The following is a 57671-nucleotide window of genomic DNA, read 5'->3' on the forward strand; positions in this document are numbered from 1 at the left end:
AAACTGCTTATCACCTTGAGTTCAGTCATAAAGATATATTATACTTGTGTGAGTATTTTCATCATACATTACCAGTTAACTCGTTATCATCTTTATCAGCGTTAAAATGCAATATTGTTTCCAATTAATTTTTCAGTAAATTTTCAGCACTTTATAAGTATAGAACATTTGTCTAGAATTGTCTGATAAAATCTTAAGAAAATATTAATGTTTTCTTTTTCATGACAGAAAAGCAGCCACATATAAAAAAACGCTCTAAACAAATAAAAAGAACAAACTGCTACTCAGTCTGTGACTTTTTAGTGTGTTTCTTGTAAATTAGTGATTAAAAATATATCAGGGAGGGTAAATATTCGTTGCCAGTATCATTTGAAATAATATCTACATTTTTTTTAGCAACAACTGTAAAACACTATATTCAGATATACCTTCTTTCATGAGGTATGGTAGAAGACGCAACTCTTTTATACTCTGATCTTGATACTTTCATAGTAATTTTTTGGTGGAGAATTCTTTCTATGACTTTCAACTTGACAATTTATTTCAAAAAAGTCAAACTAAAAAAAATAAAAATTTGGTTTGTTTCACTTTTTATGGTGTTAGAGAAACAATCAGCAGTCTATTAACTAAGTCTTTAATAGACTGCTGATACTCATTAACTTTTTTTCCAAATTCATTTCCAAGCTTTTGATAAGCTTCCTTCACATAGAAATAAAATATCTTTTTTGCTCCATCATCAACACCAGACAAAATATGACAGTGAAAATCAATCATTTTTCATCCCCCTAATCTATTAAATAGTTTACCGTAGTTCTATAGTTAGGGTGTCAAACTCCCATAAAAATATGCCATACAATGACAAGTTGCACTCGTTCATAGAAGATGCACATACTTTAATAGCTTACATACACCATATGTATAATACTCGAGCATTCTCAGAAACAAATAATTTTTCAATTTATTATGACATATTTAAAAGAAGACCACTGTTCTAATGATTACTCCAAAAACTATGGAGCATACAAAGCAAACCAAACAGATAAAAGAAGGGCTGTTAGTTCAGTAGTCAAATTTTTGAAACGGAATCGAAGAGGTTACTTCTATCTTGAGACGAAACTATTTTGTCGATTGTATATCCATTAAGGACTTAGAGCGCTTAAAATAGTGGTTCAACTTCAGCAATGGGGCTATAAGCGTTAAACATGTTGTAAAAGCATATCAAAATAGAAGAAAAGCAGCATAAAAGAAAAAGTTTCCTTATTGTTCTTTTTTAAAATTTTGAATTTTAACACCCTAACCATATTATTTTCTTGTGCATAATATGGATTCTTTTAAATGATAAATTAGTTCATTGTCTATCTTCAAACTGAACTTTCTTGCAAATAGATAGGGAGAATTTTTCAACCTATTAAAATCTTCTGTTCTCCAAGTATACGGATTGCCTTTTTCCCAATCAATATACCGCATAATAGATAAATAATTATCATTAAATTCTTTTGAATATAAGTTTTCTTTAAACTGACTATTATATAAAAGTGTTTGGAGGAAAAATTCATCGCCACAAAGCGTATTTCTAAATATTTTTGAAATCCACTTTTCCTGCGACACCGTATATTCAGCAAAATCATTTGTAATACTGAACCAATTAGCTCCTTTCATATACGTAACGTTGCTGTTTCTCATTCTATCGATACCCATTAACTTTTGAAACTTGTTAAAAAAATGATTGGTTTTATTTCTCAGCATTCCAGTTATCTTGTTTTTTGTGAAGAAGCTACTATCTTGAATAAGATAATAAAATTTCACTCTAGCTAAAATATTCTTCTGAATGTCTTTTTCATTAAAATGAATGAACTCTTTTCCCATATTCTTCTCAAAAAAATCATGAATTTCATCTTGATTCTTAAGAGGAAAATCTACGCCGGATAAAAGGTGATAATAAGCATAAGTTTTTTCTGTTGCCGCTTTTAACAAATTGATTTCACACTGTATTTGGGAAAAACCGCCCCAATTGATAGTTGTTCTCTCAATAAAATAAACAGCACTTTTACATCCAACAAATTTCTTTTTAAAGTTCTCGTCTATTTTTGATTTCAAATCAATATGAATATAAATATCATTTCTTTCATCATCTAAAACTTCCACTAGATTTTCTAGTAATTCAAATTCATTGTGGGCTATGATAAGATAAGCATGTTTATTTAATGTCATGATTAAATCTCCTCTATATAAAAACATGTTTTTTTGTGTGAAAAAGTATAATCGTCAAGTTTGAACGTCTCATAATTGAAGTCATAAGATCCTTAGACAAAAAGCAGAGTAGAACCCTTTATCTTCGCATCATTTTATCCATAAACGCGCGTCGCTCTCTCTTGTTCAATAATACGATGAAGTTATATGCCAAAGCGAATACGCTTGTCAAAGTGACTGCTACAATCAGCATAAGCCAACCGTCTATATTTAGGACATTTAGTAGCAACACTGCAAAGATAGATGTCACGATGACCGACAGAGTATTTTTCAGTATGGCCGGGTAGAACGCTGTCCACTTGATATTTAGACAATGAGCTCCATAAATCGGCAGAAACACCAACGATCGAATTACTGAGAAGGCTGTGCTTGTACCCGCAATGATATATAATTTTAAATTATCGTCATCTGTGAATTGCAACGCCACCAATACGATGATGATGGTCAGAAATGAATTGGCGAACAAATAGATAGATGTCTGTTTCACTTTATTTGTTGCCGTGAACAGATTCCATAGTCCTTCCAAAGGGAGCACAAACATGAATTCAATGCAAGACAGAATTGTCAATGTATACAACAATTTTGCATCCTGGCTCGGTACCCAAAGCTTATAGAAAATCTCCCCGTATGCGAACAGAGCCGCAACCGGGATACAAGCGAACATCCCGAGGAACTTGATGGATGCCCACAACTGGTTTTTCATATCCTTATAGTCTTTTTTTGCATAGCTGATTGTCAATTGCGGCGCAAAAACACTTGCAAATGTTCCAAACAGTGCCAAGATAGCTGACGGCATCGTTTTAGCCACCGACAACACTCCCATTGCCGCTGAGCTGACATAGAGGTTCGTAATTAATAAATCCAGTCCCGTCGACATAATCGAGCTCATTTTAGAGAAGCTATTCCAGATGCCTGATGACAAAAGCACCTTGATTACGGATACATCAAAATATTGCTTTTTAACCTTTATCTCTGGCAACAGTTTTTTCGTGTAATGCACGTTCCAAACAAAGAGATAAAGCGTTGCTATAAGTGCGGCTCCACCCACATACCAAACGGAGGGGGCAAAGAAGCCGAAAGCCACAGTCAAGACCACAACCCGCAATAAGTTAGAAATGATACCTTGGATGGAAGAAAGATACAGCTTGTTCCGTACAAAAGTAGCCACACTATATGTAGAAGAGATGATGGTGACCAGAAAATTCAAGAAAATGAAGGCCCAAAGCCATTGAACATCTAGTAAAATTGTATCAGATATGTTGACAATCTTATTCAGATTCAGAATGATTAAAACCGATGGAATACTCAATATGAGCGACGTAATGAGATTAGTGATAACAACCGAAGTGAAATAATGATTCGATCCCTCCGTATCATTTTGGTGAATCTTGATGGTGATAAATCGACCGGCCATCGAATTCAGTGCGGCTGTGATGACTTGTGCATAGCCAACAAAGTTATTCGCCAAGCCGACAAATCCGTAAGCTTCACTACCGACATTTTGGACGATGAATGGCGTCAGTAGAAAACTGATTCCCAAATTTACTCCGAAACCAACTATCTGTGCACTCATATTGACAACAAATTGCTTATTTTTATCCACTATGATCCTCTTTTCAAATTAATAAATCTCTTTTATTTTTTTAACAACTGGAACGCTTTGTATGTCAACGTAACTGCTGACCGTCAATTGGACGAGTCTCCCTTTTTCAATTAAAGAAAACAGCCCATTGGATCATTAATGTTTTCTTGATTCCATTCAGGATGCACGATACGGGGGGGCAATGCTTTTTTGCTAGAGTCAAATCTCATTTGTTGAATCCAAGACTTTCTTCTATTATTATATTGTACTATATCATTTTCAAAATAACTATTAGTATTTCACTTAATATTGTTACACCATAATTATGTCACAATTATAAAAAATGGCGATCTCTTAGTCCTCATTTATCCAACCAATTAGAATTTCAACCAATACTACCGCATAAGCATTCATAATACTTTTAATGTCATCTTTGAAGTGCTACAATGACTTTAGGATTTAATTTTTGAAAATCCGAAGAATTATTTTTGTTGGGTTTAGGGCGTGTTTGAAAACTGATTATTAATAATACCAATCTAGTTTCCAATATAATAAAATAATATAGGTGTGATTATCATGAGTAGTGAACGTTATGAATGGATTGCTAGAAGCGGTGCTGCATGGTGGGTTTCACCTAAAGAACGGTATGGACTATTGGAAACGGTTTATATCCGCTTTTGTTTATGACGGGATAATAGTTTATTGGCTATACGAACTTATGTGAATACTCATAAGCGGACCTACACCATTCCACTCAAGAAAAACTCGAAAGAACCTTGGACTATCGATTGGTGATTGTATAAGGAACGCCATTTGGTGGAGTGTTTCTTTAATAAGTTAAAGCATTTCCGCCATGTCACAACACGATACGATAAGCTCGCAACCTCTTACTTAGACTTTGTTTATATCACGGCTATTTTTCTATCAACGAAATTGTTTTAAAACACGCCCTAATCTTTATAAAATTTAGACAACAGATATGGAGGTGTACACATACTATACCCATGACTTACTGTACTCATGTCTTTGCACTGGGATTTCTGTTCCGTAAAGAGATATTTTTTCAATTTAAACACTTTAGGAGGGATGAAATTACTTTTCTTTCTTCAACACTATCATCGCAGTAACATCAGCAATATTATTGCATTGAACGATGATTCCATACCTACTTCTACTGAGGTTGTGTATAATACCCCTTACCATGGGATGTAGATACATCCACCCCCCAGAAAACAACCATCCGACCTCACTACAACTATCTTCACCACTCCAGAAATAACGCCAACAATCGATTTTTCCGTAAATATTCTCACCGAGCACTACTTCGAATGTCTTACCCTCAAGTCTATACCCAACCGACCTAATACCACCACTAGCTTCAAAGTAAAAGTAAACAAATACACACTCTAAAACCCTCAACTAGCGTACTTTTTTTACAGACGCTAGCAACGCCTATTTTAACACACCCTTTGGCTGACACTCAGCCACCCCACAAATCATCAATCTAGCGATGTAACAATATGTGTAGTCAAAAGACACCCCTCAAAAATAGATCCACCTGTATACCCATTTAAAATCCGATTACCAAAGAATTTACAGAGATTATACTAAAATCGGCTACAGCTGTAGCTAATTTGACCAATCCAAAATCTGAAGTCGTCGCTTTTTTTGCAAACGTAACCCGAGTCCCCTCCAAAATCCATTAACTAAGTTAACATGAATCAAAAGTCGTTTCTTTGACCTATCAGTGGTGCTCCTATTGAGACGATTTTTGAAACTTAGCCCCACTGTGGACATTAACCAATTTTCTACCAATGGCTCTACCTAAGCAGTATGTAATATAATCGTTAACATCCTCGATTCATGTCCCTCTGTCTCTCATACATTTACATTGGCATTTCTGTTCTATAATGAAACATTTTTCCAATATAAGCACTTAGGAGGACTAAATATGAAAAAAAATTTTATTTTCGCCGTCACTGCACTTATGTACTTTTCATTCTTCAGTGATACGCTGGCAGTGAACGCTGATACCTTACCTACTTCTACTGAGGTTATACCACCACCCGATGAAGCTGCATCCACCGATTTAGAACAAACCGCTACTTCTGATATTGACGCTTCTGAAACGGTTGTTCCTGAAACAGTTATTTCTGATACTGACACTTCTGAAACGGTTGTTCCTGAAACAGTTACTTCTGATACTAACACTCCTGAAACGGTTGTTCCTGAAACAGCTACTTCTGATACTGACACTCCTGAAACGGTTGTTCCTGAAACAGCTACTTCTGATACTGACACTTCTGAAACGGTTGTTCCTGAAACAGCTACTTCTGATACTGACACTTCTGAAACGGTTACTTCTGATAATTCAGCTGATACATCTGTGATTCCGGAACAAACGAGTGACACACCTTCTGCTACACCTACACAAGCCGCTGATATCATAGAAGCAGCTACAAAACTTGTAACAGATCCTGCTACAACTATAGACACTCACACCACTCCATCCCAACTAATCAATCAAGTCAACACAAATCAAAAAGTTATTTCTTTGACTATCAGTGGAGTCTCCAATGATGCCCATATTAACGAAATCTTGCAGAACCTAGCCACATTGGGCGTCAAAGCAACTTTCTTCGTCAACGGTTCCACTAGTCAAGCGGCACTTACTAAAATTATCGCCGCCGGCCATGACATCGGTAACCACGCTAGCACTGGTGTTGACGTGAGTGGAATGACCGCAGAACAACTCATCTCTGAACTCGCTCTGACAGAAGCTGCCACTCAAGGTAGCGGTGCGACTTCCACTCCTTATTTCCGTGCTCCAGGTGGTATCACAAATGAAGCGGTTCTGAAAACAGTTGGAGGTCAAGGATACGACTACACTATCGGATGGTCTATTGACCCATGGGATTGGTCAGGCATTTCAGCCAGCGAAATCACTTCAATTGTCACTAGCCAACTTGCACCTGGGAGTATTATTTTACTAGATGCCGGATCTACAGCAACTGGAACACCAGCAGCACTGCTTGATATTATTACTAGGGCTAAAATTTTAGGCTATACATTCACAACTTTAGAAGATCTACTTGCTTATGAAGGGGTTTATACTGAAGAACCTGCTCCAACAACTCCGTCTAATCCGATTAACCAAGTCAACACAAACCAAAAAGTTATCTCTTTAACTATCAGCGGAGTCTCCGATGATGCTCATATTGACGCAATTTTGCAGAATTTAACCAAATTGGGCATTAAAGCAACTTTCTTCGTCAATGGTTCCACTAGCCAATCGGCACTTACTAAAATTATCGCTGCTGGCCATGACATCGGCAACCACGCTAGCACTGGTGTTGACGTGAGTGGAATGACTGAAGAACAACTCATCTTTGAACTCGCTCTGACAGAAGCTGCTATTCAAAGTAACGGCGGTGTAACTTCTTCACCTTATTTCCGTGCTCCAGGTGGTATCACAAATGAAGCCGTTCTAAAAACAGTTGGAAGTCAAGGATACGACTACACTATTGGCTGGTCTATTGATTCATGGGATTGGTCAGGCATTTCAGCCAGTGAGATTACTTCATCCATCACTAGCCAACTTGCACCTGGGGGTATTATTTTACTAGATGCCGGATCTACAGCAACTGGAACACCAGCAGCACTGCTTGATATTGTTACCATGGCTCAAAGTTTGGGCTATACCTTCACAACTTTAGAGGGTTTATTGGCTTACAAAGGTGTTTATACTGAAGAACCTGTTCCAACAACTCCATCCCAACTAATCCATCAGGTCAATACGGATAAAAAAGTCATTTCTTTAACCTTTGATGACGGTAATGACGCTAACAATCTCGAACAAATATTGAATAATTTGCTTCAATACAACGTCAAAGCGACCTTCTTTATGAACGGTTCCACTGATCCAGCTTTGCTCAATAGAATTGTTGCCGAAGGTCATCAGTTAGGAAACCATACGTATTACCATGGCATAGCAACTGAAGAAACAGAAGCACAACTCATTGAAGATATCACTTTGATGGATGAGTATATCGTTACAACCACTGGCATTAGCGCTAAACCCTATTTCCGTTTCCCTGCTGGGTATCTCAATGACTCCGCCTTAGAAACGGTTGGGGAACTTGGATACACTTACACTATCGGTTGGACTGTTGATCCTTGGGACTGGTCAGGTATCTCATCAGAAGCAATTACCTACCTTATCACTGAAGATCTTAATCCTGGTAACATCTACTTGCTACATGCCAGTGACATCGCAACGGGTACGCCAGCTGCTTTGTTGGATATAATCCCATTTTTCCAAGCATCAGGCTATGAATTCAAGACTATCGAACAACTGCTTACCTATGAAGGAGATTACACGGTAGAAACGAATGACTTAGCCTTTAGTGGATTAGTATCGGTAGATGAAGTTACGATATAAACTCATCGAATTCGTGCTGTAAACACTCCGGGAAGGTGTTTGATTTCTTCCTTAGTGTTTTTGTTATGAAACCACCACTTGTACTCAGCTCAATCAAACCTTTTCAAAAAAAGAAAGTCTTCCATTTCAGCTGAGATGGGAGACTTTCTTTGATTTTTATTTAGCTATGAGATTATGGAAGACACGGAACAGTGTTGGGCTGATAGAGAACAGACCATTCTTCACGCGATCTTTGGTCGATAGGAGTGATTTAGTCTTGTATGAGCAGTATGTAGCGTCAAATTTTTTCTTCAACGCCTGCAGTATTGTTTTGTCGTTATCGGGAGCAGCCGAAGCTTTTTGGTAGGTGACGATCATGCGGTTCAAGGACTGCTGATTAGACCGGGCCGACAACTCCTTCAACCCTTCTTTTTCAAAAAAAGTTGCGCGCTCAGAAAAAGCATCAAACACCTGTAAATTTTTCCGGCTCATTTTCCCGGTTCCCGTAATGCTGTCGCTCCGTTGCAAATAATAATACATCTTCAAATCCGTGTATACGATGGTTTTTGCCTTATAAATTAGCTTATAAGTCGTGAATTCATCTTCTTGGATCTTACCGATTGGAAAACGGATGGTATCCCACAAAGCTTTTTTGTAAAGTTTATTTGTACAAATGATCATTTGTACGTTGTATTCTGGATCAAACATTTTCCACAATGCCTCAATATTGCTCATTTTTTCAATACTTTGTTCAGGCAGTACCGTATCGATGTCTTCCCCCTCAAAATAAGCCAGATAACTACATACGGAGATATCCACTTGATTTTCCTTCAAGTTCTTCCATAAGATTTCCAGTGTCTCTTCATGTATGGTGTCGTCGCTATCGAGGAAGAACAAGTAATCCCCTTTGGCAGTTTCGATGCCGGCATTGCGCGCATCCGATAATCCGCCATTTGGTTTGTGGATTACGACGATTCGCTCATCTTGGGCAGCTAAGGTATCACATAAATCACCGGACCTATCTGGCGACCCATCGTCGACCAGAATAATTTCAAGATTTCTATAAGACTGGGCCATCAAGGAAGTCACGCAACTGGTCAGGTATTTTTCCACTTTATATACAGGTACAATAACACTAATCAACTCGACCATTTTTTCCCTCCTAACTTTATGACCCTTGAAGGAATCATATCGTCTCTTTCTTTTCATATTTTCTTGTGATGATATTCAGATACAGTATTGGTAAATAGAAGAACAGCTGGTATTTCACCTTCTCTGATAGCCGCAAGCCTGACGCCTTTTTAAAGGCATTCATCACGCGACTGTGTAGACCTGGATAGCGTTCTTGAATGTCGGTCATGACGACCACATAAGCTTGCTTTGTGGAATAGGTACGGTTTTTTTTGAGGGCTTCAATGCAGGAGAAGAAATTTGTGACATATTCCTTCAACAAACTACGCTGCGTTAACGCATTAATAACTATTTCGGAAACTGTCTCGTTATCGCGAAGATATGTTGCGCTCCGTTCCAATGCACCCACAACATCCATTCGTTTCGGATTATAAGAAAAAGAAATGGATGAATCTCTTTGTAGGTAATAACTTAGAACGTGATTTATAAACACGACTTTTCCAGACTTCGAGAGTGCCTTAAATGTGAACTCCTGATCCTCTCCGTTGATGCATCCTTCTGTATATTGGATGTCATTATCGACCAGCAAAGTCTTCCTGTAAAGGGCACTTCCATTCCAAATCGATAACCTTGCATGAAGCAGCATTTCTTCAAGCGCACCGACACCTGTCATTTGATTCAGTTCTTTCGACCAATCGTTGAAATAAGTGTTGGTGATCTGTCCTGATGCATCTACCTTGTCATAGGCCCAGCATGCCACATCCGGTGATTGGTTCTCGATCGTTACATAAACGCGTTCGACAAAGTCTCTAGCAACATAGTCATCCCCATCAAGAAAAAAGACATAAGTGCCTGCCGCAGCTTTTAACCCAGCATTCCGGGCTGAACTCACGCCCCCATTTTCTTTTTTGATGATTTGATATTTCGGAAAAAAAGCATCCGCCAGTAAGCTTTCAGCTATACGACAGCTCTCATCCTTCGACCCATCATCCACGATGATGATTTCAAACTGTTGATTCGTCTGTCTCAGTAAAGAGAACAGCGTTTTTGGAATATAGTCCTGAACATTATACACTGGTATTATGACACTCAGTTTCACGGATATCCTCCTTTTTCTTATGACTATTTTGTGCGTATGTTCTTACCCTAATACATAGGGATACGTTTCATTGGTATTGCCTAATGCGAACGTGATGACATGGTATAGCAAGTACCATAATACAAAGTAGACTGTCAGCACTTGTTTGTTGCCTTCTTCCGAGTTATGGATTAGCATACTCACAAGAATTACTTGTACAATAGAAGCATAGTCCTCTAGTCTACCTGCATAAGTCGAAAAATAGGTGATGAAACGAAATGGAATTTGCAACAAAGTAATATTGAACAAGAATCCATATGCCCCGTTCGGAATCTTATTGTTCATTTCCTGGCTGAAAACCCCTAATGGCAGAATGACCGGCAAGGTATAAAAGAGGAACCCCCATCCGAAATTTGAAAAGTTGAAATTATAACCTTCAAGCCCCAGTGTTGAAATAAGCCCGGAACTGGTTGCCAACTGGATGATGCCATAAACCACCAACGGCGAAGAGAAAATGAAGAAATAAAATATGGCCTTTAGGATACCCTTGCTATCTTGCGCGAAGAAACTGAACACATACAACACAATAAAAAGAAGTGCTGTCACATGGAATAAAGAAGCAAGCAACACAAAGACGAGATATTTCATAAACTGATGGTTGACGATGTATTGGAAGGCATAAAACACGATTGCTACCGCGATGCTTTGACGCACTAAATTTAAAGACGTATTGAAAAGGAATAAGTAATAGATAAACAAGGAAAGGTTTGGATTTAAATATTTTTCCATAGACTGTATACCCAGCCAAACAAAACTCATCTGAACGAATGTACTTAAGAAAAATAGCGTCTTAGGGTCATCATATATGAATAAACTGACCCAATTCAAGAAGACATAGCCCGGTTCAAACAAATCGGAATTTCCGGAAAAATATTCCAACGCATATGGGAATATCTCTACATGTTTAAGCCAACCGTACATACCGATATAAGTCAGGGTGTCCGTTCCGACATCTCCCCGTAAACTTGCCAACAAGCAGACTGGCAACAGGATAAGAACCATCCAGAAGAACTTCGTGATTTTTGACTGGCTCTTGCTTAGGTTATATAAGTAAGAAAACAAAATGGAGACGGAAAATGTTCCCCCATAAATTAATAATGAACTCAGCATACTACCCTCGTCTCCCATATTTACTGTAGAGAGCTTCCAATTTCTTGCTCTCTTTTACTATTGAATAGCCACTCGCTTCAATCTGCTTGTAGGCTCCAGAGCGATCTCTCTTAAGATCCGTTTTTTCATAGATGATTTTCGCCCAATCAGCTGGATCTTGTTCGATGTCCAGATAATGGATATCGTCTGTTATCTTGATTTCCTTGGTTATTTTGTTGGAAACGAAGCATGAGATACCGGTGCACTGTGCTTCTACAAGAACAACAGGCAGACCTTCATAGAAGGAAGTCAGCAAGAAAATATCCATCCCTTGCAGGATTTCATGAACGTCATCACGTGTTCCCATGAAGATAACATCTTTGATGTCTAATTCATTGACTTGTGACTGAATTTCCTGTTCTAGTTCGCCGGTGCCAAAAAGAAATAGCTTCGCACGTGGATTTAGCTCTTTATATTCCTTGAAAACTTTAAGTAAGTAGGAATGGTTTTTTTGGTAATCGAAGCGTGCTACGCAACAAAGAGCTGTTTCGTCTTCCGCCAATTGCAGTTCGTTACGAACTTTTTCTCGAACACCTTGTTTGAAGATGAATTTTGGAATTTCGATGGCGTTATTGACAATCGTTATTTTATTTTCTATATAAACTTTTTCGCCAAAACGGATAGTCCCGGCGTCGATGCCGCATGCGCAAAGATCTGTCGACAAAGATTTGATGACTGGATAGGTCAATTTTTCTTGCATACCCTTCTTGATGGCCATATGAGAATGGGCAAACCGACCAGGAACCTTATGCCATTTGGCGCTGAGCAACGGAATGAGCGCCATTTTATCGATATGAGTATGCACAATATCGTAATGTCCTTCCTTGATGACTTGGTTAGTTTCCTTGATATGTCTCTTCACATTAATCTCTTTTGCAGTCACATGATGGATGGTGGAATTTTTGATAGTCTTTTCAATCATCCCCTCGTGGTCGGAAAAAACCATAAAGTCAAATTGGTATTCTTTTTGGTTGACGTGTGTGTAGTAGTTCGAAAGCATCCGCTCTACTCCACCAGCGTCTAATTCTTTCAGTACATGTAAGATTCTGATCATCTTGTTATACTCCCCTTCCCTTGAACGTATGACTACTTATCGGTGTATGCACTTAATTTTCATACGTTAGCAAGACTCTTATTGCCTTGTACTTTACTGATGTAAAAATGTTCCATTTCTTTCGCTACTGATTCAATATTATAACCTGCATTCTGCAATTCTTCAAACGTGTTTGGCCGGTCATATCCTTGTTGATACAATAACGCTTTCTTTGCCCACTCCTCTTTTGGAGCGCTGAGCGGAATAGACTCAATCAATTCTGTCAAGAAAGCTTCTTTTGGAACCGCTTCGGAAACAATTGCGTGCAGCCCTGCGGCTTGCGCTTCAACGGCTACAATGCCCAAACCTTCAAACAGTGATGGGAACAAGAAGATATCCATTGCTTGGAGCATTCTTTCCACATCTCTGCGCATCCCACTAAATATAACAGCAGCCTCCAATCCTAGTTGATGCACTTTATTACGAATTTCTTCCTCCAATGGACCTATTCCAATCAGCAGTAGTACCGCTGATTCATTTTGTTTGTGTATCTCTACGAAGATATCTAAAAGGAACGAATGATTTTTGGAGTTTAAAAATCTGCCAACGTGTCCGACAACAAATTTCCCGTCCAATTGAAATTCTTCTCGAATATCATTCCGAGCAATTTCATTATAGAGGTATTCCTTCACGTCTATGCCATTGTTGACAACCTTACAATCTTTCCCATAGAACATCCACTTACCAGCTACTGTTGAACAAGCCATCTGGTTTGTAGCCAACGTGTTGATGAACAACTTATTGCCTTCATGAATTAAGCGAAAGATAGGTTTACGCGCCTGCGTATTGTGGCTATGCATAATTCTGCATGGAACGCCTGTTTTTTTTGCCAGCAACAAACCACTCATGTAAAGTAACGCATTCCCATGGACATGGATGATGTCATAACCGTTATGTTCTGTGAAAAAAGCTTTCGTATCTTTATAATTTTGCCAAGCATGGCGAGGAAAAGAAGCCGTCATGAAAATATGGCCACCCAATGACTCAATCTCATCGAAATGCATATTTTCCGCATTTCTTAACAAAAAATCGAATTGGACCTTCGTCCGATCGATGTTCCTATATAAGTTCATGATAAATGCTTCCGCACCACCGCTTCCCATACCGTCAATGACATGTAATACACGTATCGGTTCCATTTGCAATTCTCCTTTACCTTTTTTTCGCTCACTCACTTGTCTCTTCATAAATGCTGTCTATTTGACGATTAACCTTTTTCTCGAATACTTGCTGATTCTCGTTTCACCTTATTTTTGAATGGCAACTTTTTCTGCACCATCGCACTTTAGACTTTCAATCAAAAGTAACACATTCTTCAAATGATGACTCTTATGGTGCAAAAACATAAGTTAAATAGATTGCCAAATATCTTCGGAAAGGTCAAGCCCCATTGGCACCCATCTTCTTAAAGTACCGGTCGACATCTTCGAATTCCATTGATTCCAATATTCCAGCCCTTGAATTGATTGATCATCGAAGTAATCGATGCTTATAGTAAATTTTTTTGGTCATTTTAAACTTTTACTTTCCGTCATTTCAATAGATTCTCTAAATGTTCGTATTTGATAATCAACTCTATAATAGTTACTGATAGACTGTTCATAAATAAGATTACCAAATACTTTATTTACAATTTCTACACCAAACATTAAATTGATTATAGGATTAAATAGTTTTATAAGTCTAATTTTCCTTCCATGAGATGCTCCAATTAATCGAACCATCTCACTAGTTTTCACATATTCCTTATTTTGTGGAAAGAAAACTCCAGATTCTTCATAATCAATCATCCTCTTTAAAAACTCACAAAGATTATCAATATGAAGCATACTCCGTTCATTATCAATATCAGGAAAAATAGGTGTTCTCTTGGCTAATGCTGCTATGCGTGGGTAATTTCCCTTTGAGCCTTTTCCATAAATCATCGGCGGTCTTATGATTACAATTTTAAAATGTTCTGTTTCTAGAGGTTTTATTCCTTCTTCTGCTTGTAACTTACTATTCCCATAAAAATTACTTGGTGTAGGAATTGTATCTCTTGTGATTACTCGTTTACTGCTTGTACTATCTCCATAAACAATAATACTGCTCATAAAGATAAACTGCTTAACGCCTTCTGATTTGGCTTTCTTTGCAATCTCAATTGTTAGATCTCTATTAACTTGGTAATAAAGGTCTTCCATCTTTGGATCAGTTGACACATGTGCAATCCCAGCCACATGAAATACAACATCATATAGCGAAAAATCTTTTCCTTGCCATTCGCCATTGCGGGTTTCGATAGTATCTACCTGATACTCATTTGTCCATTGGGCAACCCATTTTTCGAGAGAAGTTCCAATATAACTATTGGCACCTGTTATTAATATTTTTTTCATTATTTAACAACATCTCCTTTTGATTTTTCCTTTTCTTGTAATGATCCGATTTAGCTTTCGGCAATTCCATTATGCTTCAAAACACTCGAGACTGTCCTCATGAAACATTTGATATCAAATAGAATACTCATTTTTCACATATTCACTGTACTATAACTCTACAACAAGCCTGAGTATATTAATTTCATTTCTTGATTAATTTCATCTAATGAATAATGCTGAATCTTAGTTATATTCTCATTTGAAAATTTATATTTAATTTGAGGATTCTGATAAATTTGTAATATTCTGTTGGTATAATTTTCAGCTTTATTGTCGTTAATAATAAAACCATTTACACCATCTTCTACTAAATCAATATTCCCTCTACAGTTGCTTACTATTAATGGCACTCCTGTAGCCATATCTTCCATTATATTTACTGGCAATCCCTCTTGCCTTGAAGAGGATACAGCCATATCCGATATCATGATTAAATTTTTCACATCTTCTCTATATCCTAAAAGCCTTATTTTTTTTTGTAAGCCTAACTTTTCAATTTTATTTCTATACTCGTTTTCTTCTTCACCTTTACCAACTAGTAATAAGATTATATTTTTATCTTTCATATTCTCCATAGCCATCATGTCAATTAATATATCTTGATTTTTTCTATAACTAAGTTCAGCAGTATAAATTATTACAAAATCTTCAGGTTCAAATCCATATCTTTTACGCAACATATTTTTCTTTTCATCAGTTTGCTTTTCAAATTTAGTTAAATCCACTCCAACTCCATTAACTAATTTAATTTTTCTGCATTTAAATTTTTTCTGAGCTATATTGTAATCTTCTTTGTTCATAGTTATTAAACAATCGGTATATCTTGCTAAGATAAATTCCACGGGGTAATATATAAGCCAATTTTTTATTGTTGCCCCTTTAAAAAAATGAAACCCATGAGCTGTATATACTATCTTAGTTCCTTTTTTTCTAGATGTCCTCGCCGCTATTCTAGCTAAAACACCTCCAATTGGGGATTGACAGTGTACTAAATCATATTGCTCAGTTACTAGTATTTTTTTTATTTCTTTATATGCTTTAATATTCATTTTATTAAACGGACTTCTATTAATTCCCACGTCAAAAGCTTGAACTTTCATCTCTGCTAATCTTTTCTTTAAATTAGCAGCTTTTTCTTTTGGTATAGTTCCTGCGTTCTGAAAATTGGTCAATACATGTACTTCAGCTCCTAATTCTTGCAACAATAATATATTAGGTATATTAAATTGATCTATCATTGAAGCAACTGAAGCTAATATGAGTACTTTTTTCATTTTCCTGTACTCCTTTCGATAAACATACATTTCTACCTGTTAATATTTATACTTATACCCTTAATTTGTTGATTATCTTTAATAAGGAAATTTACATCTTTCCATTTATTATCTTGTACTGATTCTTTTATAACCTCATATTTTTCAGGTTCTTTATCAAACTATTCGGGTATTTGATTTTCGACATAACTATTTTTGCCTGCTATCATATTTTTCAATCTTATCTATTGCCTTAAGTTTCTTAATTGATCCAGTTCCACCTTCAATAACCCCGTCTTTTTTTACTACACTTTTAATTGTTCCAATAAAACATTTAGCGTCAAATAAAACACTCATTTTTTTTACGTATTCACCATCCAAGAGTGCTTTTTCAGTTATAGGCAGTTCATCTCGTCCATTGATTTGTGCCCATCCAGTTAATCCAGGGTAGATATTATTAGCATAATATTTATCTCTTTCTCTAATCAAATCATATTGATTCCATAAAGCAGGCCTTGGACCAATGACACTCATTTCACCTTTAAGAATATTAATCAACTGAGGCAATTCATCTAGGCTGGTTTTTCTTAATACTTTGCCAATTTTTGTAATAAAAGAATCAGGATTTTTCAATAAATGTGTTGGTGCATCGTTTGGAGTATCTATCTTCATAGTCCTAAATTTATAAATATTAAACAATACTTTATCCTTTCCTACCCTTTTTTGTTTAAAAAGTATCGGACCTTTTGAGTTTAATTTAATTGCTATAACGATGAGTAAGAATATAGGAGATAAAACGATTAATCCAAGTAGCGCTAGTATGACATCAATAACTCGTTTGAACAGTTTTAGGTACATCAACATGAGCTCCTTTTTTTTCATTTTGGATAGGATAGTCAACCTCTTTTTCTGATTTTTCGTTTGTAAATTCAAGCAAACGCTCTTTCAGTTCTTTACTAGTGCACTCATCTAGTGTATAAACAAATGCCATAACTTGAGCTAATGATATTTCGGTTACTTTACCAACAAATATTTTTTCATATACTTGCTGATCCGTTTGCTCACTATCTACTAGTAATTCTTCATAAAGTTTTTCTCCAGGACGAATACCTGTTTCAATAATAGGTATTTCATTTTCTGTATAACCACTTAATTTGATGACTTTTTTGGCTAAATCAACTATTTTAACTGGTTCGCCCATATCTAAGATGAAAATTTCGCCACCTTGTGCTAAAGCTCCAGCTTGTATAACTAGCCGGCTTGCTTCAGGTATTGTCATGAAATAACGAGTCATTCGAAAATCAGTGACCGTTACTGGACCACCATTTTTGATTTGTTCTTTAAATAATGGTATGACACTTCCACGACTTCCTAAGACATTTCCAAAACGTACAGCTGCAAATTTTGTTTTCCCTTTCTCATTCAAACTGGTAATAATCATCTCAGCTACGCGCTTTGTTGCTCCCATAACGTTAGGTGGATTAACTGCTTTATCCGTTGAAATCATTACAAAACTTCCAACTCCGGCTTCTTTAGCTGCTTCAGCTATGTTTTTTGTGCCTAATATATTATTTTTAACAGCTTCCCTTGGATTATATTCCATCATAGGGACATGTTTATGAGCTGCTGCATGGTAGACACGATCTGGTATGTATTTTTTCATTACCTCAAATAGCCTTTTACGATCTTGAACATCTGCTATTACAGGAATAATTTCGATTTGATCCTTATACTTTCTATTTAGTTCCTTATTAATTTGATAGATAGAGTTTTCTCCATGTCCCAATACAATGATGCATTTAGGAGAGAATTGAGCAATTTGACGACAAATTTCCGATCCAATTGAACCTCCAGCACCACTGACCAGAATAGTTTTGTCGCTTAATTTAGTTGCAATTTGTTGCATGTCTAATTTAACTTCTTCTCGTCCTAGTAAGTCCACTACATCTATTTCTCTAAATTGACTAACCGATAACTTGCCTTGCAGTACATCTTCTATTGAGGGCATTTGATTTACAGTGATTTCTGCTTGATTACAAATGTCTAACATTCTTTCATACTCTTTTGGTTCCAATGAAGGTATCGTAATCGTAATTTGCTGAATTTTATGTTTTTTAGCTAACTCAGGTATATCATTTATATTTCCGATAACAGGTATGCCATACATCCATGTTTTCAACTTAGCTGGATCATCATCAACAATTCCAACAATTGTTACATCACTTGGATTGCGTTTTAAACTACGGATAAAGATACTCCCACCATTACCAGCGCCCACAATAAGAGTTTTGATTTGTTGTTCAGCAGAATGACCATTCCTTTTTTTATACTGATGCTCATTATAGATGCGCCAAACAATTCTGCTTCCAGCTATACTTGCCAGTGAAAAGATATAAGTTAAAACGATGAACCTAAAACTTACTGTTTTTAACAAAACTACAGAAATAAGTGCAGAAGCAATGAATGCATAAGTTACATAGATGGCTATTGCTAAAGATTCTTGTATGCTTGTATAGCGATTGATCTTAGAAAATAATTTGAAATAAATTGCCAAGACAAGGTAGAGTATTATAGTCAATACTATTGTAGTAATAAAAGATTGAATTGAAAGTGCGATATAAGGATTTAAAAAAAAGTAAGCTATCCATCCTGATGCTAGTATTGAAAAACTATCAAATCCAATCAAAATACCTTTTTTGGTTTTCCTACTCATAACTTTTCTTCACTCCTTCAAAATAATTCTAAAATTTTAGTTGTTAATCTTTTTTGGTGTATTTAGAAGAATTAGTTTGCCATTAATGATATCATTCCTCATTTGCTTAAATTCTTCTACCTTTTTTTCTATCAATTTTTTCCTGAATACTGTTAAGCTTCTTCCACATAAAAAAACGTGAAGCTGTATCATGAGCGCCAAAAGCGATGAAATGAATCCGTTTCATTTGTTTCCCCACTTGATTTTTTGTATTTCGCACGATTCTTGCATACAAAAAATAACTACCGTACTTCTAAAATTCATTTCTAAAAAACAACGCTCTCGAGAAAACCAAAACCGTAACAATTGGAAATTTGATCAGTAATCATTGGTTACTTTCATCAACAAAATACAATTTACTGATGAAATAACTTTTACTAATTATCCACGATCCCGTACTTTTTTCTTGAAAAGAGCGTCAGAATGTCTTCTCTGCAACTTAATTCTTATTTAAAAATTTTAACTTGTTGATTTATCTTTATTCTCACTTATCTAATGTCAATTTTATAATATGACAATGTAATCAATCAGCTGATTTACTCACCTTCTCCATAGTAGTAATAATTATCGCCTTTCAGTTCAACACGATTGAATACTACACCAATAACGTTTGCTTGTACTTTTTCAAGTAAATCTTTTGATTTCATCACCATTTCTTTATCCGCACCATCCTTGTTAACGACAAAAATAGTTCCGTCAGCTTTACTCGCCATCACTTGAGCATCTGTAACCGCGATAACAGGAGGCATATCAAAAATAATTAAATCAAATAGCTCCTCAAATTCCGCCATTAATTGATTCATTCGGTTGGAGGCTAATAACTCAGATGGGTTTGGTGGAATTACCCCACTTGTAATTACAAATAGCCCTTCTTTATCTAAACAATGAGCAATGTTTTTGATTTCGATGTCTCTTTCTGTCAATAATGTGGTCAATCCATCGCGGTTAGGCAAATGAAATGTTTTATGGACTGTTGGTTTACGCATATCAGCATCAACGATTAAAACCTTTTTTCCTTGCATAGCAAAAGTAACGGCTAAATTAGCTGATATTGTTGACTTCCCTGCACCTGGACCAGCTGAAGTAACAACTAACGTTTTTAGATTTTTATCTACCATTGAAAATTGAATGTTCGTACGAATTGTTCTAAATTGCTCAGCGATTACTGATTTTGATCTTGTCAGGGTCACTAAACTTGGACGTTCTTTAATGTTTAATTGTTTTGTCTTTTTATTGAACATTTCTCTCACCTCTCTACACTCTACTTTTTGCTCTTCTTGAATTTAATTCTGGTCGTTCAATTTTCACTTCAGCCTGCAATTCGTCCTTCGTCATTTCAGAAACACTTCCTAATACTGACCAGCCTAACGTTTCTGTAATGAAACGTTCATCTCTAACAGTTTTGTCCATGAATTCTAATAAGAAGGTCATTCCAATACCTACCAATGAACCAACGAATAAACCAACCACTAAATTTAACAGATTATTTGGCGATACTGGATTTGTATTAGCCACCGCTTCTGAAATAATCGTCACATTGTCTACATTCATGATATTTCCAATTTCATTTTGGAAAGTATCCGCAACAGAATTTGCAATCTCTGCAGACTCATAAGGACTATCATCTTTTACAGTCAACGAAAAGACTTGTGAATTTTCTTGAGTTGTAATTTCTATTTTTTCAGATAATTCAGTTGTTGATAAATTTGTTCCCAGGTTCTCTCGAACTTCATTTAAGATAACTGGTCCTTTTATAATGTCTTTATATGTATTGATCATCTGTACATTCGTATTGATATCTGTCAGTTGCATTCCTTCTGCAGATTCTGTTGTACGATTTACCAATATTTGCGTTGTGGCATTGTACTGGGGTGTTGCAATGAAAAAAGTAAACCCAGCTGCTAATATTAAACCAATCAGACCTAAACTAATAATCATTGACAAATATTTTTTTAATGTACTAAATAATTCTAATAATCTAATTTCTGCTACCATGTTTTCCTCCTGCGTATACCTTTTTTTGATAACTGCTTTTATTTTAACGACATTAGATAGTATACCATATCAATTTTGACTGTGAACTATAATTTTCATTTTTTTATAAATATCATTTCAACTTCTACAGTAACTTGTGTTGTAGATATTCTAAAAAAAGTAAAGAGCCTGTTTAAGCTCTTTACTTTTTTTACCTTTAATTTCTGCCATCTAATTCCTTACTTAATTGAATAATATATTCTTTCAAATCATCTTTAACCTCTTTATGTTCAAGTCCATATTCGATATTTGTCATCATATAGCCAAATTTATCTCCAACGTCATATCGTTTCCCTTTAAATTCATGAGCTAAGACTTGTTGCGTTTTGTTTAATGTTTCAATCGCGTCTGTTAATTGTACTTCATTACCCGCACCAGGTTCTTGATTCTCCAAAACTTCAAAAATCTCCGGTGTTAATAAGTAACGACCAATGATAGCTAAATCACTTGGTGCCTCTTCTGGTTTTGGTTTTTCAACAAAGTGATTAACTTTATACAAATCAGTTGAGACTTCTCCATCAATATCAACGATTCCATATTTGGAAGTATCTTTATGTGGCACACGCATCGTTGCCAATACCGAAGACCCAGTTTCATCATAGTGATTCATCAATTGTTTCGTTAGCGGGACTTCATCCATCATTAAATCGTCCCCAAGCAATACGATAAATGGTTCGTTTCCTACAAAACTTTTCCCATGAAGAACTGCATCGCCCAAGCCTTTAGGATAAGATTGACGCACAAAATGTAATTTGATCTTTGTTGTACTTTCAACTAATTTTAACAATTCATACTTTTCTTTCATCTGAAGATTCTGTTCCAATTCAAAGTTAGAATCAAAATGATCTTCAATCGACCGTTTGCTTCTTCCAGTAACGACCAAGATTTCTTCAATCCCTGAATCAATTGCTTCTTCAATAATGAATTGAATTGTTGGCTTGTCTACGATTGGCAACATTTCTTTAGCAGTAGCTTTTGTAGCTGGTAAAAAACGAGTTCCTAAACCAGCCGCTGGAATGATGGCTTTTCTTACTTTTGACATATCCTTTACCTCCAATAGAGTACTTTTAATATGTTATTAGTCTGTATGAAACAAATCTCTTGTATACACTTTTTCTTGAACATCCATTAATTCTTCAGCTAAGCGATTTGAAACAATTACATCTGACACTTTTTTAAATTCTTTAAAATCACGAATCACTTTTGAATTATAGAATGTCTCGTCTTTTAAAACAGGCTCATAAACAACTACTTCGATTCCTTTTGCCTTGATTCGTTTCATAATCCCTTGTATAGAAGATGCTCTGAAGTTATCCGAATCCGTTTTCATCGTCAAACGATAGATTCCAACAACTTTTGGATCACATTTAATAATCATATTCGCTACGTGATCTTTACGTGTACGATTCGCATCAACAATTGCGCCAATAATGTTGTTTGGCACATCTTCATAGTTAGCAAGTAGTTGTTTAGTATCTTTGGGCAAGCAATAGCCACCATAACCAAATGAAGGATTATTGTAATGTGTCCCAATTCTTGGATCTAGTCCTACACCTTCTACAATTGATTTTGTATCTAGTCCTCTAACCTCTGCGTATGTATCTAGTTCATTAAAGTAAGCTACACGCAAAGCCAAGTACGTATTTGAAAATAACTTAACAGCTTCTGCCTCTGTCGAGTTCATAAATAAAACATCAATATTTTCTTTAACAGCAGCTTCAACTAGTAAGTTTGCAAAAATCTCAGCTGTTTCTGTTTTTTCTCCTACAATTATACGGGATGGATAAAGGTTATCATAAAGTGCTTTTCCTTCACGCAAAAATTCTGGAGCAAAAATAATATTGTCTACTCCATATTTTTCTTTTGTTTCTTTTGTATATCCAACTGGCACAGTAGATTTAATAATCATAGTCGCTGTTGGATTATATTTTAAGACATCTTCAATAACGCCTTCTACTGTTGATGTATCAAAGTAATTCCGTTTATCATCATAGTTTGTCGGTGTTGCAATAATAACGTACTGAGCATCTTGATACGCAGTCGTTTTATCTGTTGTAGCTGTTAAATCTAACTCTTTTATTGCTAAGTATTCTTCAATCTCTTTATCTACAATAGGAGACTTTTTATTATTAATTAATTCTACCTTTTCTTCGATAATTTCTAATGCAGTGACTTCATTGTGTTGAGCTAAAAGAACGGCGTTGGATAATCCAACATAACCAGTTCCGACTACTGTAATTTTCAAAATAGTTTGGCTCCTTCTAATTTTATACTAAACAAAACGATAAATTTAAACTAACAAATTAATAATAGCAGATTATTGATACAAAAACAATCAGTCTGCTACTTACACAGACTTTTATAGAGTCTCATTTAAAATAAAAAGACACTACAAAGCACATAGTGTCTTCATTGTTAATTTAGTTCCAATTGTTCTTTCAATAACCCAGATACTCTACTCATCTCTTGATCTGATACAATACCATAATAAATCCCATCAATTGTTGTTCCTTCAGCTTCTAATTGAACTTGCTCAATATTTCCTGCTGCTGAACGATAATTATTAAAGATTTTTACCATATCATTAAACTCAAGATTTGTTTGCATATTATTTTCTAGCGATCCTAAAATGTTTTGATAATTTGAAATCGTTGATAAAGAAGCCACTTTTTCTAACGTTGCTTGGATCACTTGTCGTTGTCGTTCTTGACGACCATAATCTCCATTTGGATCATCATAGCGCATTCTAGAATAAGCAAGTGCAGTTTTACCGTCTAGTGAAGTAGATTCACCTTCTGTAAAGTTATATCCTTCATAAGTAAATGTTAAAGGGCTAGTAACTTGAACCCCACCAACAGCATCCACAATATCTTGTAATCCTTTCATGTTCACTTCAACATAATAATCAATTGGAATATCCAACATACTTTGTACCGTATTTACTGACATAGCTGTTCCACCAAATGCATAGGCATGGTTGACTTTATCAGTTGTTCCATGACCTATGATTTCAGTACGTGTATCCCGAGGAATACTAACCATTGTTGCTTTATTTGTAGTTGGATTAACCGTCATGACCATCATCGTATCTGAACGCCCTTGTTCCGTTCTGCCTAAATCTCCTGTATCCACACCTAACATTAGAATAGAAAATGGATCTTTCTTACTAATATCAATTGAACTTTCCCGTACTTCTTCTGTTTCAACATCTTTATGGATTTTTTCTGTTGTACCAGCTACATCACTATAAATCTTCCAAACAAAAAGACCTAATGCAATAAATAGCACTAATATTATAATTAGAAATATTTTTAATCCTTTCCCTTTTTTTCTTTTTTTCTTTCTTGGATTTTCTCTCATTTCAGATCTTGATTGTGACATTCTTTCACCCTTTTCTTGACAGTCTTTATAAACAGTCACATTAGTTATAGGTACTTTTCTTTTTTATTGTACCAATAGAATAATATTTTGCAATTACATTTTTTAATTTCATTAAAAAAAGGTAATCCCGAACTTAATTCGAAATTACCCTTTCAAAATTTTGTTTTTTAATTATTTAAGGATTTTTTATCTACCCATCCCATAGTAACACCGTCTAATGAAATTAAAACATATTTTCCATTTTTTGTTTCTTTAGTAACCTTAATTGTTTTCCCAACAAAATTATTAGTCTTTGTAATCGTTTGATAGCCTTTAGTTCCCCATGGCTTTGTATCAATTGAATACGCAGATTTTGCTACAACAGCACTATATGAAACATTTTTAGATGAAGGAATAGCAGCATCCACTGTATATAGTTGTATAGCTTTTCTATCTAACCAGCCTAATGATTGTCCATTTGTTTCGATTAATACATAAGATCCTTTTTGTTTTGTTACTTTAACAGGAGTCCCAACATAATCTGTAGTTTTCCCAACAGTTTGATATCCAGAAGTTCCCCATGGTTTCGTATCAATTGAAAAAGCTGATTTTGAAACCATTCCAGTAAATGAAACTGATTTTGATCCTGTGACATCTGTTACAACATCATATGACTTCAAAGCTTTTTTATCTACCCATCCTATTGCGTCTCCATTAACAGAAATCAGAACATAACTACCTTTTTTTCTGATGACATCAACTTCAGTACCTACATAATCAGTAGTTTTAGCAATCGTTTGGTATCCAGCAGTACCCCATGGCATTGTATCAATGGAATATGAATTTTTATCAACAACTGCTTTATAATTAACTGGTTGAGATGATGCAACATTCGTCACAACTTCATAGGTTTTTAAAGCTTTTTTGTCTACCCAACCTAATAACTTTCCATCATGTGAGATTAGAACATACTGGTTATTATTTGTTTGTTTTACTACTTCAATTGTTCTGCCTAAATAATCAGAAGTGTGGTTAAGTGTATGGTACCCACTCATCCCCCATGGTTTAGTATCAATTGAATAGCCCGTTTCATTAATAATTGCTTCATATGAAATAGTGTGTGAAGCTGGAATATTTACTTCAACATCATAAGTTGATATAGCATTGCTATCAACCCATCCTAGTAATTCACCATTCAAGGAAATCAATGAATAAGTTCCATTCTTAGCTTCTTTAACGACTTCTATTTCTTGTCCAACATAATCCGTAGATTTAGCCAAAGTTTGATATCCAGAAGTTCCCCATGGTAGCGTATCGATTGAGTAACCTGATTTAGAAACTTTTGCTTTGTAACTAACAGGTACTGAAGAAGAAACATCTCCAATATTCGTAGATCTTTCTAGGGCAGTTTTATCAACCCATCCTAATACATTTCCTGCATAAGAAATAAGAACATACTTACCATCCGAAGTTTCTTTAGTAGCTTGTACTTCAGAGCCTAAATAAGTATTCGTTTTATCTACATTTTGAAATCCTGATGTTCCCCATGGTTTCGTATCAATTGTGTACCCACTCAAAGAAATTAATGCACTGTACGAAACATTCACTGTATTATTCAAACTTGTATCGACAATATGAGTATCGAATTGTGTTAAATTATATTGTTCAATAATATTATTTAATTTAATATTATACTCATCATCTGTTGCATAAGTATTAGTAAGATACCAAGTAGCATCTTTATAAGAATTTGTATTTTTTACCCATGTTTCAGAATAAAAATTAGGTGAGCCCGTTAAACCGGTTCTAAGCAAATCAGCATAGTCCATCATTGATTCATAGTAAGAAGGATAATCTCTGAAATTAGCTGTAATATTGATGATACCACCACTTACATCTTCCCAAGTTCCCATTGGAATTGTTTGACCATTATAAGATCCTTTAATTCCAAATAAATTATAATATGGAGGTGAAGCTAGCAAACTTTGTCCAAATGCACTTTCGTGAGCAGCTTGAGCAATCATTACAGATGCATACAATTGATCTTTTCCATAAGCATTTGCTATTTCCATCGCATACGGTGTTATAAAATCTATGAATTCTTGGTTTGTTTTGAATGGACGAGGTTGTGCTTGATTATTTCCTTTGTTATCAGCTAAGTATTTTTCATAAGCAGCTTTAGTTACATTAATTTTTTGTCCCACACTAATTAAGTTAGCATCTTTAATTTGAGGATTCCAAGCTAATAACTGTGTTAATGAAATGCCAAATGAATTAGCAATAGTTCCAGCAAAATCTCCAGACTTAACTGTATAAACACCATTTAAAGCAGTACGTGTAGCTGTGGTCTTAGCCATTGCAAATGTTTGTACTGTATTAGTTTTAAGTATTTCTTTTTCAGGCTCAGTTTCTTTTAATTTATTTGGAATTTTTGTTGATTCTTGCTCTTCGATTGGTACTTCTGTTGGTTCTTTTGTTGATTCTTTTGTTGGTTCTTTTGTTGGTTCTTCTACTATTGGCGTTGATTCTTGCTCTTCACTTGGTACTTCTGTTGGTTCTTCTACTACTGGTGTTGATTCTTGCTCTTCGCTTGGTACTTCTGTTGGTTCTTTTGTTGGTTCTTCTACTATTGGCGTTGATTCTTCGGCAGCTGGTTTATCTGCTTCAGATAAATCATCATTTATAAGCTGCTCAATTATCTCTAGTTGTTGAATAAGATTTGCTAATGGAAATTCTACAGAATATGTATTATCTTGATTACTTTGTACAAAAGCTTTCAAAGAAGAAGCTTCTGCTAACTCTTTAATCTCTATTTCAAAGATGCCGTCTTCATCTGAAATACCCACAAACTTTTCAGTATCATCAATGACAAGAATAACTTCACTATTTTCTAGTGTACTACCTGATACTTTATATGTTTTTTCATCTATTTGAGTAATAGTTATTTGTTCAATTAAATCTTTAACTTCTATTTTATTTTCACCTTCCATACTATAAGCAGTAATGTCTTCAATAACAATTGCATTATCAACTAATTCAATATTATTTATTATTTCAGGCTGTTCTACTTCAGATGCATAAATAACATCTTGATTTGTAGCTAATGACAACAATATTCCACTGGACAAGGTAATAAACAACTTTTTTCTATTATTATTTTTCAACTAACAATCCTCCAAACATATTATAAAAAAAATGATACCATTCTAGTATAACATATGAAAGTTATCAAAATTAAATTGAGAGTGTAAAATATTTTGTGTAAATGAATAAAAACCATACAAAAAAGGAAGTCCCTTCTGTAGAATAAAGTTAACGACAACCAATTCACAGAAAAGAGGACTTCCCTATGAATGATTTTACTACAGAAATTGTACAAACACTAGTCACTAAAGGCGATTTAAATGAATTATTCCGTTCCCACTTAGAAAGAGCGATAAACACCCTCCTACGGACAGAATTAACAGCTTTCTTGGATTATGAAAAATATGACCGCACTGGTTTTAATTCAGGTAATTCGAGGAACGGATCTTATTTCCGATCAATCAAAACCGAATATGGTGAATTAACATTGGAGATACCTAGAGATCGAAATGGCGAGTTTAAACAACAAACTTTACCAGCATACAAAAGAACAAATGACACATTGGAAACTACCATTATCCATTTGTTCAAAAAAGGCGTTACGATGTCTGAAATCGCTGATTTAATTGAAAAAATGTATGGACATCACTATACTCCACAAACCATGTCAAACATGACTAAAGTGCTGACTGAAGAAGTAAATGCATTTAAAGCAAGAGCCTTAAATGATAAGTATGTCTCTATTTTTATGGACGCTACTTATATTCCATTAAAACGTCAAACCGTGTCCAAAGAAGCCATTTACATTGCCATTGGAATACGAGAAGATGGCACTAAAGAAGTACTAAGTTATGCAATTGCTCCGACTGAGTCAACACACGTTTGGAATGAGCTACTACAAGATATTAACTCCAGAGGGGTTCAAGATGTCTTGCTCTTTATTACAGATGGCTTAAAAGGTATGAAAGACACCATTCATAAAATTTATCCAAAAGCAAAATACCAACATTGTTGTATCCATGTGTCTCGTAATATTGCTCATAAAGTACGTGTCAAAGACCGAAAAGAAATCTGTGATGACTTTAAGACTGTTTATCAAGCCAATTCAAAGGAAGAAGCGAATACTTTCTTGTCCTGTATGGTTGAGAAGTGGCAGAAAACTTATCCTAAAGTGACGCAGTCACTCATAGAAAACCAAGATTTATTGACTTTCTATGAGTTTCCGCCTAGTATTCGCAGAACCATTTACTCAACCAATCTGATCGAGTCTTTCAATAAGCAAATCAAGAAATACAGCCGCAGAAAAGAACAGTTTCAAAATGAAGAATCATTAGTGTGAATGCTAAACTAAAAACAACAATTATTGCTAATTAAGATTCTGCACTTTTTATCTAAAAATAACCGAATCAGTTATACTATTTAAGTTATGAGTATAATATCGAATCGGAGGATGAAAGGTGAAGGAATCAAAAATGACTTTATATCATGAAATACATAAATTGAATCGATTAGGGTTTAACGTTAGTCAAATCAAACGCAAAGCGGGTGTCGATAGAGATACGGTTAGAAAATATCTGAGAATGGATTTTGAAGAGATGTCCGAATGGACATCGGCCCTCCAGAACAGAACAAAAAAGTTGAATAGTCATGAAGAAGTCATTGTCGACTGGTTGAAAGAACATCCGGATTTATCTTCAGCTCAAATTGAGGATTGGTTACTGGAAGAGTATCCCGAACTAAAAGTAGGCTCAAGTACAATCCGGCTTTTCGTTAAGGAGTTAAGAGACCGATATGCGATTCCGAAAGTGAAACAATCAAGGCACTACGAGGCAATTTCTGAAGTAGATATGGGCGAACAAATTCAAGTTGATTGGGGTCAGTGTTGGCAGATGACAGTCAATAAAGAAAAGATAAAGCTTTATTTCATCTGTTTCGTTTTAGGCCATAGCCGGTATAAATACGTTGAATGGTTAAATCGCCCCTTTACGACTCAGGATACGACACGTTGCCATGAGCAAGCTTTCCGATATTTCGGTGGAATGACAAAAGAAGTGATGTATGATCAAGATAACTTAATCGCCGTAAGCGAGAATGCAGGAGACCTCATATTAACGAGTAAATTTGAAGCATACCAGCAAGCCAGAGGCTTTCAAGTTTATCTCTGTCGCGCAGCAGACCCTGAGACTAAAGGAAAGATCGAGCGTGTGGTCGGCTATGTAAAAGGAAATTTTGCTAAGAATAGAATTTATAGTGATTTAGATGATTGGAATCAGAAATGTCGTAATTGGCTAGAGCGGACAGGCAATCATAAAGTTCATGGCACAACAAAAAAGAGACCAGATTCAGTGTTCCTTCAGGAAAAAGCACACTTGAAACCAGTCTCACCTTTTAAAACTATGGATGATCCATTTGATGCAAGTATAGCAATTAAAATAGGAAAAGACAATACGATTCGCTACAAAGGAAATCGTTATTCTGTTCCTGTAGGAACCTATCGATCCGCTGGAACGAATGAAGTATTACTTCGAGTCAATCATAATGAATTGATTGTTTTAAATGAATTGAACGGTGAAGAAATAACGAGACACCCTCTTTCGTCTGAAAAAGGAAAATTAATAAAGAAAACCAATCACGGACGAGACCGTTCAAAAACGATACAGAAATACAAGGAAGCTATGATTGCCTTATTTGAAGATCAAGCGAGTGCCAGTCTCTATATAGAAAAAGTGGTAGAAGGACACAAGAGGTATGCACGTGACCAGTTTATTGTGCTGGAGAGAGCTGTTCAATCGTTCCCAGAGGAACGAGAAGCTGCTTTACAAAAATGCATAGATGAGCAGCTATGGAGTGCCAATGATTTTAGAGATGTTTCTCAATTCTTAGCTAAAGAGTCCATACCTATATCGTCAGATCACTTGTTAAAAACAACGACTGATTCAGCGAAGCTTTCTGCCTCGTCAATCACCGTTTCTACTCGTTCCCTTAGTGAATATACAAAGCTGATGAGAGGTGAACACCAATGAGCACAGGTCTTGAAGGTCTTCAGAATGCCCTTAAGCAATTGCGATTATCGGAAGTATCCAGTGAACTCCCTCTTATTATGCGAGAGGCAGAACAACAATCCTGGACGTATCATGAACTTATTGATCACCTTCTTACCTTTGAATTAAACAAACGGGACGAAAAAAACAAAGAGAAACGATTAAAATGGGCCAAATTCCCGTATCAAAAGTCCCTTGAGGACTACGATATGAATGGCCAAAAAAGTATGACTGAACGACAAATGAAGCAATTAAAGGAAATGCATTGGCTAGAGCAACAATACAATCTCGTGTTGCTTGGTCCACCAGGTGTGGGAAAGACCCATCTTGCCATAGGAATGGGCCTTGAGGCCATTGAACAAGGGTATCATGTCATGTTTCTCCCGATGGGTGAACTCATGTCCATACTGAAAACGAGCGATTATACGAGGAAATCTCAAATCACATTAAATAGAATCAAACAGGCAGATTTAGTTATCATTGATGATCTTATGTATATCGCAATGGATCAACGGGAGGCGAATCAATTCTTCCATCTGATAAACCACTTATATGAACGAAGTTCAATTATATTAACCTCAAACAAAAGTCCAGATCAATGGGGAGAACTTCTAGGCGATGAAGGGCTTGCGACTGCAATCCTAGATCGTCTTCTCCACCGTGTTGAAGTGATACAAATGAATGACGAAAGCTACAGAATGAAAAATAGAGAGAGTGTATTTCAATAAGAAAGTGCAGAAACTTATTTAGCAAAAAGTGCAGAAAACTAATTAGCAGAAATTGTCGATTTCTACTTGACGTCGACAATTAGAACGTTTCTTAGTATCCATCTTTGATACATACAATCAAAAATTTCTAAACAGAAGCCATAAAGGTTTCCAACAAGTAACCGATACATTAGCTTCAATGTTTACTAAGTAACAGATTATTTTGCAGAAGGGCGATTTATTTACACAAAATTATTGACGCTCTCATTAAATTACATTGTTCTTTTATTAAAACAGTTAATAGTTGTTCACATTCTATTAATAAATGAAAAAAGACCAGTATAAACTGGCCTTTTTTCATTTACAACTAATTATGTTTCATATACATTTTTGAAATCAATTTGAACCTATAATGCTAATTTTTATAAACTGTTACACCTTATAAAATGAATTAATAATCTAATCCTCAATAAAAAAAGAATAATATAAGATACTTAACGAGTAAAACAAATAAATTAGAAAATTCTATTATTTTTAAGTGCATCAATTCTTACAATCTATTTCAGCTCAGAGTTTTAATTTTTCTAATTGTAATTAACACCTTCTGTAATATTCTGTATATTTCTGGATGTTTAAAATAAAAAATATATTTTCTATATACACTATACCCATTGTTTAAAATTATAAGTTTGATATCTTTTAATTGTATATAATTCTTTTTTCTATTTTTAAAACTCATTTCCATACAATAGATAATACATTGGCCTAGAAGATGGTTAACTCTACTATTAAGAGCATCATCCATTTCTACAGTAGTTTCTTCTAAATGGCTATTAAATTCTATAGTTTTTTGAATAACTTTGGTAAGAGATTCAATACGATGTTCATAATTTAGGGATGTAATAGTAGAATCCAAACGTATTCTTCGATAAAATAACTTATCCTTAATGCATTTAACCTTTTTACTCTTCATTAAAAGTTGGTAACTAAACAATTCATCTTCATGTATAATACCTTCTAGAAAATAAATAGTATTTTCTAGAAGCACTTTTTTCTTTATAAATTGCAAGCAAGGCGAAGCGTAAAAATCTTTATTTGCTGTCATTTCTATAAATAAATCTTGTCCATTTAATATTTTGTCATATACCTTATTTCTTTCATAGTTCATATTTCCAATTTTCATATTATCTACAGATTTATCAAAAAAAGATTTTCCTTCAAATAAAATTAATTCTAAATCTTCTTTAACTGCTAAATTATATAGGTGCTCCATAGCTAAATCAGGTATTAAATCATCACTGTCTAAAAAATAAATATATTCACCTTTTGCATGTTGAATGCCTTTATTTCTAGCCTTACTTTGACCAGCATTTTCTTGATAATAGTCTAGTATATTTGTATAAGATTCTGTATACTTTTTAATAATCTTACTTGACTGATCCGTAGATCCATCATCAATAAGAATCAACTCAATATCTTGAAAATTTTTTTGAGAAATTACACTTTCAATACAATCTTCAAGATAGTTTTCAACGTTATAAACAGGTACAATAACCGAAATCTTTACATTTCCCATATTATAATAGCCCTTCTCTCTTACATAAACTCTATTATTTAAGTTAATTTAACTGACATCAACTTAAATAATAGAGCTGTTTCTAAACTATACTTATAAGTGACCATAAAATTTCATAATAAGTATACTAAAAATTTTCAGAATAAATTTCACTTAACTTTTCCATATACCCTTTAACTGAATGATTTTTTGATACCGCATCATACGATTGTATGCTTTTTTCTTTAATTTGTTGAGGGTTCTCTAAAATTTCTAAAACAATTTTTTCCAATGAATTTTGTATATGAGCTCGTAGTGTTTGCTTTTTGTTTATGCTACTTACATCAACTTCGCCTGAATTATCTAGAGGAAGCTGAATCATCCATCCAATAGTAGTATTATTTATTTCTGGAAGAGCCCGAACATTAGTTGTGATAACAGGGCAGCCAGATGCTTGAAATTCTAAAACTGAGTAGCCATAAGTATCTGCCCAAGTTGGCAACAAGCCCACATCACTATTTTTCATCATCTCAAGTAACTTTTTATTGTCTAAACTTTCGTAAAAATTTATCCAATCTGTATTTCTTAGTTTATTTTTCATTTCTTGTATTTCTTCTTCAGTATCTTGATATTTGCCAAATGCATAATTATAGCTTTTGCCTAAGGAAACAATTGTTAGTTCAAAATCGAAATGATGCTCTTTTTTAATCTTGGAAAATACATCTAGTATCTCTTTACCACCTTTACGAGTAAAGTCTTTTCCAACAAACAAAAATTTTAAAATAGGGTTAACTACCTTTAGCTCCACTTCAGATTTTTCCATCAATTTTTCTTGTGGTGGGTTTATTTGAATCATTTTTTTCTTAATAGTATTTTTATATTGTGGGAAAAATTCTAAAAATCTTAATTCCATTTCATAGTTATTTTTAGATAACGATATCACTTTTTTGCAATAATCTTTTGCTAAAATTTCCACATATTTTTCTGTTCTATCCTTTTCTTTTATGCTCTTTTTAGTAAGATTTTTATGGTCTAAAAATGATGTTGCTGAAGTTCGAGGAATGTATGTTTCAAAAGTTGAAATCCAAGGGACTTTTTTGTTCGTAACAGTGTTAAAAAGATGTAATCCATCTACTCCTTCATCATTAAAAACTATATCTTTAAAATAGACTATTGCATTTCTACCTATAAGGGGCATTCTTTTTAATGCTGTATGTGGATAATAAGTATTTAAACTTTTCATTTTTTTCAATGGGTGAAGATTACCATTTATAATAGTTCTTCTTTCAGGATATGAATCATTAGTATAACCTATTATTTTCATTGGGCACCTCTCTTTTAAGAATAATTCATTTACTTATTCGAAACTGCCTAATCTTTATTTTTCATCATATAAATAATAATTTTCCAAGTATATGGTCTAAATTTAGTTGTTAAAGATAAATTTTGATATCTTGTTTTTATTTCTAGTCTTCTTTGTGCTCTGCTAAGATTTTTGTCAGAAGCAATACCAAGTAGAATATAGTTTAATACAAAACTTTCATAGGCTAGTTTTGAGAAAAATTCTTTATGGGTTTCTAACCACTGCTCAGTGAAGTTCCATCTGTTAATATATCCCACTCTGGAATCCATAGGTACATCAGAATGATAAATTATCTTTGGATCTTCAACTTGTATTATTGTTAAATTATGGCTATTATCTACGTTTAGCAACCAGTCCCAATCCTGATGCTTGATCAGACCTTTAGTAAAAGGTGTTTCAATAAGAATGTGTTTGGGAACAAGCACGGTTGAAGTTTGAATAAATCCTATATTTCTTAATCCTTTTGTTTCAAATAAATAGTCAGAAATTGTTTTTTTACCGCTATTTTTATAATCAATATTTGGTAATTTATCATATTTTTTTTGATTTGGACTTTTATATCTTTCTAGTGACGTAAAGCATAAAAAATCATCATCAATTGACAATTGATTTTTATTAATTAAATCCATCTGACTACTTAATTTATCACTAAACCATTCATCATCGTCGTCTAACAAACCTATTAATTCTCCATTAGCTTTTTTTACACCTATATTTCTTGCTTCACTTCCACCAACTTTAGTATTTGTTTGAATCAAATTAATTTCTATATTACTCATTTTTTTAGCTTGTTCAATATATTCTCCAGTTCTAGCAGAAAAACCATCCACAACAACGACAATTTCTATATTTTTATAGTCTTGTTTAATAACGCTCTCAATTGCTCTTTTTAGAAAGAACGGTCTATCAAATGTAGGTATTACAACACTAATTAGTGGTTCATTCATTCAATTCATCCTTTAATTTTAATTCTTATTATACTAATAACAAATTTCAAAAAATCCTAAAAATTGAAAATAGTCTCATAAGGTATATACTCTATATACGTTCCGGAAATAATAAATATTAAACAAAAGACTACAAAAGTAAATCCCAAAAATAGAAATAAGTTAATTAATTTATTTTTACTAAAAGATGAAAATAAAGTTGGTACAATAAGTATTTCACTAGTAGAAAATAAAGTACCTAATCTCCCTCCCACAGTACTTAAAGTTCCTGTAAATATTAATATTAAGGAAGCTATAAAATATATTTTTAGTAACAAATTAAATCTATTTTTTTCTTCTTGTATTTTTGGATAAGCTAAAAATACTGCTGCAAAAAAAAGAACTAATTGCATCCACAATATTGGATTAAAAATCCATTGTCCGTTTGTATAATTTGGGCTAGTAAAATAGGCATTGTACCGATCAGGAATTGCCCAAATATATATTTCGGGAATTTGTACGATTACTCCAATTATGAGACTAATACCTAATAGAGAAAATATATTTTTTAATGACAAATGTTTGAATACATAGTGAAAAATATAAACAATAATAAAAGACCAAGCTGTTATGTGAAATAATGAAGCTATAAAAATAATAAGTAAAAATTTAAATGGTTTTTTATTTAATACATAGGGTATAGAGTACAATAGTATAATACATGCCAGTGCAGATCTAATTTGTCCCATATCACGAACCAAAAAAAATCTAGCATAATAATAGAGTAATACTAAAGAAGGAAATGGAGTGAATTTATAAACAAAATTAGTTAGTAAAATTAAGCTCACGAAAGAAAAAAATAATATAAATGTATAATAATTAAAGCCCATAGACTTAAAAAGATAATTTAGAAATAGAAAACCACTTTCTGCTTCTATTTTTCCATTAAAAACATCAGAGATTTTTTCAATCTCTGTATAAAATTTTCCATATGAGTTAAAATCATATCCTGTATAAAAACGGAATCCCGCTACGATAGCAAGTATACTACCAGTTATAATAGAGATCTTTTTATTTCTCAATACTACTTCGATAGTCGCTAAAATAAGCAAGATAACAAAAATACTTACATAAAAAAACATATTGGGCCTCCGTTATTTATCATATTAAAATCACTTTTATCTCACTTTTATAAATCTTCAGTAATTCTCTTTGTGTTTCATACCATTTCTTCGTAGTAGAATGCTTTTTACATATGATTATAACTTCATCAAATGATAATGTAGGATTAACTGATGATACAGAACTACTAAATAGAATAGAGTTTTGATTTTTATTAGTTTTTATATTAGATATATCCATTAACTTTTCAACAATATAATTGTCTAATTCTTCTTCAGAAAGTATAAGTTTTGAATCTCTTTCTGGATGAAGTATTGCATGTATCATTTGATCATACTTTTCATCTTTATTCTGATATTTGTTATTGCTTATATTCAATATTGTATCATTATCTTTGAAAGCAAACCCGTATATATCGGTAACTTCTTTTTTTAATAAATTTCTGATTAGTGCTATAAAAATCCCGCCAAAAATACTTATTATTAATGCGATAGCAGTGTACAAAATAATTTTTTTGTAAGAAAATCTTTCTTCAACATTAATATCTAAATCAGAATTAGGGATTGAATCTGATTCAATTTCGTAGCTTTTAATTACTTCAGGTTCAGTGACAACATAAACCGCTTTGTTATCAAAGAAAGAACTATCCTCGTTAGAAATCATATTAAAATAAGCGTCTGCAATCAACTGATTTTTTTGCTTATCTCCTGTTCCAACTTTTAAAGTCATTACTTGGGTATTTGGATTTAGTGTTACTTGAACTGCAAGTTCAGGACTAGGATCAATAGATGTATCCGTTTCTTCTTCAATTTTTTTAAGTACATCTTCAGAAGTTAAAAGTTCATTCATTAATGAATTAGCTAAAAAGGGCTCACCTGCATCGTTTTCCATATAGAAACTAAAAGCCATTCCTTCATCTTTTTGAAGGTTTTTCATAATTAATTTTATCTCTTCAGGTTCTAGTTGTGCCTCAAAAGGTATATCCTGATTCAGTTCACTAAGTTTAACTTCTTGTTCTTCTAAAACATTAGTATTCTCATCAATTTTACTGTCTGTGTAAATTGTATAACCTATGCCTAATAAAAATATAGAAAAGAACAAAACTGTCGTGGTGATAATTATTTTTATATTATCTTTAAGAAAAAATACTAATTCATCTAAAGTAGGTAAATTCTTCAAGTACATGTCCTCCTCATTTTGAGTAAATTTCATCTAATAACATAGCTGTATGTTTCATATCATATTGTGATAATTCTGGAAGAGGCTCATTACCGTATGGTTTTTCAAGTATTATTTCAGCCCACTTTTCTGCACTTTCTTCTAATTTAATAAAGTGGACATTTTTAGATAGTTTTGTTTCAGAAGAAACTTCAGTTGACAGAATTAATTTAATATTTGCTGCTTGAGCTTCTACAGCTGAAATTGGTAATCCTTCATACAAAGAAGGCATTGCAAAAACATCCATAGCTTTTAATAAAGTTGGAATATCATCTCTTATACCTAAAAATAAGACTTTTTTTTGTAGTTTTTTTGAAAGAACCATTTTTTCTATTTTATTCCGTAAAGAGCCTTCACCTATTAAGATTAGAAAACTATTAGAATTTTTCTGAACTATTTCTTCAAAAATATCAATGAGGAAAAAATGATTTTTTTGTTCTTCGAATCTTCCTATGTTTCCTACAACAAAAGCCTCTTTAGGTATATTAAGGCTTTCTCTAATAATTTCTTTTTTTAAAGGTACATTCCGATACATATCTATATCTATGCCATTTGGAACAAAAATAAACGGTTGATTTTCACCATAAAGACCAACTCCTGCTTCAGTTGAGCAGGCTAAATAATCAGTTGCATTTACTTTCATCAAGTGATCAAAAAGTTTACGCGCTATGGTCAAAAATAAATTACTTTTTTTTCCATCTTTGGTAGCATGACTATGAATAATTCTTTTTTTAATCCCAGCCCGCTTAGCTAATAATAAATTTAATCCTCCTCCAAAAAATACTTCATTGTGGACTATGTCAAAATGTTTTTCTTTCAATAAAGCATTAACACCTTTTATATAGCCAACAATATTTTTTTTAGGATTAGGGACAGCGTATATATGACCACCTAACTCATGAATTTCTACATTATATGGTTTAACATCTACAAAATCATTGTAAATTAAAAAATCAAATTGAAATTTTGAGCGATCAATATTACGGTAAGCATTCATCATAAAAGTTTCAGCTCCGCCTTTTCCCATCCGTCCCTGAAAATGTAAGACTCTTAGAGGTTGTTTCATTTTCACTTCAGACCTTTCTTTTAAAATTTTCGTTTGAATTTTTCAATTGTTTTTGGAGAGGTCATACTGATTGAATACATTAATTTAGAGGCAATATAATTGACTGAAATTGATTTTGTTTTAAATAATACTTTCATTACTTGTCTAATTTTTGTATCAGTCAGACTATCTTTGCTTGCTCTGATAACATCTGGATGCTGCATAATAGTTTTGATATAATCGCGTTTTTCACGGTAAGTTAAAAGACAGCTTTCACTGTGCAATGGAATAATACAAGACATTACCCCTTTTAAAAAAAGAGCACTAAATCCTTTTTCATGTTTCTTGGTCAATGCTAGTAACTCGCGATAAAATTCAACAAACGTATCAAATTTATTGTCAAAATATTTATTTGTTAAACTATATTTCCCATCAAATGAATAATCATAAAGGATATCACTCACTACTTTACAAGCTTCTACATGTTTAAAATAACGAATATTAAACAATCTGTCCTCACAACTATTGTATGGCGGGAATTTTATTTCATGTTTTTTTATGATGTCTAACTTAAAAAGCTTATTCCAAGCTACATACATAAGTTGCTTGTTCATTAAAGGATAAACGTTATCTAAAAAATCTTCATGTGTTTCTATCAATTGGTTCGGTGCTTTAACCAATCTGGTATCCACTAGTTCTTCACCATCTAGAACATTCATATTGTATGAAGAAATGACTAAATCAATTTTTTCATCTTTTACGTGATCTGCATATATTTCTAGCGTACCGTCTTTCATCACATCATCTGAATCAACAAATAAAAGATACCGTCCATTAGTCAATTCAATTCCGTTATTTCTAGCATTACCAGGTCCTCCATTTTGAATGGTTTTAAACCTTACTCGAGCATCTTGATTATGGTAACGTTCAAGTACTTCTTGTGTACCATCTGTTGACCCATCATTTATAATAATTAATTCAAAATTAGTAAATGACTGATTTAACACACTTGTAATGGTTTTGCCTACTGTGTCTTCACAATTGTATGCAGGCATAACCACACTAAAAAAAGGAGTATTCGCCATTTCACTTAGTCCTTTCATCAACAGATCACACCAAATATTTTATATTATTTGGTATTTCTTTACTTTTTTCTTGCTCTTCTTCATCTAATCCTTTAGAAGAAACTTTATCGAATAAGATTTTTATTGTTTGCAACATGATTTTCACATCAAGTAAGAGCGAATATTTTTTAATATATAACAAATCAAAATTCAATTTACTATTAAAGTCTGATGCATATTTTCCATATACTTGAGCGTAACCTGTAATACCCGCTCTAACATTATGGCGCAAATAATAATGAGGGTTTTCTTTTTGAAATTGATCCACAAAAAATGGACGTTCAGGTCTAGGACCTACCACGGACATATCCCCTTTTAATACATTAAATAATTGAGGCAGCTCATCAATTCTTAAAGAGCGGATGTGTTTACCAACTGTAGTCACCCTTGCATCATTAGAGGATGCCAATACTGGACCTGAATCTTTTTCAGCTGTTGCACTCATACTTCTGAATTTTAAGACATTAAATTCTTTGCCATCTTTTGTTATTCTTACTTGTTTGTATAGTACTGGTCCTTCAGAAGTTAACTTGACTAATAAAGATGTTATCAGCATAAATGGTGAGGTAACCATAATTAGAACAATGGAAAAAAGAATATCCATTAAACGTTTAATTAAATCGTCTTCAGAAGAAATTTCAAAATTAGAAATTTCGATAATACTTTCGTCCTCAATATTCATAATATTTGGATTAACTAATAACAAATTATCAAAGCTAGTTGTTAAAAACAATTTTTTCTTTTCACGAACTAACAAATTATAGATGTTTTCCTTTTCTTTTTCACTTAATCCACTAGCTAAATAAACAATATCCACCTCATCAAGGTATTTCTTTACATTAGTATAATAGTTAGATACTACAGCATATTTAACAATGTGTCTTTTACTTTTTGCATTTCCAATATTGAATATTGCGTTTTTTATATCTTTTTCAGTTCCGACAACCATTACTTGTTTACTTCCACTGAAACGTTCATAAAATTTATAGACAATTACACGCCAAAGGAATAAGATAATTGTGCTGAAAATAAGACTAATTAATAATACTGATCTTGGAAAAGTGAACCATCTACCAAAAAAAGTTAATGCCATGATTGATATGGTCATAATTAATTGTATTATAATAGTAAAATATAAAAAATCTGCAATAGATTTATTATAAAAAACGTACACTCCAAATAATAAATTTAATAAAACAAATAAAGTTAAAATATAAAAAATCGAATTCTCATAAGCATTATAATTGTACATTGGAATGTCGCTTTTATAGCGTACATAAAAAGAAAGGAGAATAGACAGATGATATAAAAAGACATCCATCAATACTATTATTATCTTTTTCGTTTTGGTAAACTTTTCTCCTTGAGACATAATTTTTTCCTCCGATCGATAACTGTTATTCAAACACGGCTTATATATAATATCATAGAAACACTCGAAATCCTATTACGTACTCATTAAAATACTTACTAACATTTCAAATCATACCACAAATTTTTAAAGATTTCATAAAATCAAAATGTCACTACCTTACACTTTATATCTTCCATGTTTTTTATTTCCTATGTAAATAAAAAACAATAGTAGAAATATTGAAAAAGCCGGGTTTAAATATCCACCTTTTTGAAAATTTAATGCTATAAAGACTACTCCCATTTTAAAATTTGTTACTAATGCATAAATACTGAATACACAACTTAGTAAAAATGTTACCAAGCCTAAATCGGATAATAAATAAGCATAAACATTCCATATATTAGGTGTGTGTCCTATTCCATTCCCAAGAAAAATATGTTCCATATTAACATAATCCCAGCTTCTGATAATTCTAAAATAAGCCGATCCATCTTCTCCACTTATTATATCAACTGTCCTATTTATAATCGTTTCATTGATTAAATCCCATGAAAAAAATACCACAGCTATGATCAGTAGTAAGTATATAGTTGTTCTTTTCGTCCACTTTAATTCTCTTAAATTAATTTTATCTATAAAGTGTAATGCTTGTATCATCAACATAATTCCTATTGCACTATATGAAAAAGTCAAAAATATGGTCAAAGAAATAAAAATAGTAAAGCCTTTTTTTATTTTTACATCTACTTTATTGAAGTAATTCATTGATAAAATAATATTTAAAAAATACCCAAGGTAAGCTGGTTCTGAAAAAATGCTCCTTGTTCTAATAAAATCAATATTTTCATTAAAAGCATAACTCAATAAATCTGTCCGAGTAAATCTCCAAAAAAATTCGTATGGTAGTTGACCATTTGAATACAATGCAAGAGTAATATAAATTCCTATCAAACAAATTATGACAGCTATGATATTAAGAATTTTCAAAAACAACGCTTCTAACTTTTGTTCCTTAACATAATTATATACTCCAAAAGTTATAGCAATATAATATGAAATTCTTATTAAGCTTGCTAATCCAGTCTTTAAAATAAAACTACTATTTAGCTGTATATTCATTATAATATTTATTGCTATTAAGCCCAGTATCAAAAGAATCCAAAGCAGTTGTTTTTTTTTCAATTTATAGTTCCCACTAATTATCAGGCTTAATCCTACTACAGCAAAAATATAATCACTTAAAGTGAAGATACCAATCATCCAATCTGTTACGATAAATGACATACTCATCAAACTCAAGATAATTACTGCCCATATACTATGGTACTGCTTATTAAAATTTAACCATTTTGTTAAAATAGAACAGTTTTCCAAAGTCAAAACCCACTTCCTAAAATCAATCTATTTATTCCCTAAAAATTCTGTTGGTCTTTGCTTGTCTATACCGAATTCATGTAAGATTGCAGATAAAATTCTTTTACTTGCTTGTCCATCTCCATAAGGATTATTTGTTGTGGCCATTTTTTTATATTCAGATTCATTTTCTAGTATTTTTGTCATTTCTTTTATGATAGTTTCGGTTTGAGTACCTACCAACTTAAGTGTTCCTGCTTCTACGCCTTCAGGTCTTTCAGTTGCATCTCTAAGTACTAGTACTGGAACTCCCAAAGAAGGTGCCTCTTCTTGAACACCGCCTGAATCCGTCATAATCATATAGCTTTTAGCAGCTAAATTATGAAAGTCCATAACTTCAAGTGGATCAATTAGATGAATTCTAGGATGTCTTCCTAAAACATTCTTAGCCATATTTTGAACATTAGGATTTAAATGAACAGGATAAATAACTTCAATATCTTGATGTTGATCAACTACTTGGCGTATAGCTTGAAATACCCGTTCCATGGGTTTTCCTTGATTTTCTCGGCGATGCATTGTCACTAAAACAACTTTACTTTCCGAATTAATATTTTCTAGAACAGTATGGTGGTAGTCCTTTTGTATAGTTTCTTTAAGAGCATCGATTGCAGTATTTCCTGTAACGTAAATTTTTTCTTCCGGATGATTCTCTTTTAATAAGTTTAATTTGCTTTCTATTGTAGGTGCAAAATATATATCTGCGATTACATCTGTTAATTGACGATTCAATTCTTCAGGAAACGGTGAATGTTTATTTCCTGTACGAAGCCCGGCTTCAACGTGTCCAACTTTGATTTGATTATAATAAGCAGAAATACTTGCAGCAAATGTAGTTGTCGTATCGCCATGAACTAAAATTATATCTGGTTTGACTTTTTTTAAAATTTCGTCAAGACCTACTAATACAGATGATGTAATTTCTGATAAAGTTTGATTTTCTTTCATGATATTCATATCATAATTTGGTTTAATCCCAAATGTCTGTAAAACTTGATCCAACATTTCTCTATGTTGAGCAGTAACTGTAACACTAGATTCAAACCAATCTGATTGCTTATTTAATTCTTTTACTAATGGAGCCATCTTAATTGCTTCAGGTCTAGTACCAAATATTGTCATTACTTTTATTTTTTTCATAAAGATAAACCTCCTGAACATTTATTTAACTATTTAATTTTTTTTTATTAATTCTTAAAAACCTATATATTAGGTTTCTTCATTTTTTAACTTATGCTGTATATTTTATTTTTATTAAAAATAAAGCTGCCGATTTTTAATGGCAGCATCTATTTTATGTTATTTGACTATATTGATTACTTTTTTAATATATATATAACCTTTATCTATTAAATTGATGCCTTTTATTTTTTTAAGGCCCTGTTTTTTTTCACTTTTTTTAATTGAGCTAGTCATTAATCCTGAATAAATTGAAACCATTTCTCTTTTAATTAGTTTTTTCTGTTCTTTAGAATATTCGTTTTTTAAATATAAATTCCTCAATTCTTTATAAATAACTTGATAAGAATTAAATGTTTGTTGCAACCGTTCTGGACTTTGATTCGTCATAATTGAATTTTCACGATATCTTCTATTGTAATAAAAAGCATTGACATAGCACATAGAATTACTATTAAGAAATACCTGAATAGTAAATAACTCATCCTCATGTAAAATGCCTTCATAAAAAGAAAGAGCATTTTTTACCAAAATTTCTCTTTTAACCATGTACAAATACACTGGAGATGCTAATGTTTGACGATTTGCTTTGAAACGATCCTGTATATATTTTTTTCCTTCTTGCAGACGATGGCTAAAATCATAGTTATTTTGTTTGATTGGTTTATTTAACCCATCTAAAAATGCTTTTCCATTAAACCTTATAAGATCTATTTGTTTTTCTTCCATTAAATTAACTAGTTCTTTTACGGCCGTTAATTCAATGTGGTCATCAGAATCTACAAAAAGCACATATTTTCCAATAGCTGCTTTTAACCCTGAGTTCCGAGCACTGGACAGTCCTTTATTCTCTTGTTGAATAAGTTGAACTCTACTATCTAACAGAAAGGTTTTCACTTTTTGATTACTTGTATCTGTGCTTCCATCATCTACTATAATAATTTGTAACATCTGATAATTTTGTTTTATAATAGATTTCAAACATTCTTCTATATATAGTTCAACATTGTAAACAGGCACAATTACTGAAACCAAAGGTTGATTTTGCACCAAAATTATTCATCCTCTTTTCTAATTTATATTGCCTATTACTATTTATTTGTTTTTTAAAATTAGTTCTTTTAACAATTTTAATTGTCCTGTAACCAATAATCCTATAAAAAATAAAACAATAAAAGCAATTCCATAAATTACAAGATTTATAAAATTAGCAAATGGTAAACTAGGTACTACTAAAAAGAATACTGCTTGAATAAGAGCCATGATAATTGGCTTTATTAAAACTTTTATGACTCCTTCAAAATTAGATTGAAATAACCGATACATGAGTAGGTAATTCATTTGAATAAAGTTTATCGTAAAAGCTAATACGACCATCAATGCAACAGACTCAATACTTCCTGCTATCACTCCTATCGTTATAGCTGTCACAGTTACAATTGCTGATAAAATTCCAGAAAGCAGTAATAGATCTGTACGATTGGCAGATTGAAATATTGCCCCACTACTACTTGATATCATTTGTATCCATACAGAAAGTGCTAATATTTGAAATGTTATCACACTATCTCCCCATTGGTCACCAAAAAGAAATAGAATGATTTCATTAGAGTTGAAAAATAAGAACACAGATAAAGGAAGTCCAATTGTTGCTAAAATGGAAGTGATTTTTAGATATACATCTTTAATTTTTTTATAATCAGTTTCATAATTAGACATTATCGGTTGAATTACCGGAGAAATTACATTCGTTAAAATTTGATTTGGGTATAAAGACACTTGATAAGCTTTGTCATAAAAAGCTAAAGAACTAGATGATAAGTAACGTCCAATTAATACACTATCTAAGTTTCTAGAAAAATAATTAATAAAATTAAATAGAAACTGATTTTTTGAAAAGCTAAAAATTTTTTTCAACGGTTTTTTATCTATTTTTAATTGAGCTTTTAAATTTGTCTTCATATAAAATATACTAAACAACAGAGCTGCTTTTACAGTATTACTTATAATTAATGAATAGTAACTAAATCCATTTATAGCAAGGACAACAGATACAACTCCTGCTGCAATATTAGCTAGTATCATTACAATATTTACAGTACTAAACCTTTTTTCTCTTAATAAGATCGATTGTGGCACTACCAGGATACCATAAAAGAATAGTGTCACTGCTAATACAATGCTGATTGGTCTATAAACTTGATTATTATAAAAGGCACTAATAGGATAACCTGCAAATGCAAAGATAATTCCTAAAAATAATGCTAAATACAATGAAAACCCAAATATACTATTAATTTCTTGTTTAGTTAATGTTTTATTTTGAATAATTGCTGGGCCTATTCCAAAATCGGCAAGCATTTGAAAGAAAATTAAAAAGACATTTACCACAGCTACTATTCCGTACTCATCTGGGGTTAAAATTCTCGATAATATTGCAGTAACTAATAATTGAATCACGACATTAGAGTATTTTCCTAATGCACTATAAAATATTCCTTTTTTAAACTCTTCAGCCATTCCCATAATTTCTCCAACTCCTAAATTCTTTTAATAAAGTTGTTAACTTTTTTAGCAATTAACAATCCTTACATAATCTATTTACTCTTATAATTCTATATATTTTCTAAAAATTTATATTAACTCTTTACTTAAATATTCTCCTAATTGATCTTTTTATAACATTTTTAACTATTAGTTTGTATAACAAACTTTATTAGGTAATCTTTACAAAAGGTAATAATACTATTTCAAAAGAAAATATCAGCTAATGTAAAATTTCTTTTAACAAACTATTTAAATAAAAAACATTGATTAACCAAATTTCTTTTTAATCACGTTAAAACTCTTCTGAAATTTCTTTCCGACTGTTACCCTCAACTGCATCAAGTTTAATGCACCAGCATACTTGTCGTACCTTAAAAGTAGAATCAAGACTTTAACAAATGAATTTTTTTCTTTTTCAGTCTCTATTTCAGAAATGGCTTGGTTAATTTTCGAATCATCCATTAACTCTTCGATTCGTTCAACTTTTTCCATTTTAGTTAATGGGCAATCTTCCCAAGCTAAATTACTTAATTCTAAATACAGTGCACCCCAGTATTGTTGATTCACTAAATCATGATATTCTTTTTTCTTGCCCCAATGCACCATCCAGTCTTCAAAATGACTGGCGATTGTGTACTCATAAAAGAAACGTTCTTTACGGTAGCGATTCACAGCCGAACCTTCTCGGAAGACATAATGATAATAAGCTTTTTGATGAAAATAAATGGTTTGGACATTCATGCCTACTCGTTGATTAAACAAAGCATCTTGTCCAACCTTTTGATTGGTGAATCGGCAGTTGTGTTGCTTTAAAAAATCGTGTTTGTATAATTTATTCCATAAAGCATATGGAGATAAAGAATAGTGTTTTCTAAATTGGTCTCTAAAAGCATCTTTTGTTAAAAGTTCATTTAACTCAGGTTTTTTTTCTATTGTCGCAACGTGGCCTTCTTTGTCTACTTTTTCATCAAAGTACCCACAGACCACCACATCAGCATTTGATTCAATTGCTTTTGCAATGGTTTCTTCAATTAAATTGGCTTCAAAATAATCATCTGGATCCGCAAAATAAATATACTCACCAGTCGCTTTATCCAATCCGGCATTTCTAGCAAAACCTGAACCGGCATTTTTTTGATGGATGACACTTATACGTGGGTTTTCCAACTGATATCGATCGCAGATTTCTCCAGACGCATCGGTTGACCCATCATTCACTAAAATAATTTCACTATTTTTATACGTTTGGTTTAATGCACATTGGATTGCTTTTTCCAACTGTTCGGCAACATTATATATAGGCATAATAATTGATACTTTCTTCATCCTTATACCCCTTTCACTTTACTGACACAATGACTTGCCTATTATAGCATAATCCATTAACTGAAACATTACAGTTTTCTAAAGTCTGTTCTCCGTTTCCGAGGCACTCTTTACCAAACTTTAACTTGGTAAGCGTTGACTTATTTTTGTTCAATGAGTAGAATTAACCTTGTTAGATAGAACTATTGATAAGACAAATATAAAAAAATGAGGGATAAATATGGCCATTTTAGTAACTGGTGGTGCTGGTTATATCGGCAGCCATACAACTGTAGAATTATTGAATGCTGGACATGAAGTTGTTATCGTAGATAATTTTTCAAACAGCAAGCCTGAAGTGTTAAATCGAATTAAAGAAATTACTGGAAAATCATTCTCTTTTTATGAAGTAGACGTATTAAACAAAGCAGAGTTAGAAGCAGTTTTCAAACTTCATGACATTGAAGCTGTCATCCACTTTGCGGGTTACAAAGCTGTAGGCGAATCCGTTAGTGAACCGTTAAAATATTACCACAATAACTTAACCAGCACTTTTGTTCTAGCTGAGTTAATGGAAGCTTACAATGTTAAAAAATTGGTTTTCAGCTCTTCAGCAACAGTTTACGGGATGAATAATGTTTCTCCGTTAACGGAAGACTTGCTTTTAAGCACTACAAATCCATACGGCACGACTAAAATGATGATTGAACAAATCTTGCAAGATGTCTATGTTTCGGATCCTTCTTGGAGCATTGCACTGCTTCGTTACTTCAATCCTATTGGAGCTCACGAAAGTGGACGAATTGGAGAAGATCCAAATGGCATTCCAAATAACCTAATGCCTTACATCACACAAGTTGCTGTAGGTAAACGAGATCAATTAAGTGTATTTGGTGGCGACTATGATACTACAGATGGTACTGGCGTGCGCGATTATATTCATGTAGTTGATTTAGCTAAAGGTCACTTAAAAGCTGTTGAGAAGGTTCTTTCTACTGAAGGCATCGAAGCCTACAACCTTGGAACTGGCATTGGTTACAGTGTACTAGATGTCGTAACCAATTTCGAAAAAGCTACAGGTAAAAAAGTAGCTTTTGCAATTACAGACAGACGTCCTGGCGACATCGCTACATGTTATTCAGATGCTTCAAAAGCGGCTACAGAACTTGGCTGGAAAGCTGAACACACACTAGAAGATATGTGTCGTGATTCTTGGAAATGGCAAGAAACCAATCCAAACGGATACGAATAATTAAAGGTTGAACAAACCCACTCCCCTTTCTGATGATTTAGATCATTAGAAACGGGGGTGTTTTTTTGAAGCGCCGTCACTCTTACGAGCAACGGCTTTCCACGAACAAGTTACACCGGAAATTGCCTCTACTCTTTCGTGTAATCGCTCTGCTTAAAAGAGTGACACAAAATACAGTCTTCACTTTTCCGTCAATCGTGCTTACTCGTAAAAGTCCTGCACCAAAAAAATTCACTCTTCCATGGAAGAGTGAATTTCAACAATTAATCTGAAACTATTGTTTTACGACTTATTTTCCATTAGAAAAAGGCTTTATTTTAGAGCGACTATATTTTCTAGTATGAAATGATCTTGGCTCATTGATGGATCCATTTTGATAAACATCCATAGACGCGTTAATGACTGCGCCTGCAGTCATTAATGCTCCAATAACCTGCAGCCAGATCAATATGATCATGAATGTTCCAATTGTTCCATATGTTTTTGCACCAAAAGCAAAGTATTTCACGTAAATAGCGAATGCTTGTGAAACCAACATCCAACCAATAGTTGAAATGGCTGCTCCAGGGAGAACACTTTTTACTGTTACTTTTGCATGTGGAACAAAGTAATACAACACACAAAAAATAACAAAGAGCACACTCATCGTTACCGGCCACCTTAAACTTTGAAATGTCTCACTGATCATTAAAGGCAATTTGAATACTGGAGTAATGTATTCTAGTATCAATTGACCAAATCCAAAAACAATGACCAGTACCATAATACATAAAATCAGTAATGCCGTTAAAATCAACGAAAACAAGCGAATGATGACGAAATTTCTTCTAGGCTCTACACCATAAGCTTTATTCATACTTACTTGCATTGCATTCATGCCTCTACTGGCAGACCAAAGTGCTCCAATTACAGCAATCGATAGAATACTTCCACTGCTTTGACTAAACCAATTCATCAACAAGTTCTCTAATTGATTAAAAAAGTAAGTTGGGACAATATTTTCGATATAAGGCAATAGTTCTGCGGCATCTAAGCGCAAGTAAGGCAGTATATTGCTAACTACAACCATCACTGGGAAGATGGACAATAAAAAATAATAACTGATAATAGCTCCAGAATTCCACACTTCAGCTTCCCGATATTTTTTAATGAGAATGATACTAAAACTTTTTACTACCTTTACTGTTTCTTCTTTCTTTACTTCTAACTTACTTGACTGACTATTTGCCAACGTTTTTAATCCCCTTTTTCGAAACCAAACCTCATTATACCTACTTAAATGAATAAAATAAAATAAATTTCTTTATAAAAAATAACAGTTTAAATAAATCGTTTTATAATCGGCACTTGTGCCATCCCTTTTACACAAATGTAGCTGCTACAAAAAATCACAACAGTCAAAATTGGCACAGATAAAATTGGAGTCGAAAACAGTGTAGTTACTCCTGTTTTCCATACAAGAAATATCAGCAATACATGAATTAAATAGATTCCAAATGAGTAAGTTGAAAATTCTGTAAGAACACGCCTAAACAAATTTGAAACACTCTTGGAATATAATTTTTCTTTCACTAATAAAAAGGCAGCAGTACTCATAAAAAAGACATTTGGCGTCAAATATTGATAAGGCAGATCATAATGTTCCCCTTTTTTTAGCGATTCTACACTCGTTACTATAATCGTGCTAATCAACCCGGCTACTCCTAAAAGATAGATCGCAACTTTGATCCATTTTTTCAGGTTATAATGAGCCAGGTAATAACCAGCAAAAAAGTAGCCGACATACCCAAAAGTAATGTCTAAGTTGATGCCTCTTTCAGCAAAGGTAACCGTTGAACTAACGGGAAATTCATAATAAGAAGGTAAAATAATACCGATATACCAACAAAATGCGATTAAGTAGAGAATGATCTTTTTCTCTTCTGCAATTTTTCTTAAAAAAGGAACCATAACGTAAATCTCAATCATCCGAAAAAGAAACCATAAGTGAAAATGCCCTTCTTTAAATGCTTCAAAGATTGCACCCCACACTTCTGCATTGAATGTTCGATAGTCATTCCAAGTAAAAAAGACTACATACAATGCTGACCAAAAGACAAATGTCGTTACTAAGCGTAAAATGTTTTTTTTGTATAGTTTTTTAATTGAAAACGCTCGATTTGGATCTAAAAAAAAGATCCCACTTAGCATGAAGAAAATTGGCACACTCATCCGAGCAAAGCTATCGTAGATATTTAATACTTGCCATTGGTACGAATCAATTTCGTATAAGCCAAAATCGCGTGAGACAATGTGAATCGTGATCACTAAAAATGTAGCGGCTACACGAAGTATATCCGCATATAGTACCCTTTCTTTCATTAGTTTCTTAACCCCTTTTAACTGTTTTATTCCCTCATTCTTAGTATACCATCAAAAGAAACAAGAAAACGAGACAACCCTCATTTTTGCATGGGGTTATCTCGTTTTCTCAAATTTAATAATGGTATAAATTAGTTTTTTTGTTCAGTCAAAATTTTTGGACCGTCTTTTGTGATTGCTAGTGTATGTTCAAACTGACAACTTAATCCGCCATCTTTTGTACGGGCAGTCCAACCATTGTCATCCATTTTAGACTTCCAAGTTCCGGTATTGACCATGGGTTCAATCGTAATTACCATACCTTCTTTTAAGCGAAGGCCTTTTCCAGCTTCTCCATAATGAGGAACTGAAGGAGCTTCATGCATTGTTGGCCCAATGCCATGTCCAATAAACTCACGGACCACAGAAAACCCTTCTGCCTCAACATACGTTTGGATTGCATGCCCGATATCGCCGATACGATTTCCAACTTGTGCTTGCTCAATTCCTAGGTAAAGAGCTTTTTTTGTTACTTCCATCAATTTTTCCGTTTCTGGAGTTCCTTCACCGACGATGTAGCTCCAGCAAGAATCCGACATAGCTCCTTTTAAATTAACAACCATATCAACTTTGATTAAGTCGCCATTTTTTAAAACTTCTTTTTTGCTTGGGAAACCATGACAGATTTCATCATTCACGCTGACGCATGTTGCATATTCATATCCTTCAAAACCAATTTGTTCTGGGATACCTCCATGTTCTTCAATATACTTATGTGCAAATTCGTTGATTTCCCAGCTTGTAATACCTGGTTTGATAAAATCTCTTAAGGCTACATGGACATTCGCCAACAAAGCACCTGATTCATCCATTGCATCAATTTCACGTTGTGATTTTAGTGTAATCAATTTCGTTCCTCTTTTCTATTTAGTCATTCATATGAGTTTGTTTTTACTCTTCAATTCATTATAAGCTTATTTCTTAAAATTGTGAACCATTCTTATGAATGATTAAAATATATGCCTTTTCTCTCATAAAAAACTGGGTTCAATTCTTCCTTTTAACGTGAATTAGTCTTTAAAAGGCTTTCTATTTGAAAAGTTCTTACTTTAGGGTTATTTTTATGCCGTTTTCCTTTATACTTTACTATAGAACAATTAATGAGAGCGAGTGGTTTTTAATGAGTAAAAAAACAACCTATACCCCTAAAAAAAATACCAATAATCAGCTATATACGGTAACTGAGCCAATGGAATTACTGCCTTTTCTATTAAACATCATGAGTCACACAAGTCGTAATTCAGTTAAATCGATTTTAACCAGAGGCCAAGTGACTGTGGATGGAAAAGTCATAAAAAAACACAATCACCCTTTGCTTCCTAATCAAGTTGTCGCGATTCAATCCAATAAAGCAGCAATCAAAGAGACCGCTTTAGTTGGAATGACGATTTTGTATGAAGACGATGCGATTATCGTTATCGATAAAGAAGCCGGTTTATTGTCTATTGCTGCTAAATTTGCACAAGAATTAACGGCACATCGTCAATTGATCAACTATGTCAAACAAGAAAATCATAACAATCGCATATACGTGGTGCATCGCTTAGACCGTGATACTTCAGGTGTGATGGTTTTTGCAAAAACGGAACAGGTCAAACAAGAGATGCAAGAAAACTGGAAAGATATCGTTAAAGAACGTATTTATACCGTTTTAGTCGAAGGCGTCGTATCTGAAAATGAAGGCACGATTAAGACATGGTTAACCGAAAGCAAAGCAATGAAGGTTCATTCAGCTACTTATGATAATGGCGGAAAATTAGCCATTACCCACTACAAAAAAATACGAAACAACGATGAATTCACATTACTAGAAGCGCGTTTGGAAACGGGACGTAAAAACCAAATTCGGGTTCATATGGAAACACTTGGTCACCCCGTTGCAGGAGACAAGAAATATGGCGCAACTTCTAATCCTTTAAAACGTTTAGGACTGCATGCCACTACTTTAGCTTTGATTCACCCTACCAGCAAAGAATTGGTTCGGTTCCATTCAAAAGTGCCTAAAGTTTTCTTGATGCACTCAAAATAATGCTATTTAAACAAAAAATAATAAAGCTTTGCTTTATCTCTCCTCTAGTTCAATGGTATGATAATTAAAAAAGCTATATTAGTAAAAGGGTTTAAGGATGGTTGGCGATTATGGAGCATAAAAAAGTATCTGTATTAGGGGTTTCATTTGACAATAAAACAAAAGAAACTTTCCTCGAAGAGTTAATGGATCGGGTCAACCACAAACAAAAATCTTTTGTGGTGACCGCGAATCCAGAAATTGTGATGTATGCAAAGAAAGATTCCGCTTATATGTCACTAATGAAAGAAGCGGACTATATTGTTGCTGACGGAATTGGCATTATAAAAGGATCAAAAATATTAGGAACTCCAATTGTAGAACGAGTTGCAGGGTACGATTTAATGTTAGCCTTGCTTGAAGAAGCCCACAAACAAGGCAGTCGGGTTTACTTGTTAGGCGCACAAGAAGAGGTTTTACAAAACACCGTTAAAACTGTTCATGAACGCTACCCTTCTATCAATCTAGTAGGTGCTAGAAATGGCTACTTTGATTTTTCAGATGCTTCGATTATTAAATCGATTCAAGCGACGCAACCAGACATGGTCTTTGTTGCGTTGGGTTATCCAAAGCAAGAACAATGGATCCAGCAGTATATGACTACCGCTTCAAAAGGGTTATTAATGGGCGTAGGCGGCAGTTTTGATGTTCTTTCTGGAAAATCAAAGCGTGCTCCAAAAATCTTTATTCAATTGAATATGGAGTGGTTGTATCGGTTGATTAAACAACCCTATCGATTGAAACGGATGATGGCTTTACCCTACTTCTTACATGAAGTAAAAAACGAAAAGAAACAAGTCACCAAAAAATAATCCGAAAAACTGAGCAGATCTGTTCAGTTTTTTTTGTAAGATTCCCAATAAAAATCGCATACAAATGAGGTTGAGCAACTATGAAAGTACTACACATCAATGCGGGCTTAGAAGATGGTGGCGGAAAAAACCATATCCTCTCCCTGCTTTCTCAATTTGATCCAACGACAGCTGAACTGCTTGTTCTAGAAAATGGTATCATTGCGGATGAAGCTAAGAAATTAGGCATCGTTGTACACGTCCTTGAGCAACAATCTCGCTATGATTTATCTATCTTGAAACGGTTGACTCAGTTCATCACTAACCATTCTTTTGATATCGTGCATACCCATGGTGCGCGTGCGAACTTTATTTTTTCTACGATTCACAAAAAAGTTGCTGCACAATGGCTCATTACGGTACATAGCGATCCTACGCTTGATTTTATGAACAGAGGCATCAAAGGAACGTTATTCACTAAATTTAATCTGGCCAGTTTAAAAAAAGCGGATCACTTGATTGTAGTAACGGACAGTTTAGTAGACTCTTTGCTTAAATTAGGCATCAACAAGAATAAATTAACCATTATTTATAACGGGATCCAATTCAATCCGGATACACCTAAACCGCTAATGACAAATGACAAGTTCACCTTGACTTGTGTGGCTCGCTTGCATCCAATTAAAAGACATGAATATTTACTGGATAGTCTACATGTTGCTGGTTTCACTAATTTCTCTTTAAACTTAGTTGGCGATGGAGAATTGAGAGATACGCTTGAAAAAAAGGTACAGCAGTTGGGTATGCAAGAAAATGTTCACTTTTTAGGCTTTTTAAACAAACCACAAGTGGAAGAAACGATTGCTCACTCGGATATCACTGCCTTAGCTTCTTCAAATGAAGGTTTTCCGATGGTTCTACTTGAATCGGCAAACCAAAAAGTGCCTTTTATCGCTACGGATGTCGGTGATGTCGCTCTCTTAGTGCCAGATAAAAGCTATGGCTGGTGTGTTCCTGCCGATTCCATAGAGGCGCTAACAATGGCTCTAAATGAGGCCTATTCTGAGTGGGAAAATCATACATTAGAAGCTAAAGGCGAACGACTCTATCAATTGGCTTCTACTCAATTTTCACTTGATCGTTTTTACAGTGAAACAATGTCTCTTTACGAAAAATTAATGCGTAATTGATTCGCTATTTACTAAATACAGTCGTTTCTTTTATTGCAGAACTTGCCTTACCTTTGGTATACTCTGTTAAGAAAGTACACACGTGTAGAAAAGGATGATAGATAAATGACCAAAGCTTTAATTGTCTTTGCAAGTTTAACGGGCAACACAGCAGAGTGCGCAGATATTGTAGACGAAGCGTTAAAAGATTTAGGTGTGGATGTTGAAACAGTTGAATGTATGCAAGCTGAACCGGAAGATTTATTGGATGTCGATATCTGTATCATTGGTACCTATACTTATGGAAGCGATGCGAATTTACCGGATGAGTTCGTTGATTTCTATGAAGAACTGAGTGAAATTGATTTAACAGGCAAAGTTTTTGGTACGTTCGGATCAGGTGATCACTTTTATGAAAAATTTTGCCAATCAGTAATTGATTTTTCCAATAAATTAGCTTCAATCGGTGCTGTAGAAGGTGCTGAAAGTGTCAAAGTTGACTTAGATGCTAATGAAGAAGATATCGAACAGCTAAAAGCTTTTGCTAAAGCATTAGTAGAAAAAGCAGAGTCTCTAACATAAAAAAACTTCCTCGTCATAATGGCGAGGAAGTTTTTTAGTCTATATTTTTTAGTGTTGATAGCTTAGTTAAATTGGTTAGAAGTTATTTCTGGAGGAATAAGGTTTGCTTGTAGCCATGCATTGGATTCAATGCGAATTATAAAGCGTTAATGCTTCATTGGGAGTGTGACTAAAAGCGTTTAGACCTGAATCACTGGAGCGAATAAGCGCAGTATGGTCAACGACCATCGAGCATTATTCGTGAAGTGGACGTCAGGACTGCTTTTTGAAACACGTTCTAGAATACAGCAACTTCAGACGTTCCCATGGCTCTCCACAAGCAAAACTGTCTATTCCAGAAGAAATTTTAGTTTGTTCTATCAACACTATCTGCTATACAACTGTTTTTTATGCTTTATAACTTGGCACATGTTGTACTAATACTTGATTGATATAATCGGTTACGTCTTTTTCGTGGAACTTCAAGAACCCTTGTGCAACTAACACCGCTGTGCCATGAACTGTGATCCAAATGTTTTTGAATAGTTTCTTTTTTTCAGCTTTAGATAAATCTTTTGTTCCTTCGTTTTGTTTAAAAACTTCCATCATTTTATCCAATGAAATATCATGCATTTGATCTGTATCCAGTTGTGACTCAAAGAAGAGTGCTTTGAAAAAGACAGGTTCTTCTTTTGCAAAATAGACATAGTTCAAACACATATTGAGCAAAGGATCTTCTGTGCGTTCTTTAGTATAAATAGTCTCATCGATGTAGTTTTTTATTTTCACAACGAGTTCGTGTTTTAAGTCATCCATATTTTTAAACTCTAGATAGATCGGCTGCGTTGAGCAATCCATTTTTTTTGCAATATTACGTGCTGTAAAACCTTCAAATCCTTCTGTTTTAACAACTTGATAAGCTGTTTCAAGAATTTGTGATTTTAAAATTGTTTTCTTTCTAGCCATCTCAGTTCACCTCTTTTGCATCATTTACCAATAATTAGGAGACTTTATAATCTATTTCCGAATATTTCAACATCTACAACCAACAGTTTTTGACTTTTTTCTTTGTGTCTATCTTTGCGATTAACTGACTAATCTCATCTAGAAATTGAGTTCAGTGTTAAACAGCATTCGTTTAAAACGTGTGTCAAAAAACAATACTGTACCTGTTTGTTCGGATTCTCTCTCCAATAATCCTTAATTTATTCTATCACTATTGTGATTAAAAGAGAACTCTTTTGTACTGCAAAAACAAACACTTGTACACTATGTGTTTGTTCTATTAAATTGGTCTAGCTATTTAGTTACTTTAAAAAAGCGTTCGAGACACGATAGTTATCTATTGTCAATCTATTTTTATTTATCATTCTAATAAAATTATTCAGGAAATTGTTTCTCTTTCTTTCGTGTGCTATTATTAGTACGTAAGAGTTTGAAACCAAACGAACGAAAAGTATAGTTGCTTGCTTCTAGTTTCTTTTGTTCCAACCTCATTTTGTATTATTAGGAGGAAAAATATGGTATTGCCAAACTTTGAAGAAAATTTACAAAAATACGCTCATTTGCTCGTTAAATCGGGTATAAATGTGACAGAAGGACACACGGTTGTCTTGCAAATCGATGTAGATCAAGCACCCTTAGCTCGTTTAATTACCAAAGAAGCTTATGCTTTAGGCGCTACAGAAGTAATTGTGAAATGGGCAGATGATGTCGTGAACCGTGAACAATTTATTGGGACACCTCAAGATCGTTTAACGGCTATTCCACAATATAAAATTGACGAATCATTAGATCAAATTGCTAAGGGAGCTAGCCGCATCAGCGTCCGTTCCTCAGATCCAGATGCATTATCTGGTGTA

45 protein-coding genes (1 of these 45 running past the window's edge) are annotated in these 57671 nt (G+C 33.6%); 10 read left to right on the forward strand and 35 right to left on the reverse strand.

Features of this window, described 5'->3' with window-relative positions:
• Positions 1-591: 591 nt before the first annotated feature.
• The 3 genes from BLT48_RS04445 to BLT48_RS04455 all read right to left on the reverse strand — a co-directional run bounded on the left by BLT48_RS04445 (position 592) and on the right by BLT48_RS04455 (position 3853).
• Positions 592-774: a hypothetical protein gene (locus tag BLT48_RS04445; RefSeq protein WP_089975575.1), complete on the reverse strand. Its 183-nt coding sequence runs from the start codon at positions 772-774 to the stop codon at positions 592-594.
• Positions 775-1302: 528 nt separating this feature from the next.
• Positions 1303-2211: a beta-1,6-N-acetylglucosaminyltransferase gene (locus BLT48_RS04450; RefSeq protein ID WP_089975577.1), complete on the reverse strand. Its 909-nt coding sequence runs from the start codon at positions 2209-2211 to the stop codon at positions 1303-1305.
• Between the two features lie 118 nt (positions 2212-2329).
• On the reverse strand, positions 2330-3853 hold the full coding sequence (locus BLT48_RS04455; RefSeq protein ID WP_089975580.1) for a lipopolysaccharide biosynthesis protein: 1524 nt from the start codon (positions 3851-3853) through the stop codon (positions 2330-2332).
• Positions 3854-5783: 1930 nt separating this feature from the next.
• Between BLT48_RS04455 and BLT48_RS04470 the strand changes: the two genes are divergently transcribed.
• The gene (locus BLT48_RS04470; protein ID WP_089975586.1) at positions 5784-8273 is read left to right on the forward strand and encodes a polysaccharide deacetylase family protein; all 2490 of its coding nucleotides are present in this window, start codon (positions 5784-5786) and stop codon (positions 8271-8273) included.
• 156 nt (positions 8274-8429) lie between these two features.
• Here the strand turns inward: BLT48_RS04470 and BLT48_RS04475 are convergent, their stop codons facing one another.
• The 15 genes from BLT48_RS04475 to BLT48_RS04545 form a co-directional block, all read right to left on the reverse strand.
• Positions 8430-9404 carry a glycosyltransferase family 2 protein gene (locus tag BLT48_RS04475; protein ID WP_176944067.1) on the reverse strand — a complete coding sequence of 325 codons (975 nt, stop codon included), beginning with the start codon at positions 9402-9404 and terminating at the stop codon, positions 8430-8432.
• 34 nt (positions 9405-9438) lie between these two features.
• On the reverse strand, positions 9439-10482 hold the full coding sequence (locus tag BLT48_RS04480) for a glycosyltransferase family 2 protein (RefSeq protein WP_176944068.1): 1044 nt from the start codon (positions 10480-10482) through the stop codon (positions 9439-9441).
• Between the two features lie 42 nt (positions 10483-10524).
• Positions 10525-11631: an EpsG family protein gene (locus tag BLT48_RS04485; RefSeq protein ID WP_176944069.1), complete on the reverse strand. Its 1107-nt coding sequence runs from the start codon at positions 11629-11631 to the stop codon at positions 10525-10527.
• A gap of 1 nt (position 11632) precedes the next feature.
• Positions 11633-12724: a glycosyltransferase gene (locus tag BLT48_RS04490; protein ID WP_089975597.1), complete on the reverse strand. Its 1092-nt coding sequence runs from the start codon at positions 12722-12724 to the stop codon at positions 11633-11635.
• 59 nt (positions 12725-12783) lie between these two features.
• A complete protein-coding gene (locus tag BLT48_RS04495; RefSeq protein WP_176944070.1) occupies positions 12784-13902 on the reverse strand; it encodes a glycosyltransferase family 1 protein in 1119 nt (372 codons plus the stop codon).
• Between the two features lie 369 nt (positions 13903-14271).
• A complete protein-coding gene (locus tag BLT48_RS04500; RefSeq protein ID WP_089975603.1) occupies positions 14272-15141 on the reverse strand; it encodes an NAD-dependent epimerase/dehydratase family protein in 870 nt (289 codons plus the stop codon).
• A gap of 158 nt (positions 15142-15299) precedes the next feature.
• Complete coding sequence (locus BLT48_RS04505; protein ID WP_176944071.1) at positions 15300-16457, reverse strand: glycosyltransferase family 4 protein; 1158 nt, start codon at positions 16455-16457, stop codon at positions 15300-15302.
• A 189-nt stretch (positions 16458-16646) separates the two neighbouring features.
• The gene (locus tag BLT48_RS04510) at positions 16647-17294 is read right to left on the reverse strand and encodes a sugar transferase (protein WP_089975608.1); all 648 of its coding nucleotides are present in this window, start codon (positions 17292-17294) and stop codon (positions 16647-16649) included.
• Positions 17263-19149 carry a nucleoside-diphosphate sugar epimerase/dehydratase gene (locus BLT48_RS04515; RefSeq protein WP_089975610.1) on the reverse strand — a complete coding sequence of 629 codons (1887 nt, stop codon included), beginning with the start codon at positions 19147-19149 and terminating at the stop codon, positions 17263-17265. The genes BLT48_RS04510 and BLT48_RS04515 overlap by 32 nt, the downstream gene beginning before the upstream one ends.
• A 575-nt stretch (positions 19150-19724) precedes the next feature.
• Complete coding sequence (locus BLT48_RS04520; RefSeq protein ID WP_089975613.1) at positions 19725-20429, reverse strand: CpsD/CapB family tyrosine-protein kinase; 705 nt, start codon at positions 20427-20429, stop codon at positions 19725-19727.
• Between the two features lie 13 nt (positions 20430-20442).
• Positions 20443-21183: a YveK family protein gene (locus BLT48_RS04525; RefSeq protein WP_089975616.1), complete on the reverse strand. Its 741-nt coding sequence runs from the start codon at positions 21181-21183 to the stop codon at positions 20443-20445.
• Between the two features lie 196 nt (positions 21184-21379).
• Positions 21380-22264: a UTP--glucose-1-phosphate uridylyltransferase GalU gene (galU, locus tag BLT48_RS04530; RefSeq protein WP_089975618.1), complete on the reverse strand. Its 885-nt coding sequence runs from the start codon at positions 22262-22264 to the stop codon at positions 21380-21382.
• Positions 22265-22300: 36 nt separating this feature from the next.
• Positions 22301-23467: a nucleotide sugar dehydrogenase gene (locus tag BLT48_RS04535; RefSeq protein WP_089975621.1), complete on the reverse strand. Its 1167-nt coding sequence runs from the start codon at positions 23465-23467 to the stop codon at positions 22301-22303.
• Positions 23468-23637: 170 nt separating this feature from the next.
• Complete coding sequence (locus tag BLT48_RS04540; protein ID WP_089975622.1) at positions 23638-24603, reverse strand: LCP family glycopolymer transferase; 966 nt, start codon at positions 24601-24603, stop codon at positions 23638-23640.
• A gap of 167 nt (positions 24604-24770) precedes the next feature.
• Complete coding sequence (locus BLT48_RS04545) at positions 24771-27746, reverse strand: GW dipeptide domain-containing protein (protein WP_089975625.1); 2976 nt, start codon at positions 27744-27746, stop codon at positions 24771-24773.
• 185 nt (positions 27747-27931) lie between these two features.
• On the opposite strand from BLT48_RS04545, the gene BLT48_RS04550 reads away from it, so the two are divergent.
• From BLT48_RS04550 to istB, 3 genes are all read left to right on the forward strand, one after another.
• Positions 27932-29005: an IS256 family transposase gene (locus tag BLT48_RS04550; RefSeq protein ID WP_143019100.1), complete on the forward strand. Its 1074-nt coding sequence runs from the start codon at positions 27932-27934 to the stop codon at positions 29003-29005.
• 118 nt (positions 29006-29123) lie between these two features.
• Positions 29124-30689, forward strand: coding sequence for an IS21 family transposase (istA, locus tag BLT48_RS04555; RefSeq protein ID WP_089975628.1), 1566 nt, complete (start codon positions 29124-29126; stop codon positions 30687-30689).
• The gene (gene istB / locus BLT48_RS04560) at positions 30686-31435 is read left to right on the forward strand and encodes an IS21-like element helper ATPase IstB (RefSeq protein ID WP_089975630.1); all 750 of its coding nucleotides are present in this window, start codon (positions 30686-30688) and stop codon (positions 31433-31435) included. Before istA ends, istB begins: the two co-directional genes overlap by 4 nt.
• 541 nt (positions 31436-31976) lie before the next feature.
• On the opposite strand, the gene BLT48_RS04565 is transcribed toward istB, so the two are convergent.
• The 13 genes from BLT48_RS04565 to BLT48_RS04625 all read right to left on the reverse strand — a co-directional run bounded on the left by BLT48_RS04565 (position 31977) and on the right by BLT48_RS04625 (position 47589).
• Positions 31977-32990 carry a glycosyltransferase family 2 protein gene (locus BLT48_RS04565; protein ID WP_089975633.1) on the reverse strand — a complete coding sequence of 338 codons (1014 nt, stop codon included), beginning with the start codon at positions 32988-32990 and terminating at the stop codon, positions 31977-31979.
• Between the two features lie 127 nt (positions 32991-33117).
• A complete protein-coding gene (locus tag BLT48_RS04570; protein ID WP_089975636.1) occupies positions 33118-34293 on the reverse strand; it encodes a glycosyltransferase family 4 protein in 1176 nt (391 codons plus the stop codon).
• A gap of 47 nt (positions 34294-34340) precedes the next feature.
• Positions 34341-35279, reverse strand: coding sequence for a glycosyltransferase family 2 protein (locus BLT48_RS04575; protein ID WP_089975638.1), 939 nt, complete (start codon positions 35277-35279; stop codon positions 34341-34343).
• 56 nt (positions 35280-35335) lie between these two features.
• Positions 35336-36400: an EpsG family protein gene (locus BLT48_RS04580; protein WP_089975641.1), complete on the reverse strand. Its 1065-nt coding sequence runs from the start codon at positions 36398-36400 to the stop codon at positions 35336-35338.
• 19 nt (positions 36401-36419) lie between these two features.
• On the reverse strand, positions 36420-37565 hold the full coding sequence (locus tag BLT48_RS04585) for a YveK family protein (protein ID WP_226776620.1): 1146 nt from the start codon (positions 37563-37565) through the stop codon (positions 36420-36422).
• A 7-nt stretch (positions 37566-37572) separates the two neighbouring features.
• Positions 37573-38664: a glycosyltransferase family 1 protein gene (locus BLT48_RS04590; protein WP_176944151.1), complete on the reverse strand. Its 1092-nt coding sequence runs from the start codon at positions 38662-38664 to the stop codon at positions 37573-37575.
• 20 nt (positions 38665-38684) lie between these two features.
• Positions 38685-39746, reverse strand: coding sequence for a glycosyltransferase family 2 protein (locus tag BLT48_RS04595; protein ID WP_089975651.1), 1062 nt, complete (start codon positions 39744-39746; stop codon positions 38685-38687).
• A gap of 7 nt (positions 39747-39753) precedes the next feature.
• Positions 39754-41139, reverse strand: a complete 1386-nt coding sequence (locus BLT48_RS04600; RefSeq protein ID WP_089975653.1) for a sugar transferase — start codon at positions 41137-41139, stop codon at positions 39754-39756.
• Positions 41140-41298: 159 nt separating this feature from the next.
• Positions 41299-42504 carry a hypothetical protein gene (locus BLT48_RS04605; protein WP_089975656.1) on the reverse strand — a complete coding sequence of 402 codons (1206 nt, stop codon included), beginning with the start codon at positions 42502-42504 and terminating at the stop codon, positions 41299-41301.
• Positions 42505-42525: 21 nt separating this feature from the next.
• Positions 42526-43677 (reverse strand): non-hydrolyzing UDP-N-acetylglucosamine 2-epimerase, encoded by a 1152-nt coding sequence (wecB, locus tag BLT48_RS04610; RefSeq protein ID WP_089975660.1) that lies wholly within the window; start codon positions 43675-43677, stop codon positions 42526-42528.
• Positions 43678-43836: 159 nt separating this feature from the next.
• Complete coding sequence (locus BLT48_RS04615; protein WP_226776789.1) at positions 43837-44766, reverse strand: glycosyltransferase; 930 nt, start codon at positions 44764-44766, stop codon at positions 43837-43839.
• A gap of 45 nt (positions 44767-44811) precedes the next feature.
• Positions 44812-46242 carry a lipopolysaccharide biosynthesis protein gene (locus tag BLT48_RS04620; RefSeq protein ID WP_089975666.1) on the reverse strand — a complete coding sequence of 477 codons (1431 nt, stop codon included), beginning with the start codon at positions 46240-46242 and terminating at the stop codon, positions 44812-44814.
• A 288-nt stretch (positions 46243-46530) separates the two neighbouring features.
• Positions 46531-47589: a glycosyltransferase gene (locus BLT48_RS04625; RefSeq protein ID WP_089975669.1), complete on the reverse strand. Its 1059-nt coding sequence runs from the start codon at positions 47587-47589 to the stop codon at positions 46531-46533.
• 220 nt (positions 47590-47809) lie between these two features.
• Between BLT48_RS04625 and galE the strand changes: the two genes are divergently transcribed.
• Complete coding sequence (galE, locus tag BLT48_RS04630) at positions 47810-48820, forward strand: UDP-glucose 4-epimerase GalE (protein ID WP_089975670.1); 1011 nt, start codon at positions 47810-47812, stop codon at positions 48818-48820.
• A 289-nt stretch (positions 48821-49109) separates the two neighbouring features.
• Here galE and BLT48_RS04635 read toward each other — a convergent pair whose 3' ends face one another.
• The 3 genes from BLT48_RS04635 to map form a co-directional block, all read right to left on the reverse strand.
• Positions 49110-50051, reverse strand: coding sequence for a YihY/virulence factor BrkB family protein (locus BLT48_RS04635; protein ID WP_089975673.1), 942 nt, complete (start codon positions 50049-50051; stop codon positions 49110-49112).
• Positions 50052-50140: 89 nt separating this feature from the next.
• Entirely contained in the window at positions 50141-51181 is a 1041-nt protein-coding gene (locus tag BLT48_RS04640; protein ID WP_089975675.1) for an acyltransferase, read from the reverse strand.
• Positions 51182-51312: 131 nt separating this feature from the next.
• Positions 51313-52068, reverse strand: a complete 756-nt coding sequence (gene map, locus BLT48_RS04645) for a type I methionyl aminopeptidase (protein ID WP_089975678.1) — start codon at positions 52066-52068, stop codon at positions 51313-51315.
• Between the two features lie 272 nt (positions 52069-52340).
• Between map and BLT48_RS04650 the strand changes: the two genes are divergently transcribed.
• From BLT48_RS04650 to BLT48_RS04665, 4 genes are all read left to right on the forward strand, one after another.
• Positions 52341-53249: an RluA family pseudouridine synthase gene (locus tag BLT48_RS04650; protein ID WP_089975681.1), complete on the forward strand. Its 909-nt coding sequence runs from the start codon at positions 52341-52343 to the stop codon at positions 53247-53249.
• A gap of 110 nt (positions 53250-53359) precedes the next feature.
• Entirely contained in the window at positions 53360-54100 is a 741-nt protein-coding gene (locus tag BLT48_RS04655; RefSeq protein ID WP_089975684.1) for a WecB/TagA/CpsF family glycosyltransferase, read from the forward strand.
• Between the two features lie 80 nt (positions 54101-54180).
• Complete coding sequence (locus BLT48_RS04660) at positions 54181-55269, forward strand: glycosyltransferase (RefSeq protein WP_089975686.1); 1089 nt, start codon at positions 54181-54183, stop codon at positions 55267-55269.
• Positions 55270-55374: 105 nt separating this feature from the next.
• On the forward strand, positions 55375-55830 hold the full coding sequence (locus BLT48_RS04665) for a flavodoxin (protein WP_035023587.1): 456 nt from the start codon (positions 55375-55377) through the stop codon (positions 55828-55830).
• Between the two features lie 387 nt (positions 55831-56217).
• On the opposite strand, the gene BLT48_RS04670 is transcribed toward BLT48_RS04665, so the two are convergent.
• Positions 56218-56775, reverse strand: a complete 558-nt coding sequence (locus BLT48_RS04670) for a TetR/AcrR family transcriptional regulator (RefSeq protein ID WP_089975689.1) — start codon at positions 56773-56775, stop codon at positions 56218-56220.
• A gap of 554 nt (positions 56776-57329) precedes the next feature.
• Here BLT48_RS04670 and BLT48_RS04675 point away from each other — a divergent pair.
• Positions 57330-57671, forward strand: the 5' portion of a protein-coding gene (locus BLT48_RS04675) for an aminopeptidase (protein ID WP_089975692.1). It continues 897 nt past the right edge of the window; the window shows 342 of its 1239 coding nt (coding positions 1-342); the start codon lies at positions 57330-57332; the stop codon falls past the right edge of the window.

It is taken from the genome of Carnobacterium viridans, from assembly GCF_900102725.1.
Classification (GTDB): domain Bacteria; phylum Bacillota; class Bacilli; order Lactobacillales; family Carnobacteriaceae; genus Carnobacterium_B; species Carnobacterium_B viridans.

What these genes read in the sequence shown, in the direction of transcription:
- BLT48_RS04660 (WP_089975686.1), top strand. Translation starts at nt 54,181, where the DNA reads ATGAAAGTACTACACATCAATGCGGGCTTAGAAGATGGTGGCGGAAAA.
- BLT48_RS04510 (WP_089975608.1), bottom strand. Translation starts at nt 17,294, where the DNA reads ATGTACCTAAAACTGTTCAAACGAGTTATTGATGTCATACTAGCGCTA.
- BLT48_RS04540 (WP_089975622.1), bottom strand. Translation starts at nt 24,603, where the DNA reads ATGTCACAATCAAGATCTGAAATGAGAGAAAATCCAAGAAAGAAAAAA.
- BLT48_RS04625 (WP_089975669.1), bottom strand. Translation starts at nt 47,589, where the DNA reads ATGAAGAAAGTATCAATTATTATGCCTATATATAATGTTGCCGAACAG.
- wecB (WP_089975660.1), bottom strand. Translation starts at nt 43,677, where the DNA reads ATGAAAAAAATAAAAGTAATGACAATATTTGGTACTAGACCTGAAGCA.
- BLT48_RS04515 (WP_089975610.1), bottom strand. Translation starts at nt 19,149, where the DNA reads ATGAGTAGGAAAACCAAAAAAGGTATTTTGATTGGATTTGATAGTTTT.
- BLT48_RS04500 (WP_089975603.1), bottom strand. Translation starts at nt 15,141, where the DNA reads ATGAAAAAAATATTAATAACAGGTGCCAATAGTTATATTGGAACTTCT.
- BLT48_RS04490 (WP_089975597.1), bottom strand. Translation starts at nt 12,724, where the DNA reads ATGATCAGAATCTTACATGTACTGAAAGAATTAGACGCTGGTGGAGTA.
- BLT48_RS04450 (WP_089975577.1), bottom strand. Translation starts at nt 2,211, where the DNA reads ATGACATTAAATAAACATGCTTATCTTATCATAGCCCACAATGAATTT.
- BLT48_RS04445 (WP_089975575.1), bottom strand. Translation starts at nt 774, where the DNA reads ATGATTGATTTTCACTGTCATATTTTGTCTGGTGTTGATGATGGAGCA.
- BLT48_RS04595 (WP_089975651.1), bottom strand. Translation starts at nt 39,746, where the DNA reads ATGAAAGGACTAAGTGAAATGGCGAATACTCCTTTTTTTAGTGTGGTT.
- BLT48_RS04620 (WP_089975666.1), bottom strand. Translation starts at nt 46,242, where the DNA reads ATGGGAATGGCTGAAGAGTTTAAAAAAGGAATATTTTATAGTGCATTA.
- BLT48_RS04470 (WP_089975586.1), top strand. Translation starts at nt 5,784, where the DNA reads ATGAAAAAAAATTTTATTTTCGCCGTCACTGCACTTATGTACTTTTCA.
- BLT48_RS04600 (WP_089975653.1), bottom strand. Translation starts at nt 41,139, where the DNA reads ATGTCTCAAGGAGAAAAGTTTACCAAAACGAAAAAGATAATAATAGTA.
- BLT48_RS04665 (WP_035023587.1), top strand. Translation starts at nt 55,375, where the DNA reads ATGACCAAAGCTTTAATTGTCTTTGCAAGTTTAACGGGCAACACAGCA.
- BLT48_RS04655 (WP_089975684.1), top strand. Translation starts at nt 53,360, where the DNA reads ATGGAGCATAAAAAAGTATCTGTATTAGGGGTTTCATTTGACAATAAA.
- BLT48_RS04520 (WP_089975613.1), bottom strand. Translation starts at nt 20,429, where the DNA reads ATGTTCAATAAAAAGACAAAACAATTAAACATTAAAGAACGTCCAAGT.
- BLT48_RS04670 (WP_089975689.1), bottom strand. Translation starts at nt 56,775, where the DNA reads ATGGCTAGAAAGAAAACAATTTTAAAATCACAAATTCTTGAAACAGCT.
- galE (WP_089975670.1), top strand. Translation starts at nt 47,810, where the DNA reads ATGGCCATTTTAGTAACTGGTGGTGCTGGTTATATCGGCAGCCATACA.
- BLT48_RS04565 (WP_089975633.1), bottom strand. Translation starts at nt 32,990, where the DNA reads ATGGGAAATGTAAAGATTTCGGTTATTGTACCTGTTTATAACGTTGAA.
- BLT48_RS04650 (WP_089975681.1), top strand. Translation starts at nt 52,341, where the DNA reads ATGAGTAAAAAAACAACCTATACCCCTAAAAAAAATACCAATAATCAG.
- istB (WP_089975630.1), top strand. Translation starts at nt 30,686, where the DNA reads ATGAGCACAGGTCTTGAAGGTCTTCAGAATGCCCTTAAGCAATTGCGA.
- BLT48_RS04570 (WP_089975636.1), bottom strand. Translation starts at nt 34,293, where the DNA reads ATGAAAATAATAGGTTATACTAATGATTCATATCCTGAAAGAAGAACT.
- BLT48_RS04585 (WP_226776620.1), bottom strand. Translation starts at nt 37,565, where the DNA reads ATGTACTTGAAGAATTTACCTACTTTAGATGAATTAGTATTTTTTCTT.
- galU (WP_089975618.1), bottom strand. Translation starts at nt 22,264, where the DNA reads ATGTCAAAAGTAAGAAAAGCCATCATTCCAGCGGCTGGTTTAGGAACT.
- BLT48_RS04525 (WP_089975616.1), bottom strand. Translation starts at nt 21,183, where the DNA reads ATGGTAGCAGAAATTAGATTATTAGAATTATTTAGTACATTAAAAAAA.
- BLT48_RS04485 (WP_176944069.1), bottom strand. Translation starts at nt 11,631, where the DNA reads ATGCTGAGTTCATTATTAATTTATGGGGGAACATTTTCCGTCTCCATT.
- BLT48_RS04475 (WP_176944067.1), bottom strand. Translation starts at nt 9,404, where the DNA reads ATGGTCGAGTTGATTAGTGTTATTGTACCTGTATATAAAGTGGAAAAA.
- BLT48_RS04580 (WP_089975641.1), bottom strand. Translation starts at nt 36,400, where the DNA reads ATGTTTTTTTATGTAAGTATTTTTGTTATCTTGCTTATTTTAGCGACT.
- BLT48_RS04505 (WP_176944071.1), bottom strand. Translation starts at nt 16,457, where the DNA reads ATGAAAAAAGTACTCATATTAGCTTCAGTTGCTTCAATGATAGATCAA.
- BLT48_RS04550 (WP_143019100.1), top strand. Translation starts at nt 27,932, where the DNA reads ATGAATGATTTTACTACAGAAATTGTACAAACACTAGTCACTAAAGGC.
- BLT48_RS04575 (WP_089975638.1), bottom strand. Translation starts at nt 35,279, where the DNA reads ATGAATGAACCACTAATTAGTGTTGTAATACCTACATTTGATAGACCG.
- BLT48_RS04495 (WP_176944070.1), bottom strand. Translation starts at nt 13,902, where the DNA reads ATGGAACCGATACGTGTATTACATGTCATTGACGGTATGGGAAGCGGT.
- BLT48_RS04590 (WP_176944151.1), bottom strand. Translation starts at nt 38,664, where the DNA reads ATGAAACAACCTCTAAGAGTCTTACATTTTCAGGGACGGATGGGAAAA.
- BLT48_RS04640 (WP_089975675.1), bottom strand. Translation starts at nt 51,181, where the DNA reads ATGAAAGAAAGGGTACTATATGCGGATATACTTCGTGTAGCCGCTACA.